This is a genomic window from Halobaculum sp. XH14, assembly GCF_032116555.1.
Classification (GTDB): Archaea; Halobacteriota; Halobacteria; order Halobacteriales; family Haloferacaceae; genus Halorarum; species Halorarum halobium.
On sequence record NZ_CP134949.1, the window covers coordinates 1,828,636 to 1,885,472 of the forward strand.

The 56,837-nt window shown below is 69.9% G+C and carries 52 protein-coding genes (2 of these 52 only partly in view); 21 read left to right on the forward strand and 31 right to left on the reverse strand.

Annotated features, from left to right (window positions below; genetic code table 11):
- The 4 genes in view from lysA to dapA are tightly spaced (each overlapping or abutting the next) and all read right to left on the reverse strand, a layout consistent with a single transcriptional unit that may run on beyond the window.
- Window positions 1-437, reverse strand: the beginning of a protein-coding gene (gene lysA / locus RJT50_RS09365) for a diaminopimelate decarboxylase (protein WP_313690980.1). Its footprint begins 817 nt before the window's first position; only the first 437 of its 1,254 coding nucleotides appear in the window; the start codon lies at window positions 435-437; the stop codon falls past the left edge of the window.
- Window positions 434-1,273, reverse strand: a complete 840-nt coding sequence (locus tag RJT50_RS09370) for a 2,3,4,5-tetrahydropyridine-2,6-dicarboxylate N-succinyltransferase (protein WP_313690982.1) — start codon at window positions 1,271-1,273, stop codon at window positions 434-436. The genes lysA and RJT50_RS09370 overlap by 4 nt, the downstream gene beginning before the upstream one ends.
- Window positions 1,270-2,034 carry a 4-hydroxy-tetrahydrodipicolinate reductase gene (gene dapB / locus RJT50_RS09375; RefSeq protein ID WP_313690983.1) on the reverse strand — a complete coding sequence of 255 codons (765 nt, stop codon included), beginning with the start codon at window positions 2,032-2,034 and terminating at the stop codon, window positions 1,270-1,272. The genes RJT50_RS09370 and dapB overlap by 4 nt, the downstream gene beginning before the upstream one ends.
- The gene (gene dapA / locus RJT50_RS09380) at window positions 2,031-2,954 is read right to left on the reverse strand and encodes a 4-hydroxy-tetrahydrodipicolinate synthase (RefSeq protein WP_313690984.1); all 924 of its coding nucleotides are present in this window, start codon (window positions 2,952-2,954) and stop codon (window positions 2,031-2,033) included. The genes dapB and dapA overlap by 4 nt, the downstream gene beginning before the upstream one ends.
- A gap of 418 nt (window positions 2,955-3,372) precedes the next feature.
- On the opposite strand from dapA, the gene RJT50_RS09385 reads away from it, so the two are divergent.
- Entirely contained in the window at window positions 3,373-4,071 is a 699-nt protein-coding gene (locus RJT50_RS09385) for a phosphoribosyltransferase (protein ID WP_313690985.1), read from the forward strand.
- Window positions 4,072-4,141: 70 nt separating this feature from the next.
- Window positions 4,142-5,098, forward strand: a complete 957-nt coding sequence (locus tag RJT50_RS09390; protein WP_313690987.1) for an AEC family transporter — start codon at window positions 4,142-4,144, stop codon at window positions 5,096-5,098.
- A gap of 49 nt (window positions 5,099-5,147) precedes the next feature.
- Here RJT50_RS09390 and RJT50_RS09395 read toward each other — a convergent pair whose 3' ends face one another.
- Together RJT50_RS09395 and RJT50_RS09400 are read right to left on the reverse strand one after the other, a co-directional pair.
- Entirely contained in the window at window positions 5,148-6,623 is a 1,476-nt protein-coding gene (locus tag RJT50_RS09395) for an MATE family efflux transporter (RefSeq protein ID WP_313690988.1), read from the reverse strand.
- A gap of 129 nt (window positions 6,624-6,752) precedes the next feature.
- Entirely contained in the window at window positions 6,753-8,048 is a 1,296-nt protein-coding gene (locus RJT50_RS09400) for a 5'-deoxyadenosine deaminase (protein ID WP_313690989.1), read from the reverse strand.
- A gap of 357 nt (window positions 8,049-8,405) precedes the next feature.
- Here RJT50_RS09400 and RJT50_RS09405 point away from each other — a divergent pair, with 357 nt between their 5' ends.
- A complete protein-coding gene (locus RJT50_RS09405) occupies window positions 8,406-8,561 on the forward strand; it encodes a hypothetical protein (RefSeq protein ID WP_313690990.1) in 156 nt (51 codons plus the stop codon).
- Between the two features lie 112 nt (window positions 8,562-8,673).
- Window positions 8,674-9,537, forward strand: coding sequence for an S-methyl-5'-thioadenosine phosphorylase (mtnP, locus tag RJT50_RS09410; RefSeq protein ID WP_313690991.1), 864 nt, complete (start codon window positions 8,674-8,676; stop codon window positions 9,535-9,537).
- A 42-nt stretch (window positions 9,538-9,579) separates the two neighbouring features.
- Here mtnP and RJT50_RS09415 read toward each other — a convergent pair whose 3' ends face one another.
- The 3 genes from RJT50_RS09415 to RJT50_RS09425 form a co-directional block, all read right to left on the reverse strand.
- The gene (locus tag RJT50_RS09415; RefSeq protein WP_313690992.1) at window positions 9,580-10,455 is read right to left on the reverse strand and encodes a segregation/condensation protein A; all 876 of its coding nucleotides are present in this window, start codon (window positions 10,453-10,455) and stop codon (window positions 9,580-9,582) included.
- Window positions 10,448-14,038, reverse strand: coding sequence for a chromosome segregation protein SMC (gene smc, locus RJT50_RS09420; protein WP_313690993.1), 3,591 nt, complete (start codon window positions 14,036-14,038; stop codon window positions 10,448-10,450). Before smc ends, RJT50_RS09415 begins: the two co-directional genes overlap by 8 nt.
- Before the next feature lie 67 nt (window positions 14,039-14,105).
- Window positions 14,106-14,423, reverse strand: coding sequence for a DUF7518 family protein (locus RJT50_RS09425; RefSeq protein WP_313690994.1), 318 nt, complete (start codon window positions 14,421-14,423; stop codon window positions 14,106-14,108).
- 412 nt (window positions 14,424-14,835) lie between these two features.
- Between RJT50_RS09425 and RJT50_RS09430 the strand changes: the two genes are divergently transcribed.
- Together RJT50_RS09430 and RJT50_RS09435 are read left to right on the forward strand one after the other, a co-directional pair.
- Window positions 14,836-15,849: a presenilin family intramembrane aspartyl protease PSH gene (locus RJT50_RS09430; protein ID WP_313690995.1), complete on the forward strand. Its 1,014-nt coding sequence runs from the start codon at window positions 14,836-14,838 to the stop codon at window positions 15,847-15,849.
- A complete protein-coding gene (locus RJT50_RS09435) occupies window positions 15,846-16,748 on the forward strand; it encodes a presenilin family intramembrane aspartyl protease PSH (protein WP_313690996.1) in 903 nt (300 codons plus the stop codon). Before RJT50_RS09430 ends, RJT50_RS09435 begins: the two co-directional genes overlap by 4 nt.
- A gap of 100 nt (window positions 16,749-16,848) precedes the next feature.
- Here RJT50_RS09435 and RJT50_RS09440 read toward each other — a convergent pair whose 3' ends face one another.
- Window positions 16,849-17,319 carry a PUA domain-containing protein gene (locus RJT50_RS09440; protein WP_313690997.1) on the reverse strand — a complete coding sequence of 157 codons (471 nt, stop codon included), beginning with the start codon at window positions 17,317-17,319 and terminating at the stop codon, window positions 16,849-16,851.
- Window positions 17,316-17,813, reverse strand: a complete 498-nt coding sequence (locus RJT50_RS09445) for a LabA-like NYN domain-containing protein (protein ID WP_313690999.1) — start codon at window positions 17,811-17,813, stop codon at window positions 17,316-17,318. The genes RJT50_RS09440 and RJT50_RS09445 overlap by 4 nt, the downstream gene beginning before the upstream one ends.
- A gap of 155 nt (window positions 17,814-17,968) precedes the next feature.
- Here RJT50_RS09445 and RJT50_RS09450 point away from each other — a divergent pair, with 155 nt between their 5' ends.
- The 4 genes from RJT50_RS09450 (at window position 17,969) to RJT50_RS09465 (ending at window position 23,306) form a co-directional block, all read left to right on the forward strand.
- Window positions 17,969-18,934, forward strand: coding sequence for a PhzF family phenazine biosynthesis protein (locus tag RJT50_RS09450; protein WP_313691000.1), 966 nt, complete (start codon window positions 17,969-17,971; stop codon window positions 18,932-18,934).
- A gap of 182 nt (window positions 18,935-19,116) precedes the next feature.
- The gene (gene ppsA, locus RJT50_RS09455; protein ID WP_313691001.1) at window positions 19,117-21,480 is read left to right on the forward strand and encodes a phosphoenolpyruvate synthase; all 2,364 of its coding nucleotides are present in this window, start codon (window positions 19,117-19,119) and stop codon (window positions 21,478-21,480) included.
- Window positions 21,481-21,577: 97 nt separating this feature from the next.
- Window positions 21,578-22,645, forward strand: coding sequence for a tyrosine decarboxylase MfnA (mfnA, locus tag RJT50_RS09460; protein ID WP_313691002.1), 1,068 nt, complete (start codon window positions 21,578-21,580; stop codon window positions 22,643-22,645).
- 121 nt (window positions 22,646-22,766) lie between these two features.
- Complete coding sequence (locus RJT50_RS09465; protein WP_425499725.1) at window positions 22,767-23,306, forward strand: YqaA family protein; 540 nt, start codon at window positions 22,767-22,769, stop codon at window positions 23,304-23,306.
- 252 nt (window positions 23,307-23,558) lie between these two features.
- On the opposite strand, the gene RJT50_RS09470 is transcribed toward RJT50_RS09465, so the two are convergent.
- From RJT50_RS09470 to RJT50_RS09485, 4 genes are all read right to left on the reverse strand, one after another.
- On the reverse strand, window positions 23,559-24,617 hold the full coding sequence (locus RJT50_RS09470) for a DNA-methyltransferase (RefSeq protein ID WP_313691003.1): 1,059 nt from the start codon (window positions 24,615-24,617) through the stop codon (window positions 23,559-23,561).
- A gap of 62 nt (window positions 24,618-24,679) precedes the next feature.
- Complete coding sequence (locus tag RJT50_RS09475; RefSeq protein WP_313691004.1) at window positions 24,680-25,024, reverse strand: winged helix-turn-helix transcriptional regulator; 345 nt, start codon at window positions 25,022-25,024, stop codon at window positions 24,680-24,682.
- 62 nt (window positions 25,025-25,086) lie between these two features.
- Entirely contained in the window at window positions 25,087-25,359 is a 273-nt protein-coding gene (locus tag RJT50_RS09480) for a DUF7964 domain-containing protein (protein WP_313691005.1), read from the reverse strand.
- A gap of 6 nt (window positions 25,360-25,365) precedes the next feature.
- Window positions 25,366-25,842 (reverse strand): YbaK/EbsC family protein, encoded by a 477-nt coding sequence (locus RJT50_RS09485; RefSeq protein WP_313691006.1) that lies wholly within the window; start codon window positions 25,840-25,842, stop codon window positions 25,366-25,368.
- A 293-nt stretch (window positions 25,843-26,135) separates the two neighbouring features.
- Here RJT50_RS09485 and metG point away from each other — a divergent pair, with 293 nt between their 5' ends.
- Window positions 26,136-28,253 (forward strand): methionine--tRNA ligase, encoded by a 2,118-nt coding sequence (gene metG, locus RJT50_RS09490; protein ID WP_313691007.1) that lies wholly within the window; start codon window positions 26,136-26,138, stop codon window positions 28,251-28,253.
- A 28-nt stretch (window positions 28,254-28,281) separates the two neighbouring features.
- Here the strand turns inward: metG and RJT50_RS09495 are convergent, their stop codons facing one another.
- Window positions 28,282-29,463, reverse strand: a complete 1,182-nt coding sequence (locus tag RJT50_RS09495; protein WP_313691009.1) for an MFS transporter — start codon at window positions 29,461-29,463, stop codon at window positions 28,282-28,284.
- Between the two features lie 100 nt (window positions 29,464-29,563).
- Here RJT50_RS09495 and RJT50_RS09500 point away from each other — a divergent pair, with 100 nt between their 5' ends.
- A complete protein-coding gene (locus RJT50_RS09500) occupies window positions 29,564-29,734 on the forward strand; it encodes an HVO_0758 family zinc finger protein (RefSeq protein ID WP_313691010.1) in 171 nt (56 codons plus the stop codon).
- Window positions 29,735-29,758: 24 nt separating this feature from the next.
- Here RJT50_RS09500 and RJT50_RS09505 read toward each other — a convergent pair whose 3' ends face one another.
- From RJT50_RS09505 to RJT50_RS09560, 12 genes are all read right to left on the reverse strand, one after another.
- On the reverse strand, window positions 29,759-30,847 hold the full coding sequence (locus RJT50_RS09505) for an aldo/keto reductase (RefSeq protein WP_313691011.1): 1,089 nt from the start codon (window positions 30,845-30,847) through the stop codon (window positions 29,759-29,761).
- A gap of 61 nt (window positions 30,848-30,908) precedes the next feature.
- Window positions 30,909-32,078: a DHH family phosphoesterase gene (locus RJT50_RS09510; RefSeq protein ID WP_313691012.1), complete on the reverse strand. Its 1,170-nt coding sequence runs from the start codon at window positions 32,076-32,078 to the stop codon at window positions 30,909-30,911.
- 61 nt (window positions 32,079-32,139) lie between these two features.
- Window positions 32,140-33,039 (reverse strand): SDR family oxidoreductase, encoded by a 900-nt coding sequence (locus RJT50_RS09515; RefSeq protein ID WP_313691013.1) that lies wholly within the window; start codon window positions 33,037-33,039, stop codon window positions 32,140-32,142.
- A 1-nt stretch (window position 33,040) separates the two neighbouring features.
- On the reverse strand, window positions 33,041-33,466 hold the full coding sequence (locus RJT50_RS09520) for a DUF5791 family protein (RefSeq protein WP_313691014.1): 426 nt from the start codon (window positions 33,464-33,466) through the stop codon (window positions 33,041-33,043).
- 88 nt (window positions 33,467-33,554) lie between these two features.
- Entirely contained in the window at window positions 33,555-36,605 is a 3,051-nt protein-coding gene (locus RJT50_RS09525) for a DUF7286 family protein (protein ID WP_313691015.1), read from the reverse strand.
- Window positions 36,602-37,450 carry a DUF7284 family protein gene (locus RJT50_RS09530; protein ID WP_313691016.1) on the reverse strand — a complete coding sequence of 283 codons (849 nt, stop codon included), beginning with the start codon at window positions 37,448-37,450 and terminating at the stop codon, window positions 36,602-36,604. The genes RJT50_RS09525 and RJT50_RS09530 overlap by 4 nt, the downstream gene beginning before the upstream one ends.
- Window positions 37,447-37,839 (reverse strand): DUF7285 family protein, encoded by a 393-nt coding sequence (locus tag RJT50_RS09535; RefSeq protein ID WP_313691017.1) that lies wholly within the window; start codon window positions 37,837-37,839, stop codon window positions 37,447-37,449. The genes RJT50_RS09530 and RJT50_RS09535 overlap by 4 nt, the downstream gene beginning before the upstream one ends.
- Window positions 37,814-38,284 carry a DUF7283 family protein gene (locus tag RJT50_RS09540; protein WP_313691018.1) on the reverse strand — a complete coding sequence of 157 codons (471 nt, stop codon included), beginning with the start codon at window positions 38,282-38,284 and terminating at the stop codon, window positions 37,814-37,816. The genes RJT50_RS09535 and RJT50_RS09540 overlap by 26 nt, the downstream gene beginning before the upstream one ends.
- Before the next feature lie 31 nt (window positions 38,285-38,315).
- Window positions 38,316-40,013 (reverse strand): type II secretion system protein, encoded by a 1,698-nt coding sequence (locus RJT50_RS09545; protein ID WP_313691019.1) that lies wholly within the window; start codon window positions 40,011-40,013, stop codon window positions 38,316-38,318.
- Complete coding sequence (locus RJT50_RS09550; protein ID WP_313691020.1) at window positions 40,007-41,809, reverse strand: ATPase, T2SS/T4P/T4SS family; 1,803 nt, start codon at window positions 41,807-41,809, stop codon at window positions 40,007-40,009. Before RJT50_RS09550 ends, RJT50_RS09545 begins: the two co-directional genes overlap by 7 nt.
- Entirely contained in the window at window positions 41,806-42,381 is a 576-nt protein-coding gene (locus tag RJT50_RS09555; RefSeq protein WP_313691022.1) for a DUF7311 family protein, read from the reverse strand. Before RJT50_RS09555 ends, RJT50_RS09550 begins: the two co-directional genes overlap by 4 nt.
- Complete coding sequence (locus RJT50_RS09560) at window positions 42,378-42,905, reverse strand: DUF7310 family coiled-coil domain-containing protein (protein ID WP_313691024.1); 528 nt, start codon at window positions 42,903-42,905, stop codon at window positions 42,378-42,380. The genes RJT50_RS09555 and RJT50_RS09560 overlap by 4 nt, the downstream gene beginning before the upstream one ends.
- A gap of 72 nt (window positions 42,906-42,977) precedes the next feature.
- On the opposite strand from RJT50_RS09560, the gene RJT50_RS09565 reads away from it, so the two are divergent.
- The 5 genes from RJT50_RS09565 to RJT50_RS09585 all read left to right on the forward strand — a co-directional run bounded on the left by RJT50_RS09565 (window position 42,978) and on the right by RJT50_RS09585 (window position 47,530).
- Window positions 42,978-44,066, forward strand: coding sequence for a tubulin/FtsZ family protein (locus tag RJT50_RS09565; protein ID WP_313691025.1), 1,089 nt, complete (start codon window positions 42,978-42,980; stop codon window positions 44,064-44,066).
- 102 nt (window positions 44,067-44,168) lie between these two features.
- Window positions 44,169-45,056 (forward strand): COX15/CtaA family protein, encoded by an 888-nt coding sequence (locus RJT50_RS09570; protein ID WP_313691026.1) that lies wholly within the window; start codon window positions 44,169-44,171, stop codon window positions 45,054-45,056.
- 87 nt (window positions 45,057-45,143) lie between these two features.
- Window positions 45,144-45,959, forward strand: coding sequence for a basic amino acid ABC transporter substrate-binding protein (locus RJT50_RS09575; RefSeq protein WP_313691027.1), 816 nt, complete (start codon window positions 45,144-45,146; stop codon window positions 45,957-45,959).
- A 6-nt stretch (window positions 45,960-45,965) separates the two neighbouring features.
- Complete coding sequence (locus RJT50_RS09580) at window positions 45,966-46,802, forward strand: amino acid ABC transporter permease (RefSeq protein WP_313691028.1); 837 nt, start codon at window positions 45,966-45,968, stop codon at window positions 46,800-46,802.
- Window positions 46,802-47,530, forward strand: coding sequence for an amino acid ABC transporter ATP-binding protein (locus RJT50_RS09585; RefSeq protein WP_313691029.1), 729 nt, complete (start codon window positions 46,802-46,804; stop codon window positions 47,528-47,530). Before RJT50_RS09580 ends, RJT50_RS09585 begins: the two co-directional genes overlap by 1 nt.
- 47 nt (window positions 47,531-47,577) lie before the next feature.
- Here RJT50_RS09585 and RJT50_RS09590 read toward each other — a convergent pair whose 3' ends face one another.
- Window positions 47,578-48,633, reverse strand: a complete 1,056-nt coding sequence (locus tag RJT50_RS09590) for an alcohol dehydrogenase catalytic domain-containing protein (protein ID WP_313691030.1) — start codon at window positions 48,631-48,633, stop codon at window positions 47,578-47,580.
- 60 nt (window positions 48,634-48,693) lie between these two features.
- Window positions 48,694-50,232 carry a replication factor C large subunit gene (locus RJT50_RS09595; protein WP_313691031.1) on the reverse strand — a complete coding sequence of 513 codons (1,539 nt, stop codon included), beginning with the start codon at window positions 50,230-50,232 and terminating at the stop codon, window positions 48,694-48,696.
- A gap of 165 nt (window positions 50,233-50,397) precedes the next feature.
- Here RJT50_RS09595 and RJT50_RS09600 point away from each other — a divergent pair, with 165 nt between their 5' ends.
- The 4 genes from RJT50_RS09600 to hmgB all read left to right on the forward strand — a co-directional run bounded on the left by RJT50_RS09600 (window position 50,398) and on the right by hmgB (window position 55,862).
- A complete protein-coding gene (locus RJT50_RS09600) occupies window positions 50,398-51,246 on the forward strand; it encodes a TatD family hydrolase (RefSeq protein WP_313691032.1) in 849 nt (282 codons plus the stop codon).
- Between the two features lie 200 nt (window positions 51,247-51,446).
- The gene (locus RJT50_RS09605) at window positions 51,447-52,025 is read left to right on the forward strand and encodes a DUF2150 family protein (RefSeq protein ID WP_313691033.1); all 579 of its coding nucleotides are present in this window, start codon (window positions 51,447-51,449) and stop codon (window positions 52,023-52,025) included.
- A gap of 104 nt (window positions 52,026-52,129) precedes the next feature.
- Window positions 52,130-54,454 (forward strand): Ig-like domain-containing protein, encoded by a 2,325-nt coding sequence (locus tag RJT50_RS09610; RefSeq protein WP_313691034.1) that lies wholly within the window; start codon window positions 52,130-52,132, stop codon window positions 54,452-54,454.
- Window positions 54,455-54,524: 70 nt separating this feature from the next.
- The gene (hmgB, locus tag RJT50_RS09615) at window positions 54,525-55,862 is read left to right on the forward strand and encodes a hydroxymethylglutaryl-CoA synthase (RefSeq protein WP_313691035.1); all 1,338 of its coding nucleotides are present in this window, start codon (window positions 54,525-54,527) and stop codon (window positions 55,860-55,862) included.
- Window positions 55,863-56,327: 465 nt separating this feature from the next.
- On the opposite strand, the gene RJT50_RS09620 is transcribed toward hmgB, so the two are convergent.
- Window positions 56,328-56,837, reverse strand: partial view of a helix-turn-helix domain-containing protein gene (locus tag RJT50_RS09620; protein ID WP_313691036.1) — the 3' portion only. 213 nt of this gene lie beyond the right edge of the window; only the last 510 of its 723 coding nucleotides appear in the window; the start codon falls outside the window, past its right edge; its stop codon occupies window positions 56,328-56,330.

A 56,837-nucleotide genomic window follows, 5' to 3' on the forward strand; every position in this document is an offset into this window, starting at 1 on the left:
AGGCGGTCGAGCGTGTCCGCGGCGCCGACGGTGACCGTCAGATCCGCGCCGTCGCGCCACCAGTCGACCACGGCGTCGAGGTCACGGGCGGGCGGGTTGACCGCGGTGTAGTCGACGTCGTCGCCGCCGAAGCCGGCCTCCAGCGCGCGACCGACTTCGCCGGCCGACGCACACTCCGCGCCGAACCCCGCCTCCCGGACGGTTTCGAGGACCGCGCGCCCTGCGTTCGCCTTCACCGCGTACCGGAGCGACGCGTCGGGGAACGCGGCCCGGAACCGCGCGCAGTTCTGGGCGACGCGGTCGAGGTCGGTGACGTACAGCGGCGTCCCGTGCTCGGCAGCGAGTTCGCGCAGGCGCGCCTCGTTCCAGTCGGCGAGCCGGCGGGCCCCCGGCGAGCCCGTTCCGTCGGTCGGTTCGTCGGCGTCGGGTTCGCTCATTCGCGGAGCGCGTCCTCCCGCCGCGTCGCCTCCAGCGTCTCCTCTTCGATGTGGGTCGCCACGACGGCCGGCTTGTAGGCCCCGCCCTCGAAGAGGTCGTGCTCGGAGACGCTCGACTCGACGAACCGCGCGAACGCCCGCCGATCCTCGGGCAGGTGGCCGTAGACGACCTCCTCCTCGACGAGGTCGTACACCGGAATCCTCGGCGTGAGGAGCGTGTTCTCGCCGACGACCGAGTTCGCGCCGACGCGGAACCCAGAAGTGACCCGACAGCCCGCGCCCAGTGAGACGCCGTCCTCGACGATCACCGGGGCGTCCTCGACCGGTTCGAGCACGCCGCCGATCAGCGTGTTCGCGCCGAGCTTCACGCCCTCGCCGAGTTGCGCGCACGAGCCGACCGTGTCACAGGAGTCGACGAGCGTGCCCGCGCCGACCGACGCGCCGATGTTGACGAACGACGGGCTCATCATGATGGCGTCGTCGCCGAGGTGTGCGCCCCGCCGGAGGACCGTGCCGTCCGGCGTGTTTCGGGCGCCGCCGGCTTCGAGGCTCTCGGTCTCCCGCAGCGGGAGCACGTCGTAGTAGCCCACGCCGCCGTACTCGCGGCGCTCGGTCTCGCGCAGGCCGAAGTTGAGCAGGACGCCGCGCTTCACCCACTCGTTCGCCTCCCACGAGGTGACCGAGTCGCCGGTCTTCTCGGCCGCCCGGATTTCGCCGGACTCGAGGGCGTCGAGGAACGCGTCCAGCGTCGCCCGATCGTCGTCGGTCAGGTCGGACGGCGTCAGGCCGTCGTCGTAGCGGTGCCACAGGTCGTCGATCTCGGGTTCCAGCGTCATTCGAGTACCTCCGTGAAGTCGTATTCGCCCGCCTCGCGTCCGGCGACCCACGCCGCTGCGTCGAGCGCGCCGGCGGCGAAGATTCGCCGCGAACCGGCGCGATGGGTCAGTTCCAGCGTCTCGTCGTCCCCAGCGAGCAGGACCTCGTGTTCGCCGGCGACGTCCCCGGCCCGGCGCGCGTGGACGCCGATCTCCTCGGGGGAGCGTGGCGCGTCGCCCTCCCGGCCGTGTCGTCGCGCCGTGAGGTCCGGGCGCTCGCGTTCGACGTCCCCGACGAGCGTGAGCGCGGTCCCGCTCGGCGCGTCCCGCTTGCCGTCGTGGTGCGTCTCCGTCACCTCGACGTCGTACCCGGGAAGCGTTCCGACCGCCTCTCTGACCGCCCCCCGGAGCGCGGCGATCCCCCGAGAGAAGTTCGACGCGCGGAGCACCGGGACGGTCTCGGCCGCGGCGGTCAGCGCCTCGGCCCCCTCGTCGGTGAACCCGGTGGTTCCGACGACGGCCGGGACGCCGGCCTCCGCGCACGCCGAGACGTACTCGACGCTCGACTCGGGGCCGGTGAAGTCGATCAGCGCGTCCGGGTCGCGGTCGGCAAGCAGTGCGGGGAGGTCGGCCGCGTCGTGAACCTCGCTGCCGGCGACGGGGCCGGTGGCCGAGCGATTGACGGCGAACGCGACCGAGACGTCCTCGCGGTCGGCCGCCGCCTCGATCAGTTCCCGGCCCATCCGACCGCCCGCGCCCGTCACCGCGACCCGGACGCTCACGCCGTCTCCACCTCCGAACCGTCGGCGTCGGCCGTCGCCTCCAGGTCGGCGAGGACGTCGGCCAGCACGGCTCGCGTCTCCTCGCTCGCGCGGGTGAGCGGCAGGCGGAGGTCGGCCGGGCCGTAGCCGCGGATCTCCATCGCCTCCTTCACCGGAATGGGGTTCGTCTCGCGGAACAGTTCGCGGAACAGCGGCGACAGGTCGTGGTGGACGTCGCGGGCGCGCGCAACGTCCCCGTCGAGCGCCGCGTGGACCAGTTCGGTCGTCCGCTCGGGTTCGACGTTTGCGGCGACGCTGATGGTGCCGGTGCCGCCGACCGCGATGGTCGGAAGGGTCAGGCCGTCGTCGCCCGAGAGCACGTCGAACGCCTCCCCGCGGGTCCGCTCGACGATCTCCGAGATGCGGTTCAGATCGCCCGAGGCGGCCTTGTACCCCCGAACGTTCGGGTGTTCGGCCAGCTCGACGACCGTGTCGAGATCGAGGCTCCGGCCCGTTCGGGAGGGGACGTTGTAGACGACTTGCGGGAGGTCGACGGCGTCCGCGACCGCCGTGAAATGTTCGTACTGGCCGCGCGGCTCGGGCTTGTTGTAGTACGGCGAGATGAGCAACAGCGCGTCCGCGCCCGCCGCCGCGGCGCGCTCGGAGAGGTCGACGGCCTCGTGGGTCGAGTTCGAGCCGGTGCCCGCGACGACGGGCACGTCGACGGCTTCGACGACGGTCTCGACGACCTCGCCGTGCTCGTCGTGGGTGAGCGTCGCCGACTCGCCCGTGGAGCCGACGGGGACGAGCCCGTCGACGCCGGCGGCTTCGAGCCGTCGGGCGTCGGCGGCGAGCTGTTCGTGGTCGACGTCGTTGCTGTCCGTGAACGGCGTTGTCATCGCCGGGTAGACGCCGGCGAACGTGTCGTGGTGTGTCGTCATTCGTGTGGGTCGGTGGTGATCGGTCGCAGGGTAGTCGTCAGCGCGCGTCGGTCGTCCGCGGTCGCCCGGGACGGGGGTGCCACTCCCGCCGCGAGCAGGTCACGCGCGTTTGGGTTTCCGACCCGAGAAGGCGGCCGACACGCCGCGCTGGTGGGGAACGGCCCCGGCGCGACGCGACGTGTCTCGCATGAGTGTACCCCGGTGGTGGGGCTACTAATGCGTTGCGCCAGCGTCCGATGTTGCTCGTCATCCGAACGTGTCCGGTGTGTCGCATTCGGTCCTGTTCCGGTGTCGCTTTCGAGATCGTCCCCCATCCAGCGAGAAACCAGCACTCGGAAGGAAAAGATCAGACTCCCAGATCATACCCGCGAACACACCTATAAACCCTTTTACCGAGCCCCCCGTCACACCAAACGCAATGAGCGACCTCCCGGACGATTTCGACTGCACCATCACAAACTGGGAGTACATATACGACCTCTGCAGACAGGTGGCAGACGAGGTGAAGGCGGCCGACTTCGAGCCCGACGTGGTGGTCGCGCTCGCCCGCGGCGGCTGGTTCGCCGGCCGCTGCATCTGTGACTTCCTCGGCATGGATGACCTCACGAGCCTGAAGATGGAACACTACGTCGGCACGGCCGAGAAGTCCGGCGAGCCGACGGTCCGCTACCCGATGCCGGAGGGGAGCGTCCAGGGCAAGGACGTGCTCATCATCGACGACATCGCCGACACCGGCGGCTCCATCAAGCGCGCCCAGGAGTACGTCGAGGAGCGCGACGGCGGCGAGATCAGGACGGCCACGCTCCAGTTGCTTCAGAGCTCCACGTTCGAACCCGACTTCATCGCCGAGCGCCTTGAGGAGTGGACCTGGATGGTGTACCCCTGGAACTTCATCGAGGACATGGTCGATCTCATCTCCGGCGTGATGGAGCGTGCCGATCGGGAGCGGTTCAGCAAGGAGGACGTCCGCCACTACCTCGCCGAGTTCCACGACGTCGACCGCATCGGCATGGAGATCGCCCAGCCCGGCCGTCTCGACGAGGTCATGTCCGAGATGGTCCGTCGGGACGTGGTCCGCGAGGTCGACGGCGGCTACCGCCTGCTCGACGCCGAGTAACCGGGATCCGGTCGACACCGTTCTCTCCGCTTCCGAACGCCTCTTGTCGGCCCCCTCCGTGGTCGCGGGCGTGGCGCTGCTCGACATCTTCCTCGGCGCCGTCCTCCCCATCGTCGCCATCGCGGGCGTGGGCTTCCTACTGGGGCGGTTCCGCGAGATCGACCCGGGACCGCTGAACACCGCCGTCGTCTACGTGCTGGCGCCCGCGCTCGTCCTCCACAGCCTCGCGACGGCGTCGTTCTCCGGGGAGACCATCGTGAAGCTGACGCTCGCGGTGACGGCCTACATCGTCGGCATGGTGCTCGTCGGGGAGGCGGCGGGTCGGCTGCTTGGCGAGTCGGAACCCCGCCTGTCGGCGCTCGTGCTCGCGGCGACGTTCCCGAACTGCGGCAACTACGGCATTCCGCTCTCGGACTTCGCGTTCCCCGGCGGGGGGCGGGCGACCGCCGTGCTGTATCTCGCCATCCAGTCGGTCCTCGTCTACACCGTCGGCGTCTACGTCGCCTCCCGGGCCGGGGGCGGCGGCGGACGCTCCGCCGTCAAGCGCGTGCTGTACATCCCGCTCGTCTGGGCCGTCCCGGTCGCGCTGGGCGCCCGCTGGCTCGACGTCGTCCCCGCGGCCGACGGCGCGGCGATGACTACCCTACAGCTCGTCGGCGACTCGTCCATCCCGGTCATGCTGCTCATCCTCGGCGTCCAGCTCGCGCGGACGGACTACGGGGCCGCGCTCTCGCAGGTTGGCGTTCCGACCGTCCTGAAGATGGGCGTCGCGCCGGCGCTGGCCGTCGGCGTCGCCCTCGTCGTCGGCTTCTCGGACCCGACGGTCGCGCGCGTATTCGTCCTCGAGTCCGCGATGCCCGCCGCGGTCACGCCCGTCATCCTCGTCACCGAGTTCGCGAGCGGGAGGGACGTCGGGGGCGTCTCCATCCCTGAGTACGTGAGCACCATCGTCCTCGTGACGACGCTGCTGTCGCTCCCGGTGTTGACAGGTCTCATCGCGCTGTTGCAGAGCGGGATGGTGGTGTAGCACCGTCCGCGTGGTCCGTCCGGACACGCGAAGCCGTGGTCGGGTTCGGTCAGTCGTCCGTCGGGGCTCCACCGCCCGTGTCCACGACGGCCGTGGTCCACGTCCCGCGGAGCAGCCACGCGACGACGATCACTGCGCCGACGACGTCGCCGAAGACGACCGCCCACCAGATGCCGGTCGTCCCCCAGCCCCCCTCGAACACGAGATAGTAGGTCGCTGGGACGCGCACGCCCCACAGCGCGATCAGCGAGAACACCAGCGCGGTCGTCGTCCGGCCGGCGCCACGGAACGCGCCGCGACCGACCTCAAACACGCCCGTGAACGCGAACATCAGCGCCGCGGTCCGGAGGTACGTCGCCGCGAACTCGATGGTCGTGCCGGCGTCGGGCGCGTCCGGTGGGAGGAACACCGTGACGATGACCTCGGGGAACAGCGAGGCGAACAGCGTCACCGGGAGCATCACCACCACCACGACGCTCAGCGCGGCCCGGACGGCCCGCCACGCGCGATCCGCGCGCTCGGCGCCGAGGTTCTGGCCGACGACCGTGTTCACCGCCTGCGAGAGTCCCATCGCGGGCAGGAACACGAGCGAGATGAGCCGGTTCCCGAGGCCGTAGGCGGCGACGACGGCCGGCGGGAACGTCGCGACCATCGCGGTCAGGACGACGAACGCGAACGCGGTGCCGGACTGTTCGAGCGCCGACGGCGTGCCGAGTTTCACGACGTCCCTCACGATGCCGAGGTCGGGAACCAGGTCGGGGGGTCGGACGTCGGGCCCCGCTGAAGTACCGAACAGGACGTACCAGCCGATGACGGTGGCGACAGCGCGGGAGAGCAGCGTCGCCCACGCGGCGCCCTGGATGCCGTACGCGTCGATGGGCCCCCAGCCGAAGATGAGTACGGGGTCGAGGACGACGTTCAGCGCGACCGAGATCGCCATCACGCGGAGCGGGCCGCGGGTGTCGCCGTACCCCCGCATGAGCGCGACGAACACGAAGAAGCCGAAGAGGAACGGCGTCGCCAGGAAGAACACCTGCATGTACGCGGCTGCGAGCGGAACGACGTCCGTTGCTGTCGCGGCGTTCGCGGGCAGGAGCGCCAGCATCGGCTCGACCGAGAGGTAGCCGAGCGCGCCGATGACGAGCGAGACGAGCATGACGAACCCGAGCGTCGTCCCCGCCACGCGGCCGGCGGCGCGGTCGGGAGCCACGGAGAATCCGGGGTCCGTCTCCCCGTCTTCGCCAGCCCTGGCGTTGCTCGCGCCGGTGTGCTGGGCGACGAGGATCGCGCCTGCGGCGGTGAAGCCGCCGCCGACGCTGATGAACAGGAACACGAGCGGGAACGCGAGTGAGAGCGCGCCGACCGCGTCCGCCGAGAGCCGGCCGAGCCAGAACGTGTCGGCGACGTTGTACATCACCTGGAGCAGCTGGATGACGACCAGCGGCCAGGCGACCCGCAGCATCGGGCGAAGGAGCGCGCCCTCCGTGAGGTCGTCCGCACGGCTCGAAGACGGAGGGCCGGCCATACCGATCGGACGAATGGACCGCTCTTAAGCGCTCGTAACGGGTGGTAGCGTGTCACAACCCGAGAGTCCGAGCCGGTAGACTCAACGTACACAGCCTTCCGCCGCCTCCGACCGACACACCGTCCCCGCTCAGGCGGCGGGAACGTCGAACTCCCGTGCGCGCTCGCGGACGCCGCTCGCGTCGCCGGTCAGCAGGTCGCCGTCGCGGTAGACGACCTCGCCGTCGACCATCGTGAACTCGACGTCGTCGCCATGCGCGCCGAACACGAGGTGCGAGAGCGGGTCGTGCAGGGGGGTCGCGCGGGTCACCCCGGTCGTGAGGCCGACGACGTCGGCCTTCCAGCCCTCCCGCAGTTTCCCGACGCGCTCGAATCCCGCGGCGCGCGCACCGTTGACCGTCGCCATCTCGAAGACGAGTTCCGCGGGCGTCGTCGTCGCGTCGAGCGCGTCGACCTTCTGGAGGAGGCTGGCCTGGCGCATCTCGGTGAACGGGTCGAGCGTGTTGTTGCAGGGCGGGCCGTCGTTGCCGAGCGCGACGTTGATGCCGCGACGGTGGTAGTCGGGGATGGGTGCGATGCCCGAGGCGAGTTTCATGTTGGAAGAGGGGCAGTAGGTGACGTGGGTCCCCGTCTCGGCGAGCACCTCACGCTCGGACTCGTCGGTGTGGACGCAGTGGGCGAGCACGACGTCCTCGCCGGTGAGGCCGACCTCGTCGAGCCAGTGGACGTTGCGCATTCCGGTGTCCGCCTCGACGGCGGCGATCTCGTCCCGGTTCTCGCTCGCGTGGGTGTGGATCCGGACGCCGTCGTGCGCGTCAGCGAGGTCCCGCGCTCCGCGCAAGCACTCCTCGGTGCAGGAGACGGCAAAGCGGGGCGTGACCGCGTACCGGATTCGGCCGTCGTCCGCGCCGTGGTACCGCCGGATGAGGTCCTCGGACTCGGCCAGGGCCGCGTCGGCCTCCTCCTGCAAGCCGTCGGGCGCGTCGCGGTCCATCAGCACCTTGCCGATGCGGCCGCGGATGCCGATGTCGCTGGCGGCCTCGAACGCCTCCGCGGCGTGGTTGACCGAGAGGTGGTCGACGACGGTGGTGACGCCCGATTCCAGACATTCGAGGTAGCCGAGTTCCGCGCCGAGGCGCATTCCCTCGGCGTCGAGGCCGGCCTCCATCGGGAGGACGTGCTCGGAGAGCCACTCCAGCAGCGGGGCGTCGTCGGCGATGCCGCGCCCGAGCGACTGGACGGAGTGGACGTGCCCGCCGACGACGCCGGGCGTCACGAGGTCGTACTCGGCGCGCTCGTGGTCGGGGTACTCCTCGACGAGCACGTCCCGCCCGCCGACTGCGGCGATGCGATCGCCCTCGACCACGACCGCGCCGTCCTCGATGATCGTCCCCGAATCGGCGATGACCGTCCCCGCGAGTAGCATACCGCACGTTCGTCCGCCTGCGCCACCGAAATACCTGTTCATTCCACCGGCGCGCATGTATCCGATTTTCGCTCGACGACGTTGTTCGACGTTCCCATCGCCGACGATTGCTCCTACATGATCGAACGGCCGACACCCCACGGCCGGACGGGCGGGTGTCCGTCTCGCTGCGCCCGGCCCGACCGACCACGGGGTGGGACTGAAAGAGGCCGAGAATCGCGGGGGGTTTCGCGGTCGTGCCGTCAGTCGTCCACGTCCGTCGAAACTGGGTTGTGGAAGTGTGCCAGCGGGGTAGAACCAATCGCCTCACTAATCAGCGAAGCCAGCTTTATTTTGCCAGATTCCGAACAGTATGTCGTGGTGAACGACGATACCGGGTACGAACAGCACGCCCAGTCCAGCCATCGGGGTGAACAGCTCCAAACTGGCGACGGGAGCGGAAACCGGCGCTACCTCTTTCTCCTTCTCGTGGTGACAGCGGTCTCCGTCGCTCTACTTATCCTGTGGATTTGACCGGGTGAACAGGAGTACAACTCCAAGTCTCGTCGGGGAGAACCGGCAACTCCACTGACGACCGCCAAACCACACCCTTTAGCAACGAACGACCGAACGAGGCGGACGAACCATGACCATCGGCTTCATCGGCGGCAGCGGCATCTACGAGGCGCTCCCGCTGGAAAACACCCGAACCGAGGACGTCACGACACCCTTCGGCGACCCCTCCGCGCCGCTCGAGATCGGCGAGTTCGGCGACACCGGCCGGGAGGTCGTCTTCCTCCCGCGCCACGGCCCCGACCACCAGCGCTCGCCGACCGACCTGCCGTACAAGGCGAACGTCTACGCACTGAAGGAGGCCGGCGTCGAGTACGTTCTCGCCAGCAACGCGGTCGGGTCGCTCCGCGAGGAGCTGCCGCCACAGACGCTCGTCGTCCCCACGCAGATCTACGACCGGACGAAGCTCCGGGACCTCTCGTACTTCGGCGACGGCGTCGTCGTCCACCAGCCGTTCGCTCGCCCGTACTCGCCGGAACTCGTCGAACATCTGGCCGAGTCGGCACGCGAGGCGACCGACGCCGAGGTCGCCGAGGGCGGCACGTACGTCTGCATCGAGGGGCCCCAGTACTCCACGAAAGCCGAGTCCGAGTTCTACCGCGACCAGGGCTGGGAGATCGTCGGGATGACCGCGATCCCGGAGGCGAAGCTGGCCCGCGAAGCCGAGATGGCGTACGCCACGCTCGCGGGCGTGACCGACTACGACGTCTGGAACGAGGAGAGCGAGGTCACACTGGAGGAGGTCCTGAAGAACGCCGCGAAGAACGAGGACGCGATCAAGGAGACGGTCGAGCACGCGATCCGGACGTTCCCCGAGGACCTGGAGTGTGAGGCGCACGGCTCGCTGGCGGGAACGATCAACACGCCCGCCGAGGCGATTCCGGCCGAGACGCGCGAGAAACTCGCGCCCTTCATCGAGGAGCATCTCGACGACTGAGGACGACGGCGCCCGCACTACGGCCGGGTCGAACCCGGACGTTCAGTCCGCGGCCGCCTCGTCGGCGGCCCCCGCCGTCGTCGCGTCCTTCACCCAGAGGTCGCCGAAGAGGTCGTCCTGCTGGAGGGTGAGCGTTCCGCGGTGTGCGAGAAACAGCAGCGCGAGATACGTCATCACCGGCGTCTCGTCGGACTCGCCGCCGCGGAGTTCACGGAACAGCACCTCCCCCCGTCCGCGCTCGTAGTGGGGGCGCAGGCGGTTCCGGACGTCCTCGATGACGGTCTCGATGTCCTCCTCGTGGGTCGCGCCGGTGACGTCGCCCTCGCCGGGTTCACCCTCGCGGCGGAAGTCGTCCTCGCCGTGGTACTCCAGCGTCTGCGTGCCCCGCGAGAAGCCGCGCGGCGACTCGCTCGTGTCGTACTCGCGCGACTCCTTCCACCACGACCCGCGCTCGGCGTCGCGGAGTTCGTGGACCAGTTCGTCCAGCGTCTCGGGCGACCCCCGGGTGGACTTGCGATCGATGCGGCGCTCCATCTCGTCCTCCAGGGCGTCAACCGGGTCGAAGCCGTCGAACCCCTCGCCTTCGGCCCCCGCCTCCATCGGGCCGCCCTCGAAGGCGGCCTCCCACGGTTCGACCTCCTCGGCCTCCTCCTCCTCGTCCTCTGCGAGCATCGCGTCGGACTTCATCCGGAGGAGGACCGAGGCGTAAAACAGCGCGCGGCCGCCCGTCCGGAGGTCGGCCGCGTCGAGGCGGTCGAGAAACGCGTCGGTCACCTCGACCACGTCGATGTCCCACGGGTCGATCTCGCCCTCCTCGGCGAGCTGGACGAGCAGTTCGACCGGCTCGACCTCGTCGTCGTCGGTCTCCGGCCCGCCCTTCCCGTCGTCCGGGAGCACCTCGTGGGGCGACTCAATCATCCGCGCTCACCTCGGCGCCGGCGACCTCGCCGTCCTCGCCGAGCTGGATGCCCGTGACCGCCGAGACGTTGTCGTCCTGCATCGTCACGCCGATCGCGCGCTCGGAGCGTTCGAGCAGCGCCGAGCGGTGGCTGACGACGACGAACTGGGCGTCGCCGGCGAGTTCGTCGACCATCTCCCCGACGCGGTCGGCGTTGACGGCGTCGAGGAACGCGTCGACCTCGTCCAGCGCGTAGAACGGCGCGGGGTTGTGCCGCTGGATGGCGAAGATGAACGCGAGCGCGGTCAGCGACTTCTCCCCGCCCGACATCGCGTCGAGCCGCTGGACGGGCTTGTCGGCGGGCTGGGCCTTCATCGTCAGGCCGCCCTCGAACGGGTCCGCCTCGTCCTCGAGGACGAGTTCGCCGGTCCCGGCCGAGAGGCGCTGGAAGATGTCGCGGAACTGCTCGTCGATGGCCTCGAAGGCGTCCATGAACGTCCCCTTCTTCTCGGCCTCGAACCGCTCGATGCGCTCCTCGATCGCGTCGCGCTCGTCGGCGAGCACGCCGCGACGTTCCTGCATGTCCTCGAGGTCCGCCTCCACGTCGTCGTACTCCTCGATGGCGAGCATGTTCACCGGTTCGAGCGCCTCCATCTCGCCCTGCAGCCGCTCGATCTCGACCTCGACGGTGTCGTGGTCCGGAACGTCCTCGGGGTCGTAGTCGCCGACGGTGTCCTCGAGTTCGTCGATCTCCCACTCGAGGCGTTCGGCGGTCTCGCGCAGCGAGTCGAGCTTCGACTCGACGCGCTCGACGTCGGCCTCCTGCTCGTCGCGGGACTCCTTCGCCTCGCGGAGGTCGGCCTTGATCTCCTCGCGGTCCTCCTTGAGATCCGCCAGCTCCTCCTCCAGTTCCGCGATGGCCTCGCGCTTCGCCTCCAGCCCCGACTCGCGCTCCTCGATCTCCTCCTCGAACCCCGCGATTCGCTCCTCCGCGTCGGCCTTCTTGTTCTGTGCCTCCTCGACGGCGTCGTGGAGGTCGTCGATGGCGTCCTCGGCGTACTGCTTTTGCAACTGGAGTTCGTTGAGGTCGCCGTCGAGCTCGTCCATCCGTCCCTCGAGTTCGTCGATCTCCTCGTCGATCTCGTCGGCGCGCGCGGAGAGTTCGGGAATCTTCGAGTCGGCGAGTTCGGCCTCGAGGTCGGCGATGTCGGCCTCGACCGACTCGATCTTCCCGTCGCGCTCGTCGATCTTCCCGTCGAGTTCGGTCATCTCCTCGTCGACGGACTCGCGCTCCTCGCGGAGCTCCTCCAGCCTGTCCTCGAGTTCCTCGACCCGCTCCTCCTTCGCGGAGACGTTCTGTTTCGCGAGTTCGAGGTCGCCCTCCACGTCCCGGACCTTGTCCGCGGCGTCGGCGGCGCGCGACCGGGCGTCCTCCAGGTCGTCCTCCACGTCCTCGATCTCGGACTTGAGCTCCTGCCGGTCGTCCTCCAGTGAGTGGATCTCCTCCGCGACGCGCTCCAGTTTCCCCTTGCCGGACTTCGAGAAGGAGTAGCGCGACCCGCCGCCCGAGCCGCCGGTCATCGCCCCCGACTTCTCGACGAGGTCGCCGTCGAGCGTCACCATCCGGTACTCGCCCATCAGGTCGCGCGCGGTGTCCATGTCCTCGACGACGAGCGTCGAACCGAGCACGTACGAGAAGACGCCCTCGTACCGGGACTCGTAGTCGACGAGGTTGCGCGCGAAGTCGACGACGCCCGGGTGGCTCGGCATGCTCGGCAGGCCGCGGTCGTCCATCTCGGTGATGGGGAGGAACGTCGCGCGGCCCGCGTTGCGCTGTTTCAGGTAGTCGATGCAGTCGGAGCCGACGCCGTCGTCGTCGACGACGACGTTCGCCAGCCTGCCGCCCGCGGCCGTCTCACACGCCTTCGCGTACTGTGAGTCGACCGACGCGAGCCTGCCGACCGGTCCGTGGACGCCCGAGAAGTCGGCGTTCGTGACGGTCGTGACCGAGCGCGGCCACGAGGAGTCGCCCGAGTCGCCGGCTCGCGCCTCGAGCTTCGAGTACTCCTGCTGCTTCTCGCGGATGTCCTCCTCGACCTCGCTCAGGTCCCACTGGAGCTCCTTCTTCTCGGATTTGAGCTCCTCGATCGCGTCGTCGGCGGTCCCCTTGTTCTTCTCGGCCTTGTCGAGTTCCGAGTGGAGATCCGAGACGCGACGCTTCAGGTCGGGAAGCTCCGATTCGGCCTCCTCGATCTCGGTTTCGATCTCGGAGATCTCGTTCGAGCGGCGGCGCGCGTCGTCGAGCAGTCGGTCCTTCTCGCGCTGGAGCTCGTTCTTCGCGGCCTTCAGCTCCTCCAGTTCCCCCTTGCGCTCGGTGAGGTCGTCCTTCAACTCGTCGAACGCGGTGTCCGCGTTCTCGATCTCGGCTTCGACCTCCGCGAGCTCCGTCTCCTTCGAGGAGAGCGTGGACTTGAGGTTCGCCTTTTCGACTTTCACCTCGCGAATGTCCGCCTCCAGCTCCTCGACCTCCTCGCCCTTGCGGTCGATGTCGATGAACGCGCCGCGCCGTTCGTTCTCGGCCTCCTCGACGCGCTCCTCCTGGTTCTCGATCTTGCCTTCGAGCCGCGAGACCTCGCCCTTGATCTCCTCGATCTCGGCCTTGATGGCGAGCTGTTCGTCCTCTCCCTTGCGTTCGATCTCGCGGTTCAGCGCCTCGAGGTCGTCCTGGAGGTCGTCGACGACCGCCTGCCGCTCGTCGAGTTCCTCGCGGAGCCCCGCGAGTTTCTCCTCGTTCGTGTCGATGCGGGATCTGGTCGAGTCGAGGTCGGCGCGCTTGTCCTCAAGTTCGGCGGCCTTCAGATAGCCCTCGTACTCCTCCTTCTCCTCGCGGAGGTCCTTGTACTGGAGCGCGGTCTCCCGCTCGTCCGAGAGCTGTTCGAGCCGGTCCTCCTTCTCCTCGATGCGGAGGTCCGCCTCGTCGATGCGCTCCTCGACGGTCTCGAGTTCCGCGAACGCGTCCTCCTTTTTCGCGTCGAACTCCGCGACGCCGGCGATCTCGTCGATGATCTCGCGCCGCTGGAACGGCGTCATGTTGATGATCTCGGTGACGTCGCCCTGCATGACGACGTTGTACCCCTCGGGCGTGACGCCGGCCTGGGCGAGCAGGTCGCGGATGTCCGAGAGGTTCACCGAGCGGTCGTTCAGGTAGTAGTACGAGTAGTAGTTGTCGTCGGTCTCTTTCACCCGACGTCGGATGCTGATCTCGTCGACCTCGCCGACCTTCTCGGTGCCGGCGGCGTTGACGACCTGCGTCCGATCGACGCTCCGGTCGCCGTTGTCGAGGATCACCTCGACGCTGGCTTCCCGCTCGCCGCCGGTCCGTTCCTCACCCTCGTGGCCCGGATTGTAGATGAGGTCGGTGAGCTTCTCCGCGCGGATGCCCCGCGTCCGTGCGAGGCCGAGCGCGAACAGGACGCCGTCGATGATGTTGGATTTGCCCGAGCCGTTCGGCCCGGTGATGACGGTGAAGTCCTCGTAGAACGGGATTCGGGTCTTCCGCCCGAAGCTCTTGAAATCGTCCAGAACGAGTTCTTTGATGTGCATGAAACGTGTGGTGGACCCGTGTGGTGTGTTCGTGAGGGACGGGTAGCCCGGCCTCGGCGGCGGTCGACTACGCGACGATGATGTCGTCGCTCTCCTCGGCGTCGTCGCCCTCGACGGATTCCTCGTCGTCGGGAGCGTCCGTTTCCGCGGTCGATTCGGAGGGCTGCTCGGTCGAATCGGACGCTGCCTCCGCAGCTTCGGTCGCCGACGCGTTCGGAACGAACTCGGCGTGGGAGTCGGCGCCGGACTCCTCGGCCGGGACGTCAGCGGCCGATTCGAGCTGGCTGATCCGCTCTTTCGTCTCGACGAGCTCCTCGGTCAGTCCGTCGACTGCCGCCTGCAGTTCCGCGACCTGCGTTTCGAGGTCTTCCACCCTGTTTCCCATGTACGGGCTGGGTGCTCCCGGACGTATAAACCTGTGTCAGACACAGCGATGACGGGACCGTGGTCCGAAACCGCCGAATCCGGCCGATTCGGGGCTCGATTCGACCGGTCGCGGATTCCAGTAGTAAAGTGTTACTCGCTATATGGAACGCCATCTGCCGCTCTCAAGCGCCGACACGCCCCTCGTTCTGCGGATCCGGGGCCGTCGGCACCGATACTGGCCGCTCCGGTCCGTGTCGGTCCCCAGCGGGGAGCACCAGACTGTTGCCCAGTCGGACGCGTCCCGAGTCACCGGACACGCTCCCGGAGGAGACACCCCAGCCACTGGAATGCGGCCGGCCACAGTGCCGTTCGGGGTCGCGTACGCGCGAAGAACCACAACCCCCAAACCCCGCCGCTTCGAACCGCCGACGATGAACACTCGCCGCGTGCGTGGCGTCGCCATCGCCGGGCTCGTCTTCCTCGTCGTCCAGGTCGGCGCGGTATCGCTGGTTCCCGCCTTCGAGTCCGCCAACTACCAGGCGACGGAGAACCCGCAGGACCCGACCAACAGCGTCGTCTACCTGGGGGCGATTCTCGTCGTCACCGCGCTCATGCTCGCCGCGTTCCGCTACGACCTCGACCAGCTCATCCGGGGCGTGATCGTCCTCTCCTCGGGCCTGCTCGCGTGGTACGTCTTCTCGGTCGCGCTCCCGCCCAACGCCGCCGTCGTCGCGGCGGCGCTCGTCGCGGTCGCGCTCTGGGTGTACCCCGAATGGTACGTCATCGACACGGCGGGCGCGTTGATGGGCGCCGGAGCCGCCGGCCTGTTCGGGATCAGTTTCGGATTGCTCCCCGCCATCGTCCTCCTGACGGCGCTCGCCGTCTACGACGCGATCTCGGTGTACGGCACCGAGCACATGCTCGATCTCGCTGAGGGCGTGATGGCGCTCAAGATTCCGGTCGTGCTGGTCATCCCGCTCACCTGGTCCTACTCGCTGCTCGACGCCGAGTTCGCCGACGAGGACGACGCGGACACGACGGACGGACCGGACGTGGACGGCCCCGAGACCGCCGACGGCGGCGTCTCCGAACGGGAGTCCGGCCCCGAACGACACGCTCACGGTGGGGAGGATGACGAACGAGACGTGTTCTTCATCGGACTCGGCGACGCCGTGATGCCCGCCGTGATGGTCGCCTCCGCCGCGTTCTGGTCTCCGGCGACGCCGCTCGGAATCCCTGGTCTGCCGGCGATGGGGCTGCCCGCGCTGCTCTCGATGGTCGGCACGTTCCTGGGACTGGGTCTCCTCCTCCGGATGGTGATGAAGGGCCGAGCCCACGCGGGGCTCCCGCTGTTGAACGGCGGCGCGATCGGCGGCTACCTGCTCGGGTCGCTCGTCGCCGGCGTGCCCCTCGTCACCGCGCTCGGGCTCGGGACGTACCTGTGACCGACGCCCGGCTTCGGGGTGCGGTCGGCACCGGGGGACTGTTCCTCGCGGTGCAACTGCTCGCGCTCGCCGTCGCGCCGCGACTGGCGACCGACGGCGTCAGCTACGGGAGCGGCGGCGACGCGCTCGTCCCACTCGTCCTGGGACTCGTCGTGGGCACCATCCTCTCGCTCGCGGTGGTTCGCTACCGGCGGAGCCGACGCCTCGTGCGCGCGATGATGCTCGTTTCGCTCGGCGTCGCCGTCTCGCTCGCGCCGTACGCCTTCTTCGGTCCCCTCGCCGGATTACTCGCGGGGACAGTCGCCGTGGTGCTCGCCTGGCGGGTCCCGCGCTGGGAGGTGCGAAACCTCGTGGCGGTCGTCGGCGTCGCCGGTGCGGCGGGGCTGTTCGGCGCGAGCCTCTCGCCGCCGTACGCGCTCGCGGCGCTCGCGCTGGCCGCCGTCTACGACGCCTACGCCGTGTACGTCTCGGGCCACATGAAGACGCTCGCGGTCGCCAGCGAACGGATGGACCTCCCGTCGATGTTCGTCGTGCCGGCCGGCGAGGGGCCCCGCGGTGGCCGACTCGACCTCGACGCGACGGCCGACCGTGACATGGAGCGGCGGGGTGAGCCGGCCGCGACCGTGCTCGGGGCAGGTGATGCGCTGTTTCCCGCGATGCTGGCCGCCAGCGCCGCGGTACACGGCGCGGCGGGTGGCTGGTTCGGCTCCGCCGCGTCGGTCGCCTTCGGCCTCGTCCCCACGGCGCTGGGCGCGCTCGTCGGTTCGGTCGTCGGGTTCGCGGCGCTCCAGGTCCTCGTCCAGCGGCGGGGCGGCATGTACGCCGGGCTCCCGTTCATCAACGGGGGCGCGATGCTCGGATTCCTCGTCGCCGCGCTCGCAAGCGGCATCCCGTTCTGAGGAAACTATCAGCGGACCATGTCACCCCCCTATCAGCGGACCGGGTCCTCACCCCGCCCAATTTCCCCGGCCGTCGAATCGAAGCCGTCGTCCCGACAGATCACTCCGACCCGGCACCGTCGCGGACCTTGACGGCCATCCCGGCGTCGAAATCGAGCATCCCTTCGGCCGACAGTTCCGCCCGGCCGACGCCGAGCAGGTCGCCGTCCTCGTGGACGACCGCCACCTCGTCGTGCGGCCTGACGGCCGGGTCGACCTCGGCGACGAACTTCGCGAACACGTTCTTCCCCTCGCGCACGAACGGCGCGCTCTCGTCGCCGACGACGACGCTGTAGGCCGGGTGGTCGAGCGCCGCACGGAGCCGCCTGCCGCCCTCCAGTCCCAGCGTGAACCGGCCGTCGGTCCGGTAGGAGACGACCCGGCCGCCGTCGGCGACGACCTGCCGCGGGCGGCCGCTCGTCGAGCGCCGCACCTCGACGTCGTCGTCCGGAAAGAGCGCCTCGCCGGCGGTCGCACCGAACTGGTAGTCCGCGACGGTCCGCAGGTCCGCGATCGTGGGGATCGAACTCACAGCAGGAACGTCTCCTCTCGCTCGCCCATGTCGAGGAACGCGTCGGCCGACTCGATCAGTTCGGTCGCGGTCGAGGAACCGAAGCTCATCACCTCGACGCGGACGCCCTCGTGCCGGAGATGCGAGCAGAGCCTGGCGAAGTCGCCGTCGCCCGAACAGAGGACGACCGTGTCCACGTGGTCGGCCAGCGAGACCGCGTCGAGGCTCATGCCGAGGTCCCAGTCGGCCTTCTTCGAGCCGTCGCCGAACGTCTTGATGTCCTTGATCTTCGTCTCGAAGCCGATGTCCCGCAGCGCCTCGAAGAACGACTCCTCCTCGGGGGAGTCCGCGCGGATGACGTAGGCGATCGCCCTCGTGAGAACCCTGTCCTGCACAGCCTTCTCCAGCATCGTCGAGTAGTCGATGTTCCGCGAGTAGACGCTCTGTGCGGAGTGATAGAGGTTCTGCGAGTCGGCGAGCACCGCCACCCGCTGGCCGCCGTGAATCTCGGTCATCGGGTTCGAGATGTGGGACCGGCGGTTTAGTCGTGTCGGGGTCCGCTCGACCACGTACCACGGAGTTCAGCCACACCGGGTCGGCTCGGTTTCGTCATCGGGGTGGCCGTCCACGGACACGTAGCGTTTTATCCGATGGCGCCACAGGTGGACGCATGACCGACCCGGACCGGCGCGAGGCGTGTCTCGTGGACGCGTTCACGAGCGAACCGCTCGAGGGCAACGCTGCCGGCGTCCTCACCGACGCCGCCGGCCTGAGCGAAACGCAGATGCGTGCGGTCGCGCGCGAACTCGCCGTCAGCGAGACGGCGTTTCTCACGCCCTCCGAGGCGGCCGACCGGAAGGTTCGCTACTTCTCGCCCGCCGCGGAGGTCGACCTCTGTGGCCACGCGACCGTCGCCGCCCACGCGCGCCTGTTCGAGACCGGCGAGATCGACGCCGGGAGCCACACGCTGGAGACGAACGTCGGCGTCATCGACGTCGAGGTGACCGAGGACGGGGTCGTCAGGATGACCCAGAACGAGCCCACGGTCGTCGAGGTCGACGAGTCCTACGAGCGGGTCGGCGAGGCGCTGGGCTGTGATCCGAACGTGTTCCGCGACGTTGGTGCCGAACTCCCCGTCGCCTACGCCAGCACCGGCCTCCCGTTCCTCGTCGTCCCGACGAACTTCCTCGAACAGCTTGGCGACATGGATCCCGACCCGGAGGCGGTCGCGGCGCTCGCGGACGAGCACGACGCCGCCGGCGTCTACGCGTTCACCTTCGACACTCTCGACGCGGACGCGACGGTCCACGGCCGCTGTTTCGCGCCGGGAATCGGCATCCTCGAGGACCCCGTGACCGGTACCGCGTCGGGCGCGTGCGGCGCGTACCTCGACCACTTCGCCGCGTTCACTGGCGGGTCGAACGAGATTTCCGAGCGGGCGAGCGGGGACGATCCGGAGTCCGGGACGCCCGAGGAGATGCTGTTCGAGCAGGGCCACTACGTCGACCGACCCGGGACGGTCAGCGTCCGCGCGGCCGGCGGGGGCCCACCGTCGATCGGCGGCGACGCGGTCACGTCGTTCACGGGGCAACTCCGGGTTCCCCCGAGCGACGACGACGACATCATCGAGGCGTAGCTCCGATTCGGGCCGCCGTCGTTCGGTTTCGGTGACGTCCTCCCGTCGAGTTCGTCGCCGAGTCGTCCAGGTAGTCGATCCCTACCCGGACTGACCGTACACTCGCCTCCGAGTAGTTTTTTCTGCACCGTTGCGCGGGTCGGAACCTTCTTTAGCGAGTCGGCGGACCCCACGAACACGAAATGGCTGTACTTTGGCTGGACGACGTGTCGGCCGGCGACCTGGAGACGGTCGGCGGCAAGGCGGCCTCGCTGGGCGAACTCACCGGCGCGGGCCTCCCGGTCCCGCCGGGCTTCGTCGTCACCGCCGGAACGTACCGCACCTTCATCGAGGAGGCGGGCATCGACGAGGAGCTGTTCGCCGCGATGGAGATCGACCCCGAGGACAGCGCCGAGCTGAAGGCCGCCGCTGAGACCGCACACGACCTCATTCTGGGAACCGACCTCCCCGACTCCGTCGCCGACGAGATCCTTGAGGCCTATCGGACGATGGGCGAGGGGGCCGAGGCGTTCGTCGCCGTCCGCTCCTCGGCGACCGCCGAGGACCTCCCGGACGCCTCGTTCGCGGGCCAGCAGGAGACATTCCTCAACGTCCGCGAGGACGCGCTCATTCAGCGCGTGAAGGAGTGCTGGGCGTCGCTGTTCTCCCAGCGCGCCATCTACTACCGCCAGCAGAAGGGGTTCCCGCACGACGAGGTCGACATCGCGGTCGTCGTCCAGCGGATGGTCGACGCCGACGAGTCGGGCGTCATGTTCACCAGCCACCCCTCCACCGGCGAGCCGCAGATCATCATCGAGGCCGCATGGGGGCTCGGCGAGGCGGTCGTCTCCGGCTCGGTCTCGCCCGACAACTACGTCGTCGACCGCGAGACCGCCGACGTCGAGGAGGTCACCGTCGCGGACAAGAAGCTGATGATGGAAAAAGACGCAGAGACGGGCGAGACCGTCGAGCGCGAGGTGCCGGACGACAGGCGCGAGCAGCGCGTCCTCTCGGACGGGGAGATCGAGCGCCTCGTCGAGCTCGGCCGGAAAGTCGAGGACCACTACGGCGACCCCCAGGACGTCGAGTGGGCGATCTACGACGGCGACGTCTACATGCTCCAGTCGCGGCCCATCACGACCATCTCGGACCCGGCCGGCGTCGACGACCGCGACCGCCAGGGCGATCCGGCCGGCGAGGCGGCGTCGACCCCCTCGACCGCCGCCGCGGCCGCGGGTGGCGCGAACGGCACGGGTGCGACCGACGGCGGCGCCGGCGGCTCGGGCGACGACGAGGTGTTGCTCCGCGGGCTGGGCGCCTCGCCGGGCATCGTCTCGGGCGCGGTCCGGATCGTCACGAAGCTCGACCACCTCGACCAGGTCGCCGAGGGCGACGTCATCGTGACCGAGATGACGATGCCCGACATGGTGCCCGCGATGAAGCGCGCGGACGGCATCGTCACCGACGAGGGCGGGATGACCTCCCACGCGGCCATCGTCTCCCGTGAACTCGGCGTCCCGGCGGTCGTCGGGACGGGCTCTGCCACGCGGACCCTCCAGGACGGCCAGACGGTGACCATCGACGGCGACAAGGGGACGATCCGGAGGGGTTCCGCCGCGGAGCGCGGCGTCGAGGAGCACGAACCCGTCGAGGCGATGCGCCCCGAGACGCCGGTCAAGCCGATGACCGCGACGGAGGTGAAGGTGAACGTCTCCATCCCGGAGGCCGCGGAGCGCGCCGCCGCGACGGGCGCGGACGGGGTCGGCCTGCTCCGTATCGAGCACATGGTGCTCTCGCTCGGCAAGACGCCCGCGAAGGTCATCGCGGACAGGGGCGCGGACGCGTACGTCCAGGAACTCGTCGACGGCATCCGGACGGTCGCCGAGGAGTTCTACCCGCGACCGGTGCGAGCCCGGACGCTCGACGCGCCGACCGACGAGTTCCGCGACCTCGAGGGCGGCGAGGACGAGCCCGACGAACACAACCCGATGCTCGGCTGGCGTGGCGTCCGGCGGTCGCTCGACAAGACGGACGTGTTCGAGAAGGAACTGCGGGCGTTCCAGGAGCTGTGGGAGATGGGGTACGACAACCTCGAACTGATGCTCCCGCTCGTCAACGACGCCGAGGACGTCCGGGGGGCAAAGTCGATCATGCGCGACGTGGGCATCGACGTGGACAAGCAGCGCTGGGGCGTGATGATCGAGACGCCCGCCTCCGCGCTCTCCATCGAGGAGATGGCCGCGGAGGGCATCGACTTCGCGTCATTCGGCACGAACGACCTCACCCAGTACACGCTCGCGGTCGACCGCAACAACAGCAACGTCGCGGACCGGTTCGACGAGCTTCACCCGGCCGTGCTCGAACTGATCGCGGAGGTCGTCGGCACCTGCCGGGAACTCGACGTCGACACCAGCATCTGCGGGCAGGCCGCGTCCAAGCCCGCGATGGTCGACTTCCTCGTCGAGGAGGGTATCACCTCCATCTCGGCGAACATCGACGCCGTGCGCGACGTCCAGCACGAGGTGAAACGCACCGAACAGAAGCTCGTCCTCGACTCCGTTCGCTGAGGACGAAGTGAGCCGACCTTGATCAACGGCGGCCGGCCGGTGGGCCGCTCGGGCCGAAACGGAACCGCTATACGGCAACGAACCGTCCGGATTTCGTATGCAGCAGCCGGTCGGCGAGGCGCGCCCGCAGTCGTTCGATCGCGTCCTCTCGTCGATGTGTACCGACCCGCACCCCGCCGCCCGTGCGGCGGCCGAACGGTTTCTCGCGTCGAACCCCGGCGACCCCGGAACGTACGGCACCGTCGCGGACCTGGAATCCGACGCCGTCGTCGCCCTCGGCGAACTGGCGGGGCTCGCCGACCCGAACGGCTACGTGACCAGCGGCGGCACCGAGGCCAACGTCCAGGCCCTCCACGCGGCCCGGAACCTCGCGGACGCGACGGACCCCAACGTCGTCGCACCGGAGTCCGCACACTTCAGCTTCACCAAGGCCGCCGAACTGCTGGGCGTCGAACTCCGAACCGTTCCCACCGACGAGGACCACCGCGCGGACGTCGACGCCGTCGCGGCCGCCGTCGACGACGACACCGCGCTCGTCGTCGGCGTCGCCGGAAGCACGGAGTACGGCCGGGTGGACCCGATTCCCGCGCTCGCCGACGTCGCCGCCGACGCCGGTGCCCGCCTCCACGTCGACGCCGCCTGGGGCGGCTTCTACCTTCCGTTTACCGACGCAGTCTGGGACTTTTCCGTCGAGGCAGTCGACACGCTCACCATCGATCCGCACAAGGTCGGCCGGGCTGTCGTGCCCGCGGGCGGCCTCCTGGCGCGGGAGACCGAGACGCTGGACGCGCTCGCGATCTCCACGCCGTACCTCGAAACGCCCTCGCAGGCGAGCCTGACGGGCACGCGTTCGGGAGCGGGCGTGGCTTCCGCCGCCGCGGCACTCCGGGAACTCTGGCCCGACGGCTACCGGGTCGAGTACGAGCGCGCCGCCGGGCTCGCCGACTGGCTCGCCGACGAGCTTTCCGACCGGGGTCACGCCGTCGTCGAGCCGGAACTCCCGCTGGTCGCGGTCGACCTCCCGGACGAGGCGTTCGGGGCGCTTCGGGACGCCGGCTGGAAGCTCGCTCGGACGGGGTCCGGCGAGGCCAGGATCGTACTCATGCCACACGTCAGCCGGTCGATGCTGACCGAGTTCCTGGCCGATCTGGACCGGCTGGCCTGAACCGTCGGAGTTTACTGTCGGCGCGCGTCAGGGACGCGTACTACACGTGTCCCCGTTTCTCACCTCCCTCGCGGAACTGCACGTTGCGACCGGAGGGGTCCACCTCCCGCTCGCGTCCGTCCTGCCGGACTTCGGCCTCGAATCGGTCGTGGAGTCCGCGACGGGCTGGGGCGGACTCGGCATCATCTTCGTCTACTCGTTCCTGATCGCCTTCGCCCTGCCGGGGGTGAGCGAGATCGTCCTGCTCGCGCCGATCGACCTCGGGCTGGGACGGGTCGGACGGCTCTCGGCCATCATCCTGGTCTCGGGAGTGGGAAAGGCCGCGGGCTCGGTGTTCGCCTTCCACATCGGCCAGGAGGCCAAGGATTCGGGGCCGGTCATCCGCTGGCTCCGGAACTCCCGGTTCGACGTCATCGAGTGGTCCGAGTCCCGGACCGTCGAGATATCACGGAAGTACGGCTACGCCGGCCTCGCGCTCGCGCTCTGCGTGCCGTTCTTCCCGGACACCGTCTCCATCTACGCCTTCGCGGTCCTGGAGCGTGACTACCGGAAGTTCGCGCTGGCGACGTTCGTCGGCAGCGTCGGCCGTCTGCTGGTGACGCTGGGCATCTGGCGCGTCGGCACCGACGCGATCGCGCTCATCGAAGCGCTCATCGCGTGAAACCAGTCGCCGGCGCGGTCGCCGTCTCGGACTCGACCGGGCGGACTCATCCTCGTCGAACCTCGCCGGATCGACCGCCGGGTCGGAACCGAAGTGAGTCTCCGGTTCGCACTCCAGTACTGCGATTCATTCGGCGAATCTTTCAGGACAGTTCTCCTCCTACCGGATCGTACGCCCGGGTCCGACGGAGCACGCCGGTGAAATCGGGGCCGCTTCGGAAAGAACCGCCGGACTGCGAGTCGAATCGGAGACTCACGGCTCGGTCAGCGGGACGTGTGAGACGCGGAACCCGCCGGGAACGGGCCGTACCTCGTCGACGTCGTAGAGGCGAATCGACCGCTCCCCCTTCGTGACGACCCCGAAATCGTAGTGGGTCGACTCGTACCCGGGCGTGTCATCCCGGCCGCCGAGGAACTCGCGGTGCTCCGAAAGTCGCCGCCGTCCCCGAGTTCGTGCGCGCTCCGGCAGCCCGTCGAGCCGGTTCACGAACGCCGGCGGGAACCCCGGGTCGCGTTCGATGCCGACCGAGTTTCGGGCCGTCGCCATCGCCGCGAGCGTCGTCGTTCCGGTCCCCCAGAACGGGTCGAGGACGGTGTCGCCGTAGACGGAGAACATCGACACGAGGCGGTAGGGGAGTTCGAACGGGTACGCCGCGGCCCGTTCGCGGGGCGCCGCCTCGCCGAGCGCCTGGCCGGTGCCACGGAGGTCCTCCCAGACGTCGGAGAACCACCGGTTGCGCTCCTCCCAGAAGTACGCCGCGCCGTAACGGTCGGCGTCGTGCGGCGGGAAGCCGCGGCGGTCACCCTTCCGGAACACGAGCACGTGTTCGTGTTCGAGCGTCACGTACGCGTTCGGCGGCAGCGTCCCCGACCCCATGAACTTCGTCGGCGAGTTGGTCGGTTTTCGCCAGAGGACCCCGGGGAGCTGGTCGAACCCCAGCTCCGCGAACGCCTCGGTGATCCGGGCGTGATTCGGGAACAGGCGGAACCGGTCCGCGAGCGAGCGGGTCGCGTCACCGACGTTGACGCAGACGACGCCGCCGGGTTCGACGACCCGGTCCAGTTCCGCCCACGCCCCGTCGAGGATCTCGTGCATCCGCTCGAACGCGTCGTCTGCCTCGCCCGCCGCCAGCGCGTCGCCGATGGCGGGATCGAGCGCGGCGAACGTCCCGTCCCACTGCTCGATCATCGGGTAGGGCGGGGAGGTGACGGCGAGTTGCACGCTGTCGGCCCGGAGCGGGAGCGACCGGGCGTCGCCGACGCTCGTGACGTGGCTCGTCCGTCTCCGATCGGGTTGCTCCGGGGCGGTCATCGACCCGAAACGGTCGCCCCCTGCGGATAAATCCGGCTATCCCCCGTTCGACGCCGCGTCCGTCACTGCTTGCAGGCGTCGAGCCACTCGTAGGCCCAGTCCTCGATCTCGTCGAGCACCGGCCGCAGGGACTCCCCCTTGTCCGTCAGCGAGTAGAACGTGGCGACCGGCGCGTCGGGTTCCATCCGTCGCGCGACGAAGCCGAGTTCCTGGAGGTCGTCGAGCACCCGCGAGAGCGTCCGTGCGCTCGCGTCGGTCGAACGTTTCAGCTCGTTGAACCGCTTTTCGCCCTCCTGCAGGTCGTGCAGGACGACGAGTCGCCACTGGGAGCCGAGCTGTTCGAGCGCGTCGATGACGGCACACGGGCCGGTCTCGTCTCCCTCGAGGAACTCGCTATCGGCAGCCATGCGAGCGGCTATGCCGTGGGGCTACATAGGGGTTCGGTTGCGAACCGGGTATCAGCGCGACACTACTCCCGCTTCGTGTCCCAGTTCTTCAGCGCGTCCCGAACGGCAGCCAGGTCCTCCGGTTCGCCGGCTTCACGGCGATCGACGACGGTCCAGCCGTCCCGATCGTCGTAGGCGAGGCCGTAGATCGTTCCGCCGATCTGCATCGCGAACGCCCCGATTTCGCCATCTGCTACCCCGAGCAGCGCGGCCTCGACGACGCCGTCGGCGTCCCTGAGCGCGTCCAGTTCCGCGGCGCGAAGCGGACGGGTCGGAAGCGATTTGATATAGCGCAATGTGATTTATGCACTGCCGAAGGCGTCGACGGGGGTCGGATCCGCGAGACGCTCCAGTTCGTCCGGTTTCAGGGGGAAGACGGCCTCCGGCGTCCCCGCCGCGGCCCAGACCTGGTCGTGAGCGAGCAACGACTCGTCGAGATACACCGGCACGCGCTCCTCGTGGAGGAACGGGGGGACGCCGCCGATGCTCCAGCCGGTCGCGGCCTTGACCTCGTCCGGGTTCGCGGTCCGGACGTCGTCGGAATCGAGTTCCGACGCCAGCCGTTCCTCCGAGACCCGGTTGTCGCCGGCGGTCAACACGACCACGACGTCGTCGTCGGCCACGAACACGAGGCTCTTGACGATCTGTCCCACGTCACAGTCGATGGCGGCCGCCGCGTCGGCGGCGGTCTTCGTGCCCTCGGGGAACTCCTCGACCCGTACGTCGAACCCGAGTTCGTCGCTCGCCCGACTGGTGAATCGATCTGCGGTCGGATGCATGGTCGGTGGAGGTCGTTTCGTGCCGAAATACCCGGCGGACACGGCAGGTACCGACCGCGGGGTTTAGGTTCCTCCTTCACCTTTCGTTACTCGATGAACTGCTCCCCGACGCTTCCCATGCGTATGCGAACGCACCCCTTCTAGCGCCGAGCGGAGCGTCCGACCCCGACCGATCCCGACCGGATCCGACGGGTGAGTCGTGAACGCCGGCGTCCACGCACCGACGACCGACCGACGGGCGAGGGGTTCGCCCGATTCGGCGGGCTTTAGGCCCGCATCCACGACACACGACCATGAGCCACGAGGAGTTCCCGACGGACACGCCGGCGGTGGTTACCTGCGGGTTGCCGTACGCGAACGGCGACCTGCACATCGGCCACCTCCGCACGTACGTGGGCGGCGACGTCTACTCGCGCGCCCTCGAATCGCTCGGCCAGCGAACCACGTTCGTCTCGGGGTCCGACATGCACGGCACGCCCGTCGCGGTCAACGCCGAGAAGGCGGGCACGGATCCCGAGTCGTTCGCCCTGGACTGGCACGAGCAGTACGAGGAAACGTTCCCCCGCTTCGACGTCGAGTTCGACAACTACGGGCACACCCACGACGCGACGAACACCGACCTCACGCGCGAGTTCGTGCGGACCCTCGAGGAGAACGGCCACGTCTACGAGAAGGAGATCAAGGTCGCCTACGACCCGGAGGCCGACCAGTCGCTTCCGGACCGCTACGTCGAGGGAACGTGCCCGTACTGCGGGGCGAAGGCGCGAGGCGACGAGTGCGACGAGGGCTGCGGCCGGCACCTCGAACCCGGCGAGGTCGAGAACCCACGTTCGACGGTCACCGGCAACCCCGCGGAGTACCGCGACCAGACCCACAAGTTCTTCCGCGTCTCGGCGTTCAAGGAGTACCTCTCGGGCTTTCTTGACCGGCTCGAAGGGACCTCGAACGCGCGAAATCAGCCCCGCGAGTGGGTCGAGGGCGAGCTCCGGGACTGGTGTATCACCCGTGACATGGACTGGGGCATCGACTACCCCGAGATCGAGGGCGAGGAGCCGACCGATCTGGTTCTCTACGTCTGGGTCGACGCGCCCATCGAGTACGTCTCCTCGACGAAGCAGTACTCCGAGCGCGTCGGCGCCGACGAGTACGACTGGGTCGAGGCCTGGCAGGAGGACGGCGAGATCGTCCACGTCATCGGGCGGGACATCATCCAGCACCACACCGTGTTCTGGCCCGCGATGTTGCACGGCGTCGACTACGACGAGCCGCGCGCCGTGATGGCCTCCGGGTTCATGACGCTCGACGGCGACGGGTTCTCCACGTCCCGGAACCGCGCGGTCTGGGCCCGCGAGTACCTCGAGGAGGGGTTCCACCCGGACCTGCTGCGCTACTACCTCGCCACGAACGGCGGGTTCCAGCAGGACGTCGACTTCTCGTGGGAGAAGTTCCGCGACCGCGTGAACAACGAACTCGTCGGGACGGTGGGTAACTTCCTCTACCGCTCGCTGCTGTTTGCACACCGCAACTTCGACGGGACGCCCGACGCCGACGTGTCGCCCGAGGTCGAATCCCGCATCGAGGAAGCCGTCGACGAGTTCGCGGCCGGCGTCAACGACTACTCCGTGCGCGCGGTCGGCAACGCGACCGTCGAGCTCGCTCGCTTCGGCAACGAGTACATCCAGCGCGAGGAGCCCTGGAACCTCGTCGGTGAGGACGAGGAGGCCGCCGCCCAAGTGATCCGCGACTGCGTGCAGCTCGCCAGGGCGGTGGCGGTGCTGTTCGAGCCTGTCGCTCCCGGGAAGAGCCAGGAACTGTGGGAAAAGCTCGGCGAGGACGGCAGCGTTCACGAGGTTCCCGCGGACGCGGCCCTCGAGGCTCCGCCACGCGAGTTCGGCCACCCGGAGGAGCTGTACGAGAAGATCGAGGACGACCGCGTCGAGGAGCTGAACGAGAAGCTGGAGCGACGGGTCGCCGAAGCGGCGGGCGACGACGATGACGCCGAAAGCGACGGGGACGACGACGCCGGAACCGAAACCGATGAGGTGACCGCGTCCGGCGAAGCTGACGTGAGCGAGTTCGAACCGATCGAGTCCGACCGGATCAGCTTCGAGGAGTTCCAGGAGCTCGACCTCCGTGTCGGCGAGATCGTGAGCGCGGAGCCGATCCCCGACGCCGACAAGCTGGTCGCCCTTGCGGTCGACATCGGCGTCGAGACGCGGAACATCGTCGCGGGCCTCAAGCAACTCCACGACGTCGAGGCGCTGGCGGGGACGCCGGTCGTCGTCGTCGCCAACCTGGAGAAGGCGGAGCTGTTCGGCCACGAGTCGAACGGCATGGTGCTCGCGGCGGGCGAGGACGCCGACCTCCTCACCACCCACGAGGACAGCGAACCGGGTACCCGCGTCCGATAGGGCTCCGATTCCCGGTCCCCGCTTGCGGTTACTCCGGCAGTTTCCCGGTCCGGCTGAGCAGGACGAGGACGGCGAGCAGGAGTCCGACCCCGACCCCGCCGGCCGAGAACACGGCGTCGAACGCGAACCCCAGGTCCCGCAGTTCCCCGACCACCCAGGAGCCGCCGGCCTGTACGAACATCATCGTCCCGCTGTACACCGCGTACGCGGAGCCGCGCGTCTCGTCGGGGAGCGTGTCGAGCATGTACGTGTCCATCGCCGGGAACAGCGAGTGGACGACGTAGCCGAGCACCGCGGACGCGAGGAGCACCTGCACGATCCCCTCCGAGACGATGAGTCCGAACAGCGCGAGGACGAAGCCGGCGACGATGCTCAACAGGTACGGGACGTGCGGGAACCGGTCGGCGAGCCGTCCCGAGACGAGAAACGCCGGGACGCCCGCGGCGAAGATGACCGTCAGCAGGTTGCGTTCGAGCACCGGCGGCACCGACTTCGTCCCCATGTACAGCTCGTAGAAGTTGAACACCCCCTGCCAGAGCAATCCGACCCCGCCGAGGATGGCGACGCCCGTGAGGATCGTCCGCCACTCGGCCCGTGCGGCCCCCAGCAGGTCCCGATCCGCGGCACCGGCGTCCGGGAGCGTCGCGGACCGGGCGCTGAAAAAGAGGACGACCGTCACCGTCGCCGCCGCCAGCGCCATCCCGACGAACACGACGCGCCACCGGTCGGCCCCGAACAGCCGCCAGTTCGTCGCCAGCACGACCGTGACCAGCGGCGCGGCGGCGACCGCGGCGAGCTGGCTCGCCGTCCCGTGGATCCCGAGCAGTCGCCCGACGCGGTTGGGAAACAGTTCCGAAACGAGCGGGTTGGCGGCGACGAAGTACGCGCCCGAGGCCAGTCCCATGCCGACGGCACCGACCATCAGCATCGCCAGCGAGTTCGCCGCGGCGATGAACGAGGCGGCGACGGTCAACAGCGCGCCCGCGCCGAGGACGACGTAGTGGCGCGGCCAGCGCGTCAGCAGCCAGCCGGTTGGCACCCGAAGCGCGGCGCTCCCGACCCACGCCATCGTCGCGAGCAGCCCCGCCGTTCCCGCGGTGAGGTCGAACACGGCGATGAACTCCGAGAGGAGCGGCGCGAACACGACCCTCGCCATGTTGACGAGGAAGACCGCGCCACAGAGCGTTCCGAACAGTCGCCCCCTTGACACGGGCGGCCGTTCGACACCCGGTAGGTCAAAGCTTCCGACTCGCCAGTGCGGGCGAAAATCGTGCGCCGTCTTTTTGCCCCTCCCCCCGAAAAGGCCGTTTATGAAGTCGACTCGCAAGGGGCTCCGGGATGGCGACCTCGAGAAGGACAACTACGAGCGGCTGCTGTGTGCCGACTGCGGGGAGTCCCTCAAGACGGAGAACTCCCCGGACGAGGTGTTCTCCGTTCGGATCTGCGCCGAGTGTGGCCGCGAGTGGAAGGAGCTCCGGTAAGCGGCCGCCGAAACGCGAACGGCGCTACTCGAAGATCGCATCGAACGCCGACGCACCCATCGGATCGAAGGTCCCTGCGGCGACGTTCTCGCGGACGTGTTCGACGGTACTCATCCCGACCAGTGCGCCGGTCACCGCCGGCGCGGAGCGGGCGAAGTTCAGCGCGCGCTGTGCCGACGTCTCACCGGCCAGTTCGGCGGCGATCTCCGGGGGGAGCCCCCCGGCAAGCGCCCCCTGGCCGAGGCTGGCGCTGGCGAACACGCCGAGTCCCTCCCGGTTGGCGAACTCCAGCGCGCTCACTCGCTCGTCACCGTGCGTGTGTGACGCGACGTTGAACGCGTCGGCCATTCCGACGTTGAACGGGAGCTGGATCGCCCGCAGGCCGTGGGAATCGACGCCGACGGTCTCGGTCGCGCTTGCCGCCAGTTTCAGCACCCTACCCAGGTCGAGGAACGACTCGTGCTCGCGGCCGACGCGGAACGCCTCCCAGGAGGCGACGCCATAACGGCCGACCTCGCCCGCCGCGCGACGGCGTTCGAGCGCCCGGAAGGCATCTCCTAACTGCTCGTACACGGCCTCGCGGTCCCGCACCGAGAGCTGGGTTTCCGGGTTGTGAACGTAGTAGCAGTCGACAGTCTCGAGGCCGAGGTTCGAGAGCGACCGGTCGAGCAGTTCCTCGAGAAACGCCGGCGCGATGCTGTGGCTCCCGCGTGCGAGGTCCCCGGGGTCGACCAGTCCGGGCTCGACGAACTCCTCGCGGACGTACGCTCCCGGGTCGTCGGGACGCTCGCCGTCGAACGGGACGAACCCGCCCTTCGTCGTCACGACGACTTCCTCCCGCTCGGCCGCGGACTCCCGGACCGCATCTCCGATCACGCGCTCGCTCCGCTGGCAGCGGTAGTTGATGGCCGTATCCACGAGGTTCACGCCCGCGTCGAGCGCGCTCCGAATCGTCTCGCAGTACCGCGAATCGACCGCGTCCGTCGGCTCGCCGAGATACGTGCCCAGGCCGACGCTCGACACGACTCCCCGCCCGAACCGGCGGAAGTAGGTCCGGCCGAACCGGTCGCCGAACCTGTCGCGATAGCTCCACGTTCCCGCTGCAGTCGCCATGGTCTGAAACAGTACGCGACGGGGAAAAGCGCTCCCGATCCGTCGGGCGTCGAACCCGAACCTACACGTCGCCGCTCATCGAGTCGAACAGCCTGTCGAGCAGCGCGTCGCCCCGGGGGGAGGACACCTCGCGCGTGCCGTCGGCCTGGACGGCCGGCGGGATCTGGCCGCCGCCCATCCGGGCGTGACCGCCCGCGCTCGCGTTGGCGAGGTCGCCGACGGCGGCCGCGAGCGTCCGGCCCATGTGGACGCGGTCGTCGCGCGAGCGACCCGACATGTGGACCGTCCCGTCGCGCTCGCCGAGGACGACGACCGCCGTTACCCCCTCGAGGCCGACGAGTTCGTCCGCCGCCTGCGGGATCGCGTCGACGTTCGACACCGCGCCGACGTCGCTGACGGCGAACGAGCCGCGGACCTCGCGTCCGGCGATGGCACGCGCCTTCACTTCCAGCGTCTCCGTGCTGACCTCCGGGTCGGCGATGCGGGTGAGCAGGTCCTCGTCGACGCCGGGATGGAGGAAGCTGGCGGCCTCGAAGTCGGCCGGCGACGCGCCGCGGGTCAGCCGGTTCGTGTCGGAGAGGATGCCGTACAGCAGGCCGGTGGCCGTCCGGGTCGGGAGCGCCTCCCCGTCGACCTCGCTGTCGTGTCGGTCCGGCGGCACCGGCGTCGCGCCCGCGGCCCGGAGATACTCGGTCAGGATGCTCGAACACGCGCCGTACTCCGTGCGTACGTCGGTGAACTCCTGACCCGCGCCGCCGCCGGGGTGGTGGTCGATGACGCACGCCGGGAGGACGCCGTCCGCGCCGGTGAAGCCGCGCGGTTCGTTGTGGTCGACGAGCACGACCGCCTCCGATTCGATCTCGGAGACGTGTTCGAGCTTCTCCATCTCGACGTCGAGCACCGTGCGGAACGCCCTATTCTCCTGTCTGCGGATCTGCCCGGGGAACTGGAGCGCCGCCTCGGTGTCGACGGTCTCGGCCATGCGAGCGACGCCGAGCGCCGAGGCCATCGCGTCGGCGTCCGGGTTCGGGTGCAACAGCACGGCGACCTCCTCGTGCTCGGCGAGCACGGCCGCGAACCGTTTCCCCGCCGGCCGTTTCAGCCAGCGATAGACCAGTCCGCCGGCCACGAGGAGGAGAATCCCGCCGACCACGGCAGCGACCACCTGCTGGTCGACCTGTGAAAGGCCCTCGATGCCGCGGACGAGTTGGCCCCTCACGTCCTGTATCATGTTCGGGGGCTGGAACTGGGATACCAAGAAAGTACTAGACGGTTTCCGCGTGCAACGGACGTTAGTCGGACGACGTCTCGGAGGTTGCTTCGACGGCGCTCCGGTACCCCTCCCGGTAGGTCGGGTACGTCAGGTCGTAGCCCAGGTCGTGCAGCTTCGCGTTCCGACAGCGTTTGCTCGTCCGAACGCGTCGTTCGGCGGCCGGCGAGAGGTCGCCCGCCTCGATTCGCTCCGCCTTCGCCCGTTTTTCCGGACGGGCCACGCGGGCTTCGTCCGCGAGCCAGTCCGCGAAGGCCCACTTGTCGGCGGGTTCGTCGTCCGCGACGAGCACGACTTCCCCGCGGGCCCCGTCAGTTTCGATGAGATGCGCGACGGCCCCGGCCGCGTCCTCGCGGTGGATCATGTTCAGGTAGCCGGCAGTTACCGGGCCCTCGAGATACCGATCGAGCCGGAAGCGGTCGGGGCCGTACAGTCCCGCGAACCGGACGACCGTCCCGTCGATTCCGTGGTCTGCCGCCGACTCCAGTACTAGCCGCTCGGCCTCGACCAGCACCTCGGTCTTTTCGGTCGTCGGGTCCAGCGGCGTCTCCTCGTCGACCCAGTCGCCGCCGTGGTCGCCGTACACGCCGGTACTCGACGTGTAGATCACGCGCTCGGGCGGATCGGTCCGTGAGCCGTACTCCGCGAGCACGTTCGAGAGCCCCTCGACGTACACCTCCCGTGCCGCGTCCGCCCCGCGACCGCCCGTGCTCGCTGCGAACACGAGGACGTCCCCGTCGGGGAGCGATCCGAGCGACGCCGGTTCGGTGACGTCCGCCTCGACGGCGTCCGCTCCGGCTTCGCTGACTGCAGCCAGGCCGGCCGCCGACCTTCGGACGCCCGTCACGTCGTGTCCGTCGGCCAGCAACTGTCGCGCGAGTTCGAGCCCCACGTAGCCACACCCCAGGACGACGACACGCATCTCAGCGCTTGCGCTCGAGGACGAGCGCGTGGATCGACGCCAGTTCGGCGAGCGTGAGTCGCGCTCTGCCTTCCAGCGCCTGCTGGACCTCCTGACCCGTGAGATCCTGGTCGATGTTCGCCGCGATGGTGTCGACGTCGAGGATGGCGGTCACCATCTCCATCATCAGGTGATCGCGCACCTCGAACGCGAGGTCCTCGGCGGGTGCATCCTCCAGGAGCGCCAGCAGCGTCGCAGCCTCGGCGAGTCTGATATCGGCGACGTCGCCGGCCGCGACGGCTTCGACGGTCGCCTCGTCGAGCCCGGTCGCCTCGGCGGTTTCGTCGGGGCCGTACTCCGCCACGACGGCGGCCAGTTCCTCGGCGTAGGCCGCGAGGAGTTCCGCCTCGGTCGCCCCCTCGGGTTCGCCGTGGGCGTCATAGAGCATACCGACCTCTCCCCGCCGCGCGGCCAAAACGGTTGTCACTACGAGGGACATCGTCATGGCGGTCGAGCGGGAACGCGAAGGGAGGCCGTCACGTTGCCACATCGCACCCGGAAACGCCGTCATCCGGGCACGGCCAACCGGCCGAGCGTTCGTCCGCGTTGCCATCGACGTCGCCGACGCCGCCCGCACCGGTCGGAACGGCGACCAGAACGACGGTCTCGGTTCGGAACGAGACCCGCTCGTTTCGTCCGACCAGTTCGGGTTCCCCGTCGCCGTCGGCGTCGAACCGGACGGCGTCGCCGTCACGGACGTATCGGAGAACCGAGCCCGTCCCGTCGGGCGGACCCGTTCGCGCCTCGACGGTGAACCGGGGGTAGTAGCCACGGACTTCGACGCCCCAGACGTTCACGGTCGCGTACCAGTAGCCGGGGACGGGTGCGACCGGCAGTCCTGCCACCACCGGCCCGACCGTCTCGTTCGCGTAGCGATCCCGAATCCGCCGTGCGGCACGGTCCGTCCCGGCCGCGACCGCCTCCCGGACGAGTTCCCTGGCCACCCGTCGTTCCGTCCCGACGGTTTCGTTCGTGAGACTCCGATCCACCGCCACGTTCGAGCTTTTCGCTACGTTCGTCGTGGCGATCCGGAGGCGGAGCGCGAGCCGGTCCCGTTCGTTCGGCGTCATCCGGCTCCGTCGACCGGCCGCGCGTGCGACGGCGTCCGCGTACGTCCCGTTCGTCGCCGCGACCGCTCTCGCCCCGGTCCCGGCGAACTCCGCGTCGGCTTCCCGGAGAACCATTCCCCGGTCACTGGCAGACAGACGTCCCCCGCCTTCGGCTTCGAGCACCTGATTCGCCCGCGCCCGGACCCGTGACATCGACCCGGCCACGGCCGTCGCCAGTTCGTCGCGCTGCCGACGCAACGTTCGGTTCTGCCGCGCGTCCAGCGTGCGATTGGCCCTGATGAGCGCGAGCCCGCCAGTCCGAAGCGACGCGGTCTCTCCCTCGGAAAAGACCGTCTCGGTCACCGCGTCCGCGGCGTCGCCGCTCGGAACGGTGAAGACGTTCGTGTTCCGCGCCGCGAGCGGGTAGACACGGCTCCCGTCCTCGACCCCGTCCAGTCGACTCCCCTCCACCGCGGTCACCGTGAGATAGCTGGGCTCCGTATCGGGCGTCAGGACGACCGGCCCCGCGAGCCGTCCGCCGACCGGTCGGGGCTCCGGCGTGAGGCGATCGGCCGTGACCGAGGCTACGTCGTCGAGGTTCCCGGCGAGTGGGACGCCGCTACCATCGAGCACCTGCCGGAACTCGTCGTTTCTATCGCTCACCCCACCGGCACGCTGGTCGAGTCGAGCGAGCACCCGGTCGACGTACGCCGCCCGTGCCGCGACACGTGCGTTGTCGGCGACGCCGTCGTAGCTGGATGGTGGGGAAACGAGCGACGAACGTCGCTCCCGAATCTCCGCGACGAGTGCGGCAGGGGCGTTGGCGTCGCCGGCCGCGACCGCCTCCCGGTCGACCGTGACCGTCACGTTTCGGATCTCCTCCCGGAGGAAGGCGACGTCGGCGTACACCCACTCGTCCAGTTCGGCCGGTCGGTCCCCCGACAGCGTCACGGTCGTCGTGTCGTCGCGCCCGTGAACGGCCGACCGTGCAAGTTGCTCGATGGTGTTAGAGCCCGCAAGCCGGCCGAGTGCCTCGCCCCTGACGTCCGCGAGGTTCGGCCCGTCGAGCGCACCACCGCGGACGAACGCGGGCGACACGTTCCGGTCCGGCGCGGCGGCCGGCGGGAGATGAGCCGCCTCGATCCGGATTCTGACCTCGTGATCGTCGCGCCAGTGAACGCGGGTCGTCTCGATCCCGGCCGGAGTCCGCCAGGTTCGGACGGCCGTGTGTGTCACCTGGACGGCCACCGTCGTGTCGAGATACTCCCGTGGCGCCTTCGTGGCCGCCCCAGTTCTACCGAGCACCGTCGTCATCGAGTCCCGCCGCTCGTCGAGCAGCGTCACGTTCGGCCCCGGCGGTGACGGCGGCGGCCGGCGACCACGATCCGACGACGTGACGCGTGCCGTTCTGGTGACCTCCGCACGGTAGGCTCGGTCGATCTGGCGACCCATCTTCGAATCGATGAACCCCGCGAAGGCGACGTCTGCGGTGTGGTTCACCCCGACGGCGATCTGAGCATCCGTCGACGAGTTCGCGGGGTGTGGAATCCCGTCGTCCGATCCGCTCCCGCCGGCCGACGCCGCCGACAGCACCGTCTCCGTCCACACGGGCCCCTGTCGTGTGGCGGGGCCGACGAGGTCGGTCATCCCGACCCTGGCGGTCGCTCCGAGGACGCCAGCGCGACCTTCCGGGTCCGCTCGGCCGAACGCCGCACGCTGTTCGCGGAGCGCCGCGGCGTTGGTCGACAGTTCCACGTGCCTGTTTGCGAGCACGTTCTGCACCGGAGCGCCGCCGTACTGTGCAAGCCCTCTCGCCTGCGCGACCGCCGTGAGTCGCCACGTCAACTGTCTCCCGAGCCCCGGACCCTCCAGCGGACTCGCGTTCAGCCGTCGTTCGTACCGCCGTGTCCGTTCGTGCATCGCAAGCACCGGCACCGCGACCGTGACGACGTACGAGGTCCGCTCCGTCGCGACGACCCCGCCGTCGTTGCGGGCGGTCAACGTCACGTTTCGCACCGTGACGGTCATCGCGGTGCCGTCGTCGACGGACCGAACCCGGATGCGGCGTTTCGCCTCGTGGAGGTCCGCAGTCGAGTCGACTGCCGGGAGGCTCGCGGTGGCGACCGTCCGCCCGTCGTCGACCCGCGTCGTGGAGAGCGCTCGGGCGACCGACCCGTGGATCCGGAGTTTCAGGGCGTCCCGAAACGGGTCAGTTCGGTTGAGCGACCGGCCTACTGGGGTATCAGCAGGTTCGATCACCGGGTTCATCGCGGCCTCCCGTGCGGCGGCCGTCGCCGCCGCGCGGACGGCGGGTCGTGCCGAGGACTCGGCCCGCTCCAGCGTCTCGCTCGCCGCCGCGGTGCCGCCGACCGGCCCCGAGAGCGCGAGCGTGTTCGCGTAGGCGACGCTCCCGAGGAGGAGCACGACGCCGACCAGCGCGAACGGGACCCGCGCGCGATCGCTCGACCCAGCCGTCATGGAGCCCACGTCCTGACGACGATGACGACGCGACGGGACCGCTCGATCGACGTCGCGGATCGACCATCACTGGAACCCTCCCGACGGTCGGCATGGATCCGGTCGGCGACGGCCGGCCGGAGTCGGTCGTTCGCGGCGGCCGGACCGCCCGCTCGAAGGGCGTCGAGGGTGTCGATTCCGTAGAGCCGTCCCGCCCGACGATACCGGTGCTCGACGAGCCCCGGAAGGGGCGAGTCGTCCTGCAGAGCGAATCGCAGCTGTTCGGGCGGAAAGAGCGCCCGAACGAGAAACCCCGCGAGCCGGTCCTCCCGATCCGTCGCGCCGACGGTGTCGGTCGTCGTTCCGCCGGCGGCGGACGGCTGCACGCGGACGGGGACGGTCAATCGCGCCGCGTCTACCGCGCGGTCGCCAGGGGGTGCGGGGCCGACGGCGACCCCGCCGTGAACGTGTGACCCGGGGTACGGTTCCCACCTCGCGTCCACGCGCGTCCGAGCCGGCAGCGAGTTCAGCACGGCGCGGTGAACCGCGCGCCGGAACCCGCCGGACGCGTTCGTCAACGACTCACCGTCGATTCGAACGGACCGGAACGCCGCACGAGCGAGCAGTTCCGCGAGCGTCCCGTGGGCGACGCGGTCGAGTTCCCCGCTCGCGGCCGACGACGATGCCGTGTCCCCCGACCCGGGCTGGAGGGTGTAGGAGACGTTCGCGGTGGTCACCGAGAGCGTCTCCGCCGCGGCATCGGCACGGCCCTCCGGTACCGGCGGGTCACGAGCACCGACGACCGTGAGCGCGGCCGCGCTCACGAGGAGGAGACACAGCCCCGCGTCGAGCGCTGTCGCCGTCACGGCCACACCCCCACCTGCAACGTGGCCGATCGGACGGTTCCGGGACGGAGTCGTACGCCGACGGACGTCGAATCCGTGTCCGCGGTTCGTGGCGGTTCGGGCCCGGCCGTCCACCGGTGGTCATCGGACGTGAGCGTCACGTTCACCGAACGTCCGGACGGACCGGCCGTCGGTGCTCGTTCCACTCTCGACGGCTCCGCGATTCCGCCGGTCGTGAGGTGGTCCTCGACGCGCTCCAGCGTCGGCCCCGCGAGGTCGCGGTCGCCGTTCGGGACCGAGTCAGCGAGCACCAGCGCGTAGGCCGTCAGGCCGAACACGATGGCGAGTACGGCGGCCAGCGTCACCGTCGGCTCGGCCTGAGCCCTACCGGACGAGCACGAGCGTCGCATCCTCACCTCCCCAAGCGACGCGTCGAACGATCAGTCGCTTGGCTCCCCGCCAGCCCGGCGGGTCCGTCCGCTCCCCGTCGAGCGCCCGCTCGAACGAGGCCCGGTCGGCGAACACCGCGCTCGGCTCGGACCCGGTGGCGACGGCAGCCAGCGCGCTTCCGGGTGGAGTCGGGACGACCGGACCGAACGCGAACCCTGCGTGGGCGACGCCGGCGTCCGACCGGAGCGTGAGGCCGGTGGACTCGACCATGACCGCGTCCGCGGCGAGCCGGTACTCGACGCTCGCGGGCGGGTCGTGTGCGGCGACCGAATCCACGGCGTTGGCCGCGGCGGTCGCGTCCGGCGGCGGTGCCGTCGGAAGACCGAAGGCCGTGCCGAGGACCGTCGTGGCCACGGCCGCGGTGCCGAGCCAGGCGTACCAGGCGTCCAGCGGGACGTCGAACATGGGGGTGCTGGCCGCGCTTTCGGTGATAAAGTTACAGCAGGAGGCCGGCACCGACGACGCCCGCGAGAAACGAGCCAACGGCCGTCAGCAGCGCGATCCCCGTCCGGTACGCGACGAGCCACCCGTCGAGTCCTCGCTCCAGCCCCGTGGCGAGCGACGTGAGGATGACGGCCAGCAGGAGCACGTACCAGCCGACCGCGGTCCCGACGAGATCCGGAGGTAGCATCGTGCCCGCTTGCCCCGCCGTGAGTCGAGCGTCAGCCTCCGCCAGGCGACGGGCGAGTGCCACGGTCGCACCGCCGACGAGCGGACCGAACAGCGCGGCGGTGTGTGAGAGCGTCCGCGTGACCGTGGCCAGCGCCCGCCGCCCCGTCCGTTCGTGTTCGAGGAGTTCGTCGAGCCTGTCCGCGTAGGTGCGGAGCGCATCCCCGGCCGGCCTCCCCTCGCGGGCCGCAGCGACCAGAAGCGCGACCGCGCCGCGCGAGCGGGTTCCGCCCCGAGTCGCCATCGGACCGTGCGTTCCCAGAAACGCCCTCCCGAGCCGGACGCCGAGCAGTTCACGACGGCGTGCCGCCCCCTCGAACGCCTCGCTCACGGGTCCCGACGTTATCGCTCCGGCGCGTTCCACCGCGTTCTCCACCGCAGTGCCCTCGCTGACGGCCCTCCCGACGACCGAGAGCGCGTCGGAGAGGCCGCGTTCGAGTTCACGGACCCGTCGCCGTTCCCGCACGATCGGTCGGGAGACGACGACCAGCACGGCACCGGACCCGGCCCCCACCGCGGCGATGTGACCGGCCCACCCACCGACCAGGGTCGTTCCGACGACCCATCCGACGCCGACCCCGCCGAACCCTGCGGCGACGCCGAGAACGATCCGTCGTCGCCGTTTCGCACCCGACGGGCTCACCGTCGGAGGCGGGAACGCGACGGGGCGCGCGGCCAGCAGCTTCACGCCCGCGACGGCGACGGAGCCGGGAAGCAGCACGTCGTAGCCGAGCACGAACACGGCTGGCGTGATCGGGATCCCGGCAGCCGTCGCCGCCGGGAGCGTCCCGACGAGCGCGAGCGGCAGGAGGACGCCGAACGCGTAGAGGCCGGTCACGGGCCCGTGGAGTTCGTTCGCGAACGCCTGGACGCGCTCGGAGAGCGCCCTGTCGACGGTGTCGACCGCGCGGTCGAGGACCCGGTCGCGGCGATCCGGATCGGCCTCGGCCGCGGCTTCCAGGTTCGAAACCGCCCGTGCCAGCGCGGGGAACCACGGTTCCCACTCCCGGCCGAACCCCTGGAGTCCCGTCCGCGGCGTCCCGACGCTGCGTCCGACCCAGTCTCGGAGGCTCCTCGCGAGCAGCCCGTCCCCGGTCCGCGCCGTGAACCGCGCGGCGCGCTCGGGAACCGGCGTCAACCGAAGCTGCAACGCCAGCAGTCCCACCAGTTCGACCGCGTCGCCGAGCGCGCGGGTCCGTCTGAACGTGGCGAGCACCCGCGGCAGCCTCGGGACGGCAGAGACGAGTCCGAGTCCGCACGCCGCCCCGAGCAGGACGGCCGGGAGGACGCCGCCGATCAGGGTGGCGGCTCCCGCCACCCCGAGGCCAGCCCCGGTCGAAAGCACGTAGCCGGCTTCGAGGACCTGTTCCGCGTCGCGGTCGACGCCAAGGAGCCCGAGCGACTGCCGAAACTCTCGTCCCGGGCGGACGGAAATCGGCCACAGGCCCGCGAGTTCGCTCAGCATTTCGACGGGCTGGCGGCCTCGGATCGCTCCGTCGTCCCCGATCGGACGGTCGCGCTCGAGGCGATTCGACCGTCCGCCACGAGGTCGGAGACGACGTCCGCCCGCGAGTCGACCGCCGCCAGAACGTCACCGTACGACTCCGCGGGCGCGGCGATCGAGTTCACCGCGCGGCTCCCTCCCCGGTCGATGATGCCGGTGGGGGTCGAGCCACTGCCGTCCCGTTCGAACAGCGGGACGAACCTCGTTCCGTCGGTCGTGCGACGGAGTTCCTCGATCGCGTTCAGTCGCCTGTCCGGGCCGAGCGAGACGACCAGATCCGTCGCGGCGAACGACGATTCGGGGACCCCCAGGTCGGAGACGACGCGTTCGCGGACCGCGGCCCCGTCGGAGCCGTGAATGGTTCCAAGCACCGCGTCGGCCGCCGCGCCGACGCGCATGGCCTCGTACAGCGCCGTCGCCTCCGTCCCGCGAACCTCGCCCACGACGAGTGCGCCATCGCCGAGGCGGAGCGCGCTCCTGACGGCTTCCGTCGGTGTGAGCGCGGCGTCGGCGTCGGTCCCGACGCGGAGCGCTTGCACGTCGCGATCGGCGTCCCGGAGCGACGCGACGGGGAGTTCCGGTGTGTCCTCCACGAGAACCGTCCGGACGGCCGCCGGAAGCTCCCAGAGCAACGCGCCGAGCAGCGTGGTCTTGCCAGCACCTCTCGGTCCCGCAATCAGTCCCGTGACGCCGCGTTCGACCGCCAGCGAGAGGAACCCGGCCGCCCGAGGCGGAAGCGACCCGGCCGCGACGAGTCGCGCGAGCGTCCAGGACTCGTCGTCCTGCCGGCGGAAGGCGAACGCCGGTCCGTCGCTGGCCGGGTCGGTGACGCCGGCGACGCGGACGCCGGCGAGCGACGCGTCCACGATCGGCGAGGCGCGCGAGAACGCCCGGCCGCCGGCGGCGCGGACCCGCGAGGCGAACGCCGCGACGTCCTCGCGGGAGAATCGGACGTTCGTGCGGACTGGATCGCCGTCCACGACGGCCCGAACTGGCGTCTTCGCCGCGGGGGCGGTCAGGAAGGCGTCCGAGAGTCGCGGGTCGGCGAACAGATCGTCGAGTAACCCGTTTCCCCGCGTGTGCTTCTCGAGGATCGCGGCGAGCAGCTCGACCGGATCGTCCTCGCCCGCGACCCGCCGCACCGCGCGTCCCGCCGCCCGCTCGCCGCCGCGGACGGTCCCGTCCGCGAGGGCGGTCGCCGCGGCGGCGAGCGTATCGAACGCCCCGGGATCGAGCGTCTCGCTCGGTGGCGTGAGCCGGTACTCGTCGCGCGGCCCGTCGGTCTCGTACCGTCTGACCACGGCCCCAGTGTCGAGTTCGTGCGCGTTCAGGAGTACCGCATCGTCCGGGGGGCCGGCAGTGGTCCGCCCCCGTGCGACGGCCGGGGCCACCGTCGGCGCGAGGACTTCGTCGTACTCGGCCACGCCCTCCGCACACGCGGCGAGGCCGGTTTCGGCAGCGACCCTGGCGACCGGCCCGGCGCGTCCGGTCGCAGTTCGTGCGGCGGCGAGCGGGTCCGTCCGGGCGCGAACGGCGAGCTCCGCGTCGTGGTGGGCGACCCGTTCGACGAACCGGCCGGCGGCGACCAGGAACGCCGACGCTCGGCCGTCGTACGTCCGTTCGATTCCCCCGGCGGTCGTCCGGACCGGTTTCGCGTCACGTTCCGAGAGCGCGTCGACGACCGTGGCCCGACAGCCCGGGGACCCGGCCAGAACGCCGTCCTCGGGACAGTCGTCGCTGTCGACGTCGAGGCTCACTCGAGCGTCGCTCGAACCGGCCGGGGTCCGGACGGACGGTCGACACTGGCAGGTCCGTGCGTCGCCCGGTCGGAGTCGGTCGAGGAGTCGCATGCGGCCGTTGGTTCCGTTCCGGTATTTGAACTCTCGGGGGTCGTCGCCGCGACGACCGGGACGCCCTCAAGCCTCGTGAACCGCAGTTCGACGCGGTGGGCACCGGCTTCGACGAACCGGATCGGACCGTCCGGGAGCCGGAGACCGGCATCGAGCCACCGCGTCACTACCGAGCCGCTTCCGACGCCGTACCTGAGCGCAGTCCGGCCGTCCGCGAGCGTGCAGAGTTCGACGAAGCGAACCGGGGCCGCCGTGAGCGATGCACGCGGCAGCGAGAGCTCCACGACCTCGCGTCCGCCCGGGAGCGTCGCGCCGACGGGATCGGACTCGGATCGCAGCTCGGCGGCCGCGCGGTCGAGCCGTTCCCCGAACCGGTCGAGGGTGCTCGCGGTCCGCTCCGCGCCCGCCGCCTGTATCGGTGGGAGCGAGACGCCGAGGAGCGCGACGGCCAGGACCGTCGCGAGCACGTACCGGATCACAGCGCGTCCCTGAGCCGTGCCGCGATGCCGTCCGAACGCGTCGGCTCCGTACCCTCCTCCGGAGCGTCTTGGTCGGGACTCCGGGTCGGAGTTCGGGCCGAACCGTCGGCGTCGCCCCGGAGAGTCTCCTCGTGCGTCGGCGGACGGTCAGTCCGCCGAGGTTCCGCCTCGCAGTCGAGGGTGGAAGCGACCCGCTCCGCGGTCGCCAGCGCCGCGTCGGCGCGCCGCTCGACGTCCCTGTTCACGGCGCGGACGCCGCCGACGTACCCGCGGAGCGCCTGCGTCGCGGCCTCGATCTCGCCGACCCGTTCGTCCAGGTCGGCGAGCCCGTCCTCGACCGCAGTCACCCGGTCGGCGAGTCGTGCGCGTTCGGTGGCGGTGTCGGCCTGGAGCGGGTCGTCGCGCTCGCCGAGGGCGCGCTCGACCGCGGCGAGTCGAGCCGAGAGGGAGTCGCGGTCGACTCCCTCGCCGGCGGATGGACGTCGGTCGCTCCGCTTTGCCGCCTCGTCCGGTGGTTCGGTCACAGGGCGGGTGGTTCCCCTCTCGCATTTGAACTTGTGGGAAGATTCAAGCGGGCGGGCTGACTGGCTTGTGTCATGAAGACGGTCCTCATCGGGGTCGGACAGGCCGGCGGGAAGGTGGCGTCGGCGCTCGTCGACTTCGACCACGAAATGGGGTTCGACTCTGTGATCGGCGCACTGGGCGTCAACACGGCGAAGGCGGACCTCCAGTCCCTCCAGTTCGACACCGTGCTCATCGGGCAAGACCGCGTCCGCGGGCACGGCGTCGGCGGCGACAACGAGCTCGGTGCCGAAGTGATGCAGAGCGACGTGCGCGAGGTCATGGGCGAACTGGACGGCCGCATCACGGCGGAGGCCGAGGCGATCATGGTCGTCGCCGGCCTCGGCGGCGGAACCGGGTCGGGCGGCGCGCCCGTCCTCACGAAGCGACTGAAGCGGGTGTACGACGTGCCGGTGTACGGGCTCGGCGTCCTACCGGGACGTGGCGAGGGCGCGATGTACCAGGTGAACGCCGGGCGGTCGCTCAAGACGCTCGCTCGCGAGGCCGACTCGGTGCTGCTCATCGACAACGACGCCTGGCACAGCTCCGGCGAGAGCATGGAGGAGGGGTTCGACTCCATCAACGCGAACATCGCTCGCCGGGTCGGCCTGCTGCTCGCGGCCGGCGAGGCGGTCGAGGGGGTCGGCGAGAGCGTCGTCGACACCAGCGAGGTGATCAACACGCTCCGCTCGGGTGGCATCTCGGCGCTCGGCTACGCGAGCGCCGAGGCGAGCGAGAGCGCGGACGAGAACATCAACGTCGTGACGAGCGTGACGCGGAACGCGCTCCTCACCGGGACGAGCCTCCCGAACGCGGTCGACGCCGATTCGGCGCTGCTCGTGGTCGCCGGCAACCCCGAGCACATCTCACGGAAGGGCGTCGAACGCGCCCGAAAGTGGCTCGAGGAGGAGACCGGGAGCATGCAGGTCCGCGGCGGCGACTTCCCGCTCGAATCCGAACGGCTCGCGTCGCTGGTGCTGCTCGGCGGCGTCGAGCGGAGCGGGCGCGTCCAGGAGTTCATGGAGCGTGCCGCCGCGGCCGTCGAGGAGGCGGAAGCGCGGGAGGAAGAGGCGAACCCCGAGGAGAAGCTGTTCCAGAACGAGGACCTGGACAGCCTCATCTGAGCCGACGGTTTCGAGGGCACGTCCCGACTGACCGTGCTCCAGTTGGAACTGGGACCGGCCGAGGTGGACACCGATAAGTAGCGTCGCCGTCGACATCCACCGATGACTCGCGTCCCTGCCTGGCTCACCTTCCGGCGGTACGCAGCGTTCGTCACCGGCATGACGCTCACGCTCGTCATGCTCGGCATCTACACGGCCGCGTCCGGTTCCGGGCTCGCGTGCGCCCAGCAGTGGCCGCTGTGTGACGGCGGCGTCCTCCCCCGGACGATCCCCTCGTTCATCGAGTGGTTCCACCGGCTCTGGGCGATGATCACGGGGTTCCTCATCCTCGGCGTCGCCGCCTGGGCGTGGCGCGCCGGGCAGTCCCCGCGGACGAGGTGGGCCGCGACGGTCGCGACCGTGCTCACGCCGATGCAGGCCGTTCTCGGCGCCGTCACGGTGACGTTCAACGGCCGGCTTCCGGGCGGCTACTCCGCGCCGGTCCACGCGGCGCACTTTCTCGTCGGGTTCGCCATCTTCGTCGGCCTGGCCGACGCGACGCTGACGGCGTACGAGGGACGCTACCGCCGGAACAGGGTCGAGCGGACGCGGCTCGCCCTGGACGTCGCGCTCGGCGGCCTGCTCGCCGGCACCGTGCTCTCTCGGCTCCCGCCGCTGCTCGCGTACGATCCGTGGGCGCAGGCGCTGTTCTACGGAGTGTCGCTCGCGGCGTTCGGGGCGCTGCTGGGCGCGGTCAGGTGGCTCGGCGGTCGGGATGGTGGCGGACCGGGACGGGCGGGCCGGGGCCGGCTCCGATGGGCCGTCGGCGTCGCCGCGGGGCTCCTCTTCGTGGCGATGGTGCTCGGGCGTGACCTCGTCTTCTACACGGCGACCGTGGGGCTCGTGAACGCGGCCGTCGTCGTCGCGGCGCTCGCGCTCGTCGCCGGCGCACGGTGGCGGCTTCGGGACGACGGCGCGGCGTCCGATTCGACCGCCAGCGTCTCTGATTGACACGTCCGCCGGGGATCGACGGGACCACTACCGGGGACGCCGGTGACCGAAGCTGCCTTATATACTCCCGAACAATCAGTTCACGTCATGCAGAGACGAACTTACCTGAAGTCGACCGGAGCCGCGGCCGCGGGCCTCTCGATGGCCGGCTGTCTCGGGTTCGGCGGCGGCGGTTCCGAAACGGTCACGATCGGCTCCGACATCCCGTACCGACCGTTCGAGTACGAGACGACCGAGGGGGAGCTGACCGGCTTCGACGTCGACATCGCGGAGGCGATCTTCGTGGGCCAGCTCGACATGGAGTACGAGTTCATCCAGACCTCCTTCGACACGATCATCCCGTCGCTGAACAACGGGAACTTCCGCGTCGTCATGTCCGCGATGACGATCAACGACGAGCGGGCCGAACAGGTCGACTTCTCGGACCCGTACTTCACCGCCTACCAGACCATCGTCGTCCGGCAGGACTCCGACATCAGTTCGACCGAGGACATGCAGGGCGTCCGCGTGGGCGTCCAGCGCGGGACGACCGGCGAGGGCGCGGCCGTGGAGCTCCAGGAGGAACTGGACGGCGACCTCGAGATCAACCGCTACGACCAGATTCCCGACGCGTTCAGCGCGCTGTTGAACGGGCAGGTCGACGCCGTCATCAACGACAACACCGTCAGCGCGGAGTTCGTCAACGGCGAGGGCGAGGGCGAGGTTCGCTTCGTCGAGGGCGAGGGCGCGGCCGCGGAATCGGGCGAGAACGCCCCGCCGTACCTCACGCTCACCGTCGAGAACTACGGGATCGCCTTCCGGCAGGACGACGACGAGTTCCGCGAGGAGGTCAACGGCGCGCTCGCCGCGATCCGCGAGGACGGGACGTACGACGAGATCTACAGCGAGTACTTCGCCGGGTAACCGTCGATGGCGACCGACACCGAGCGCGCGGCCGAGCGGGACCGCGGCTTCCTCGAACAGCTGAACGACCGAACCTTCCGTCGGCTCGGCGTCGTCGGGACGACGGTGTTCGCGCTCGGCGTCGCGGCGTTCATCGGCTACATCCTGCTCGTGCGGGTCGACTACTCGCTCCTCGTCGAGATCATCTACCCGCAGTTCACGTTCGCGTTCCTCCGGGTGATCGGGCTCGTCGTGATCTCCAGCGTGCTCTCGGTCATCGCGGGGGTGCTGGTCGGGCTGGCCCGGGTGTCGCGGACGGGCGTGACGAGTTCGATCGCCAAGAGCTACATCGAGTTCTTCCGCGGGACGCCGCTGCTGTTCCAGCTGTTCGTCATCTACCTCGGCGTGCCACAGCTGTGGCCGCCCGGACAGTTCCCCGTCGACCAGTTCAACTACTACGCCGCGGTCATCGGCCTGACGCTGAACCACGCGGCCTACGTCGGCGAGGCGATCCGGGGCGGCATTGAGTCGATCCCCGACGGGCAGATGGAGGCCGCGCGCTCGCTCGGCATGTCGTACATCCAGTCGATGCGGGAGGTCGTCCTCCCGCAGGCGTGGCGAAACTCGCTGGCCGCCATCGGCAACGACCAGGTGATCCTCGTGAAGGACACCTCGCTGCTGACGGTTCTCGCCATCCCGGAACTGCTGAGCGCGTTTCGCCAGATCAACTCCGCGACGTTCGACGCGTGGACGCCCATCGTGCTCGTCGCGGTCGCGTACCTCATGATCACCATCCCGCTCGGGAAGGTGATCCGGACCCTGGAGGAGCGTGCCGATCCGGCAGCCGCCGGGGGTGATCACTGATGTCGCTGCTCGAGTTCGAGCAGGTGAACAAGTACTTCGGCGACGCGCACGTCCTGAAGGACATCGACCTCGAGGTGGACGAACGGGAGGTCGCCGTCGTCATCGGCCCCTCCGGCTCCGGGAAATCGACGCTGCTCCGGTGTACGAACCGCCTCGAGGAGATCCAGTCGGGCGAGATTCGGCTGGACGGCGTCCCGTTGACCGACCCGGACGCGGACATCAACCGCCTCCGGCAACGCATCGGGATGGTGTTCCAGTCGTTCAACCTGTTCCCGCACAAGACGGCCCTGGAGAACGTCGCGCTCGCGCCGATCAAGGTTCGGGGGCTCCGGGAGGGGGAGGCCCACGAACGGGCCAACCAGCTTCTCGAGCGCGTCGGGCTGGGGAACCAGACGGCGTCGTACCCGTCACAGCTCTCGGGCGGCCAGCAGCAGCGGGTCGCCATCGCCCGCGCGCTGGCGATGGACCCCGAGGTGATGCTGTTCGACGAGGTGACGAGCGCGCTCGACCCGGAACTCGTCGGCGAGGTGCTGGAGGTGATGCGGGATCTCGCGGACGAGGGCATGACGATGATGGTCGTCACCCACGAGATGGGCTTCGCCCGCGAGGTGGCCGACAGCATCACGCTGATGGCCGAGGGCGAGATCGTCGAGCGCACGCCGCCCGAGCAGTTCTTCGACGAGCCGACGACCGACCGCGGTCGGCAGTTCCTCTCGAAGCTGTTGTAGGCTGGCGCTGGGCCGAAAACCACTTTTCGAGCGTCCGAGTCGGCGAGTCAGAACGTCAATACCTCCACGCCGTCAGTCTCGTACTCCGTCATCGCCGCCAGCCTGTCCGGGACCTCCGAAAGCGACACTTCGCGCCCGACTAAACTGCCCGGGTCCAGATCCCCCGCGTCCAGCAGGCCGAGCAGTTCGTCGTACCGGGTCGGCGGCATGCCCCGCGAGCCGTGGAAGTCGACCTCCCAGCGCGTCATCTCGTCGGTCGGCAGCGACACCTCGCCCTTCTCGGCCTCGGTGGTCAGCCCCACCTGGACGTGACGGCCCCGCTGCCGGAGACAGCCGACCGAGTTGCGGCACGTCTCCGCGCGACCCAGCGCGTCCATCGACACGTCCGCGCCGCCGTCCGTGAGCGCCTCGATCCCGACGACCGGGTCGTTCTCCATCCCGTCGACGACCGCGTCCGCCCCGGCCTCGCGTGCGCGATCGAGTTTGTCGTCGGCCACGTCGACCGCGACGACCCGCGCGCCGAGCGCGTCGGCGACGTGGACTGCCGAGAGGCCGACGCCGCCACAGCCGTGGACGGCGACCCACTCGCCGGCCTCGAGGTCCGCGCGGTGGGCGAGCGCGTGGAACGCCGTCATGAACCGACAGCCGAGCGCCGCGACGTCGCGCGGGGCGACGCCCTCGGGCAGCGGCATGGCGTTGTAGTCGGCGTGGGGGACGTGCACCCGTTCGGCGAACGCGCCTGGCGCAGCGCGCTCGAACCCCAGCGCGCGGCCGTCGAGACAGGTGTTGCCGTGGCCGTTCAGACACTCGCCACAGGCGCCACAGCCGAGGTTGAACGGGACGGCGACGCGGTCCCCCTCGGCCACCGATTCGACGCGCTCGCCCACGGCGACGACCGCGCCCGCCGGCTCGTGACCGAGCACGAAGTCGGTCGGCACCTGATCGTCGGCCCACTCGCCGTGGCCCTGCCAGGCGTGCCAGTCGGACCGGCAGATGCCGCAGGCCTCGACGGCGACGACGACGCCGTGGGGTTCGAGTTCCGGCTCCGGCACGTCGGTCACGTCGAGCGGCTCCCCGTACTCGCGGAGGACGGCTGCGTCCATGGCTCCCGCTTGGGCCGAGTCCTAAAAAGCGTCCGTCTCCCCCACTGGGTGATCGAGCCGCTAGACGAAATCCGAGAGCCCGGACTGGTCGTCGTCCTCCTCCGGGTCGTCCTCGGCGGGCTCGTCACCGGATTCCGGCGACCCGGCGGCCTCGTTCGAGGAACTGCCGCCCAGCGTCGTCTGTCCGTCGCCGTCGTCGGAGTTCCCGGCCGCCCCGGACGCGTCAGGCGAATCGGCCGCTTCCTCGTCGCCGTCCCGTCCGTCCTCCCCGCCGTGGTTCGCGCTCGGCGTGCCGGCGAACGCGCCGCCCGAGTGGTCCTCCATCAGTTCCGCCCGCAGCTCCTCGGCGTCCTCGACGATCGACTGCACCTTGTTCGTCGTCTCACCGGAGCCGGTGACGAACGAGACGTGAGCCGCCTCGAAGTCGTACGCCGCGGCCATGCGGACCGTGAGGTCCCGGGGCTTGCAGTGGTGGGTCATCGCTGCCAGGAACGGCAACACGTCGCGGCGGACCGTGTTCATCGAGAAGCCGCCGTCGGTGGCGATCCGGCGAATCACGTGCTCGGCCGTGTCCGAGGACGACCGGTAGAACTGCGGTCGCCCCCAGCGCGTCCAGCCGCCCTTGGTTCCCTCGCGGGCCGCCGCGACGCCGGCCGAGAGGTTGTCGCCCGCGTAGCGCCAGTAGGAGTAGTTCTGGCTCGCGCGGACGCGACCGAGCCACACGTCGGCGTCCGCGAGGTGGTCGTACGCCCGGACCGCCTCGTCCGGGTCATACACCTTCAGCATGTTGTCCTCGATCCACCGCGTCAGGTCGTCCGGCGTCTCGTCGACGTCGTACGAGGAGCCGAGCGCCTCCCGCGCGGACTCGCCCTCCTTCAACACGAGATCGAGGAACGGGAAGATGCCCATCGAGCTGTCGCGGTCGCCGGTCACCACGTCCTCGACGGTGAGGTGTTCCTTTCCGTCCGCGACCGCCTGGAGGTCGTTGACCGCGCCGCGCAGGTCCCCGGAGTTCCGCTCGGCGATGCGTTCGAGCGCGTCCGAGTCGAACTCGATCCCCTCCTTCCGACAGATGTCGCGCAGGACGGGGACGATCGAGCGCTTCGAGACGTCGCGGAACTCGATCTCGCGGGTGGCGTTCCGGAGCCCCCGCGACATGTCGTAGTAGTCGTTGGCGATGAGGACGATGGGCTGGCCGGCGGACTTCACGAGCTTCGTGATCGCGCCGGCGCCGCCGCGGTCGTAGTTGCCGTGGACGTTGTCCGCCTCGTCGAGGATCACGAGCTGTCGGCCCCCGGTGTCGTCGGCGCCGCTGGCGCCCGCGAGGGTCGCGTTGTTCGCCGCGCGTCCGGCGTAGCGCTCGATGACGTCGGCCGTCCGCTTGTCCGAGGCGTTGAGTTCGACCGTCTCCCACCCCATGTCCGACGCGAGCGCGTGGGCGGCCGAGGTCTTCCCGATGCCGGGCGAGCCGTGGAGGACCACCGCCTCCCCGTGGTCGTCCCACGACGTCGCCCACTCGCGGAACGCGTCGACCGCCTTGTCGTTGCCCCGGAGCTCCGAGAGCGAGCGCGGGCGGTACGTCTCCGTCCAGTCGACCATTCTCGGTCGAACCTCGGGGAGGTTCGCGCTTAGTGGTTGCGACTGGTCGCTCGAGGACTCGACCGAGCCGTCCGCTCGCGTTCGGCCGCAGCTCCGGTCCGCACGCGAGCCCGCACAGTCTTCCCCGCACCGTTATCACCGCGCCGGCCCTGCTGCCGACAACGGATGAGCGAGGACCTCGGCACCCCGGTACTGGACGATCACATGCACCTCGACCCCGACCACGGGCGCGGGCTCGACGCGGTCCGCGACTTCGCCCGGCTCGGCGGCACCCACCTGATCGTGGTGAACAAGCCGTCCTGGCACCTCGGCGTCGAGGCCGACGCACCCCAGGAGTTCCGCCCGGTGTTCGAGCGGACCGTCGAGATCGTGCGGGAGGCGAGTGAACTGCTCGAGGGCCGCGCCTGGGCAGTCCTCGGCGTCCACCCGGGGCTCGTCTCGCGGCTCGTCGACGAGCGCGGGTTCGACGCCGACGGGGCGCGCGAACTGATGCGGGGCGGGCTCGACGTCGCCGCCGAGTTCGTCGACGACGGGCACGCGCTCGGACTCAAGTCCGGGCGTCCACACTACGAGGTCACCGACGCTGTGTGGGACGCCTCGAACGCGGTGATGCGCCACGCGTTCGCGCTCGGTGCCGACCACGACTGTCCCGTCCAGTTACACACCGAGGCCTCGGAGGACCTGACCGAAACCGCGGAGTGGGCCGAGGAAGCCGGAATGGCCCGCGAGCGAGTCGTCAAACACTACGCCGGCGGCCGCCTCGCCGGGCCGACGCCGAGCGTGATGAGCGAGCGGGACCGGCTCCGCGTCGCCGCCGAGGCGGGCGAGCCGTTCCTGATGGAGACCGACTTCGTGGACGACCCCGACAGGCCGGGCGCGGTGATGGGCCCGAAGACGGTCCCCCGGCGGGTTCGATGGATGCTGGAGGAAGGGTACGAGGACGCGGTTCGAACCGCACACGTCGGGACGCCGAGGCGGGTGTACGACGTCGACACCCTAGCGGACGTCGAGTGAACGGCGAACCGGGTCCCGGTGCCGAGCCGGTCTCGACGTCGAGCCAGTCTCTCGAGCCGAGTCGGCCTCGATGCCAGGACGGCTGCGACGTCCGGGCCGTCCTCCTCGCGGGCGCTTGCAAACGCAGGGCCGAACGGGTCGCGTGACGCGTCACCACCAGTAAAGAAAGGCATATCAACGCGGACCCGGACCGTGTGAGTATGAGCGAACCCGAGGAGACGTTCTACACCGAGGAGCGGTGGCAGAACTGGCTCGACCGCGTCGAGGAGGAGAGCCTCGACCCGGAGGACGAAGACTCCGCTCGACTACTGTTGAACCTGCAGGACGACGCCGCCATCGCGGTGGCCAAGATCGTCGCCGCCTACGACGACGACGACCTCACCCGGGAGGAGGCCGGCGAGGAGATCGCCGGCATCCGCGAGGTCGTGCTCGCTGAGGTCGACTTCGAGAGCGAGGAGAAGGCGATGTTGATCGACGGCGTCCAGACGAGCCTCGTCTGCGTGTTCTACGCCGCCGAGGAGTACGTCGTCGGCGGCGCGGCCGAGGAGGGCTCGGTCGGCGAGTACGTCGAGGCCGCGGTCGACGCCGAGGCGAACGACGACGTCGACGCCGCGCTCGGCTACCTCGTGCAGGCCGGGACGCGCATCATCGACGGCGACGAACTCCCGATGGACGTCGTCGAGGACCTGGAGTACGGGCTCGTCTCCGAGTGGGTCAACGGGCTGGACTCGCTCCAGTCGGCGATGTCAGACCCCGAAGTGGTCGAGGAAGAGGACTGACGGCGAACGAACCGCGAGAACGGTCTCCGGCGGGGTCCGTCGGAACTGCCGGAACGCGTCCGACGGTGCGGCACGCTTTTAGGACGGGACTCGGTTGAGGGGATATGCGACTCGGGGGGGATCGCCGCGCACAGTCCGTGCAGATCGGCGCGATCATCCTGTTCGGCTTTCTCGTCGTCGCGCTGTCGACCTACCAGGCGGCGGTCGTCCCCCAGGAGAACGCGGCCGTCGAGTTCCGACACAGCCAGGCGGCCCAGGACGACCTCGTCGGCCTCGGGAACAGCATCGATTCGACCGGCAGAACCGGCGAGGCCGCGCCGGCCGCGGTGAAGCTCGGGACGCGCTACCCGACGCGTGTGTTCGCCGTGAACCCGCCGCCGGCCGCCGGCTCGCTCCGGACGGCCCCCGGCGACAACGTCACCGTCAGCGGGGTGGAGGTCGTCTCCACGTCCGGCGGGGAGGCGAACGACTACTGGTCGACCGAGCGGAACTTCTCGACGAACGCCCTCGTCTACCGGCCGGGCTATCACGAGTACGACGAGTCGCCGGTGACCCGCTACGAGGCGACCGGCCTCGTCAACGAGTTCGACGGCGGGACGCTGCTCGTGGACGAGCCGACCGTCGTCCGGGGGAACCGGATCACGCTCGTCACCCTCCGGGGGACGCTCTCGGAGGAGGGGGTGGGGCTCGTCTCGGTCGATCCGTCCGCGGTGAGCGCCATCGACCGACGGGAGACGGTCACGGGCGACGTCGCGCTCACCGTGCCCAGCACGCTCGGGGCTGACGCGTGGCGAACCGAGGTACTCGCCGACGAGCTCGCGGCCGGCTGGGTGAACGAGACGACCCAGGCCGGCCCGAACCGGATCCGGATCGAGCTCAACGCGAGCCGGACCTACTCGCTTGGCCTGGCGGCGGTCGGCGTCGGGACCGACGCGTCGGCCACGTCGGAACCGGCGTACATCGACGTGGAGCGAGCGCCCGGAGCCGCGAGCACCGGCTCGGTGCGGGAGGTCGTCGTCGAGGTCCGCGACGAGTACGGCAACCCCGTCGGGAACCAGCAGGTTTCGGGTGCCACGACGGGCGGGTCCGGGTCGCTGGTCGACACGACGGTCACGACGGACGACGCCGGACGAGCCGTCTTCGAGTACCGGGCGACCGGAACCGGCACGGCGACGCTCCGAGCGAGCTACGACGGGCTCTCCGGATTCGACGCGGACGCCCCCGCAGACGCGACGACGTCGTTCCCGGTGAGCGGCGGCGGAACCGGAGTCGGAAACGGCACCTACGACCTCGTCTGGGACGTCGACCGCATCGACGACGCGACCGGGGTGGAGTACGTCGCCTCGAACGACACCGTCGTGATCGACGCCACGGTCGCCAGTTCGCCGGTTGACGTGACGGTTCGCGCATCGAACCGGGCGGGCGAGCCGATCGAGGGCGCGACGGTCGATTACGCCACGTCGAACGCGACGGTCGCACGCTTCCCCGCGGGCAGTTCGACCGGGGAGACCGGATCGGACGGCCGCGCAACCGTTCAGCTGTCGATCGGCGACGGCGACGGGGAGGTGTACGCCTCGGTCGGCGGGACGAGCGACTCCCTCGGCGTCCGCGTCGTCGGCGGGGCGGGCGGCGATCCGCTCCCGAGTGGCGCGGTGGCCTACGACGACGCGAACGGGAACGGCGCGTACGACGAGGGGGAGTTGGCGTACACGGCGTCACAGCTCCGGAGCTTCCAGCAGCCGTCGGTCGACCTCGTCGTCGAACGGGACGCGGAGGCGAACGGGTTCGACGTGACCGCCGGGTCGATCACGGTCGAACCGGGCGCGACGATGACCGTGGAGAGCTTCGGTTCGACGACGTTGCGGGCCGAGAACGGGGACGTCAGGCTCGCCGGCACGGTGGACGGCCGGAACGCCGGGGGCTCGGAGGTCAGGCTGATCGGCGACGGCGTGGACGCGAGCGGCGGCACCATCCTCGCTGCGGGGTCGGTCACGGTTACCGGCCAGACTGGTGCCGTCGCGCTCGATGCGGCGAGCATCGATACGAGCGGGGGCAACGGCCGGAGCGTCACCGTCACTGCGGACACGGACGTCTCCGCCCGGAACGCCGCGATCGTCTCGACCGAACAGTTACGAATCGAGGCGGACGGCGGGCCCCTCGACGCGAACGGTGCGAGCCTGGACACCTCCCCGGGGAATCAGGCCGGCGTGACCCTGGGGTCCAACGGCGACATGACGCTCACCGACGCGGAACTCGTCGGGGACGAGTTCAGCACGTTCACGGCGGATCTCACGGTCGCCTCGGCGACCCTCTTCGTCGACGGCTCGGAGATCAAACGCGGAAACGGCGACGGAAAGGAGCTGACCTACGACCCCGACGGAGCCACGGTGGGTGGGTCACCGGCGGTCGGGACGGTGTCGGCGGACTGACCCGACGTTCGACAGTCGACGTAATCCCCATCGACAGACCAATATGCCAGTTTCCCGAATCGGGGGACACATGACTGCCGTCGGCATCGACGCCATCGAGATCTGGACGGGGAAGCTTCAGCTTGACCTGCCGAACACCTTCGCGCCCGCCAAGAACGAGGACCCGGGCAAGTACACGAAGGGGCTCGGCCTGGAGACGTCGTCGTTCCCGGACACGTACGAGGACATCGTGACGATGGGCGCGAACGCCGCCAAGCGCCTGATGGACCGCAAGGACCTCGACCCCGCGGACATCGGCCGCATCGACGTCGCCACCGAGTCGGCGTTCGACAACTCCAAGCCCATCTCGACGTACATCGCGGGCTGTCTCGAACAGGTGTACGACGGCGACTTCCACCACGCGAACAAGGGCGAGCGCAAGTTCGCCTGCGTCTCGGGCACCCAGTCCATCGACGACGCCTACAACTGGATCCGCGCGGGCCGCAACCGCGGGCGCTCGGCGCTCGTCGTCGCCACCGACACGGCGCTGTACGCCCGCGGCGACCCCGGCGAGGCGACCCAGGGCGCCGGCGCGGTGGCGATGCTCATCTCCGAGGACCCGAGCGTCCTCGCGCTCTCGGACGAGCAGGGCTACGGCTCCGCGGACGAGACTGACTTTCTCAAGCCGAACCAGCAGTTCCCGAGCGTCGACGGCAAGCGCTCGATGCAGGTGTATCTCGCCCGCATGCGCGAGGCCGTGGAGGACTTCGAGTCGGTGGCGTGGGACATGCACCCCGAGGACTTCGCGTACATCCCGTTCCACACGCCGTTCCCGGGGATGGTCCGCAAGGCCGGCCTACTCGGCTACCGGCACACCATCCGCGACACGGAGATCGAGGACGAACTGGCCGGCGAGATCGGTCGCCAGCCCCGCGAGTCGGAGTACGACGACTGGGACGACTACGAGGAGGCGATCCGCGGCTACATGGACCGGCTGAAGGACACCGACGCGTACCGCGACTGGTACGGCCGCGTCATCGAGCCGGCGCTCAACATCTCACGGCGCGTCGGCAACTGGTACACCGGCTCGGTCCACGTCGCCCGCGCCTCGGCGCTCAAACACGCCGCCGAGACCGGCCGCGACCTGGAGGGCGAGAAGCTGCTCATCGGCTCGTACGGCTCGGGCGCACAGGCCGAAATCCACGCCGAGACCGTCCGGGAGGGCTGGCTGGAGGAGATCGAGGCGCTCTCGATCGACGAACAGCTCGAGAGCCGCTACGACATCTCCTACGACGAGTACGAGACGGTCCACGACGCGCACAACCACGACAAGGAGGCCGAGGTCGAGGAGTTCACCACGCCGGAGGGCGAGTTCGTCCACGTCGGCTGGGGTCGGATGAACGAGCGCAAGTACGAGTACGTGGAGTAGTAGCCCGGTCGAACGTTTTCGGTCTCCGGAGTTGGTTTTCCTGATTTCGTTGACGAGGTTACGTGAGTGACTACCTCGAAAGCCCCCGCGGCGCTCGGCTTGCACATCGATCCGTTCGACGGATCGACTGCCTCGAAAGCCCCCGGCTGGCTCCGCTCCCGCGGCACGCTCTGTGCTCCTCGGCTCGCTCCGCTCGCCTGCGGTGCTTGAGGCGCCGGGGTTCGCGGAGCCAGCCGACCCCTTTCAATCCCACCCGACCGCGACCGCACGGCACGGCCACACGCCTCCCTTACCTCGGAGCACGCTCCTCGGAACTCACCCTCGCTTCGCTCGCGTGAACAGCCGATTCGCTCGGCTCGCTCCCTGCGGTCGCTCCCCTCACTCATCCCTCGCGCGATTCGGCCGCCCACGAGGGGCGGCCGCCGCGCGCCGACGGCATCAGCCCGGTCCAAAGCAACTGAAAAGCTACAACCCCCGCAGTTCCTCCAGCGACTCCTCCAGGGGTGCGGTCGAGACGGCCAGCGAGAAGCCGTCCACGGCGGCGAGGTCGGCCGCGTGGTCCCACAGCGCCTCCTCGTCGAGGCCGTGGAGCACCACCGCGTTCGGCGTCGGGGTGACGACCCGGAGCGCCACGAGCGGCGACTCGCCGCGCGTGACGCCGGTGAACACGAGCGCGCGGTCGGTCGACTGGCCGTACAGCCGGTAGAACTCCTCGCTGGAGAGCGACGTGATCGCCTGGATGCTGTTGATGACCGTGTGGCCGTTGACGGTGTCGCGCTCGCCGGCGACGATCTCGGTCGCGTCGAGCGCGTCGTACACCCGCCCCGTCGGGAGCGCGGTCGGGTACTCCCGGATGTCGCGCACGATGTCGGACTCGAAGCCGGCAGAGACCACCCGGGCGTACTGGCGGATGCGGCTCCCGCCGCGGCCCTCGTCGATGTCCAGCAGCGCGTTGACGACCCGGGAGACGAGGCC

Coding starts and splice junctions, on each gene's coding strand:
- hmgB (WP_313691035.1), top strand. CDS start 54,525: ATGACTGCCGTCGGCATCGACGCCATCGAGATCTGGACGGGGAAGCTT.
- RJT50_RS09385 (WP_313690985.1), top strand. CDS start 3,373: ATGAGCGACCTCCCGGACGATTTCGACTGCACCATCACAAACTGGGAG.
- RJT50_RS09595 (WP_313691031.1), bottom strand. CDS start 50,232: ATGGTCGACTGGACGGAGACGTACCGCCCGCGCTCGCTCTCGGAGCTC.
- ppsA (WP_313691001.1), top strand. CDS start 19,117: ATGGCTGTACTTTGGCTGGACGACGTGTCGGCCGGCGACCTGGAGACG.
- RJT50_RS09600 (WP_313691032.1), top strand. CDS start 50,398: ATGAGCGAGGACCTCGGCACCCCGGTACTGGACGATCACATGCACCTC.
- RJT50_RS09395 (WP_313690988.1), bottom strand. CDS start 6,623: ATGGCCGGCCCTCCGTCTTCGAGCCGTGCGGACGACCTCACGGAGGGC.
- RJT50_RS09605 (WP_313691033.1), top strand. CDS start 51,447: ATGAGCGAACCCGAGGAGACGTTCTACACCGAGGAGCGGTGGCAGAAC.
- RJT50_RS09445 (WP_313690999.1), bottom strand. CDS start 17,813: ATGACCGAGATTCACGGCGGCCAGCGGGTGGCGGTGCTCGCCGACTCG.
- RJT50_RS09510 (WP_313691012.1), bottom strand. CDS start 32,078: ATGATACAGGACGTGAGGGGCCAACTCGTCCGCGGCATCGAGGGCCTT.
- RJT50_RS09425 (WP_313690994.1), bottom strand. CDS start 14,423: ATGGGAAACAGGGTGGAAGACCTCGAAACGCAGGTCGCGGAACTGCAG.
- RJT50_RS09535 (WP_313691017.1), bottom strand. CDS start 37,839: ATGCGACGCTCGTGCTCGTCCGGTAGGGCTCAGGCCGAGCCGACGGTG.
- RJT50_RS09525 (WP_313691015.1), bottom strand. CDS start 36,605: ATGACGGCTGGGTCGAGCGATCGCGCGCGGGTCCCGTTCGCGCTGGTC.
- RJT50_RS09570 (WP_313691026.1), top strand. CDS start 44,169: ATGACTCGCGTCCCTGCCTGGCTCACCTTCCGGCGGTACGCAGCGTTC.
- mfnA (WP_313691002.1), top strand. CDS start 21,578: ATGCAGCAGCCGGTCGGCGAGGCGCGCCCGCAGTCGTTCGATCGCGTC.
- RJT50_RS09470 (WP_313691003.1), bottom strand. CDS start 24,617: ATGACCGCCCCGGAGCAACCCGATCGGAGACGGACGAGCCACGTCACG.
- RJT50_RS09415 (WP_313690992.1), bottom strand. CDS start 10,455: ATGATTGAGTCGCCCCACGAGGTGCTCCCGGACGACGGGAAGGGCGGG.
- RJT50_RS09520 (WP_313691014.1), bottom strand. CDS start 33,466: ATGCTCTATGACGCCCACGGCGAACCCGAGGGGGCGACCGAGGCGGAA.
- RJT50_RS09370 (WP_313690982.1), bottom strand. CDS start 1,273: ATGACGCTGGAACCCGAGATCGACGACCTGTGGCACCGCTACGACGAC.
- RJT50_RS09545 (WP_313691019.1), bottom strand. CDS start 40,013: ATGCTGAGCGAACTCGCGGGCCTGTGGCCGATTTCCGTCCGCCCGGGA.
- RJT50_RS09505 (WP_313691011.1), bottom strand. CDS start 30,847: ATGGCGACTGCAGCGGGAACGTGGAGCTATCGCGACAGGTTCGGCGAC.
- RJT50_RS09400 (WP_313690989.1), bottom strand. CDS start 8,048: ATGCTACTCGCGGGGACGGTCATCGCCGATTCGGGGACGATCATCGAG.
- RJT50_RS09575 (WP_313691027.1), top strand. CDS start 45,144: ATGCAGAGACGAACTTACCTGAAGTCGACCGGAGCCGCGGCCGCGGGC.
- smc (WP_313690993.1), bottom strand. CDS start 14,038: ATGCACATCAAAGAACTCGTTCTGGACGATTTCAAGAGCTTCGGGCGG.
- RJT50_RS09430 (WP_313690995.1), top strand. CDS start 14,836: ATGAACACTCGCCGCGTGCGTGGCGTCGCCATCGCCGGGCTCGTCTTC.
- RJT50_RS09540 (WP_313691018.1), bottom strand. CDS start 38,284: ATGTTCGACGTCCCGCTGGACGCCTGGTACGCCTGGCTCGGCACCGCG.
- RJT50_RS09485 (WP_313691006.1), bottom strand. CDS start 25,842: ATGCATCCGACCGCAGATCGATTCACCAGTCGGGCGAGCGACGAACTC.
- RJT50_RS09590 (WP_313691030.1), bottom strand. CDS start 48,633: ATGGACGCAGCCGTCCTCCGCGAGTACGGGGAGCCGCTCGACGTGACC.
- RJT50_RS09565 (WP_313691025.1), top strand. CDS start 42,978: ATGAAGACGGTCCTCATCGGGGTCGGACAGGCCGGCGGGAAGGTGGCG.
- RJT50_RS09515 (WP_313691013.1), bottom strand. CDS start 33,039: ATGCGTGTCGTCGTCCTGGGGTGTGGCTACGTGGGGCTCGAACTCGCG.
- mtnP (WP_313690991.1), top strand. CDS start 8,674: ATGACCATCGGCTTCATCGGCGGCAGCGGCATCTACGAGGCGCTCCCG.
- RJT50_RS09500 (WP_313691010.1), top strand. CDS start 29,564: ATGAAGTCGACTCGCAAGGGGCTCCGGGATGGCGACCTCGAGAAGGAC.
- RJT50_RS09585 (WP_313691029.1), top strand. CDS start 46,802: ATGTCGCTGCTCGAGTTCGAGCAGGTGAACAAGTACTTCGGCGACGCG.
- dapA (WP_313690984.1), bottom strand. CDS start 2,954: ATGACGACACACCACGACACGTTCGCCGGCGTCTACCCGGCGATGACA.
- metG (WP_313691007.1), top strand. CDS start 26,136: ATGAGCCACGAGGAGTTCCCGACGGACACGCCGGCGGTGGTTACCTGC.
- RJT50_RS09450 (WP_313691000.1), top strand. CDS start 17,969: ATGACCGACCCGGACCGGCGCGAGGCGTGTCTCGTGGACGCGTTCACG.
- RJT50_RS09580 (WP_313691028.1), top strand. CDS start 45,966: ATGGCGACCGACACCGAGCGCGCGGCCGAGCGGGACCGCGGCTTCCTC.
- RJT50_RS09610 (WP_313691034.1), top strand. CDS start 52,130: ATGCGACTCGGGGGGGATCGCCGCGCACAGTCCGTGCAGATCGGCGCG.
- RJT50_RS09475 (WP_313691004.1), bottom strand. CDS start 25,024: ATGGCTGCCGATAGCGAGTTCCTCGAGGGAGACGAGACCGGCCCGTGT.